The organism is Domibacillus enclensis, assembly GCF_900156125.1.
GTDB lineage: Bacteria > Bacillota > Bacilli > Bacillales > Domibacillaceae > Domibacillus > Domibacillus enclensis.
On the sequence record NZ_FTLX01000001.1, the window covers coordinates 1 to 57293 of the forward strand.

Sequence of the window (57293 nt, forward strand, 5' to 3'; positions counted from 1 at the left end):
CCAGTGGGACGAGCGGACAGGCTGAAACAGCCGCGCTTTTTGGGCTGGTTCAGCGTTCGCCCCACCGGAAAGCGGAGCCGGCAGCCCGGAGCCCCCTGAATGTTCTTTTTTAGAAAAATAGCCTATTTTTGCTAAGAAAAAAGGAAACAATTTAGAAAAAAATCTGGTTTCTCCTGACCAGTATGTTTTTCAACACGATGGAGAAAGCAGGTGATAAGCCTGCTTTCTTTTTTTGTTTCAAAACAAGGAATGATGCGGAGCTTGTTAATTTGACAGCGCTTGCGGCTTTCGGCAAACTAGAGGTAGGAGATTAGGCAAGATTAGGCTGGATACAGAAAAGAGTGACGCATAGCGATGGAACATGAAATGAATCTAAAAAAAGACATGACCGAATTTATAAACCAATTAAACGGAATGGAGGAATACAGGCTTCCACAGCGTGCTTACCATATTATTCGCCTTGCGATTCGAGATTTGATTCTTCCACCCGGCAAAACGATTTTAGAGAGGGAAATGGCGGAAGTCCTGGAGATGAGCAGAACACCTGTTCGAGAAGCGCTCGTACGCCTGGAAACAGAAGGTGTTGTCCGATTAATTCCGCGAAGAGGGTTTATTGTGGAGCCGATTGAGAGGGAGGACCTGCAGGAGATTTATGAGGTGGCCCAGACGATGGACGGACTGGCGGCGGCAAAGGCGGCGGAAAAAATGAGTGAAACAGATATGGCGGAATTGGAGCGGCTTATTGATCAGCAGGAACAAGCACTGGAGACCCATGATTTGAAAAAGTGGGCGCAACTGGATGATCAATTCCATCATTTGATCATTTCTTTCGCTCAAAACAAGCGGCTGAATACCGTAATCGATGTGTATTCAGATCAGCTGTATCGCGCCCGCCTTTTTACTGTGAATGAGCGTCCGCTGCCGTTTCAATCGATTACCGAACATAAAGCGATTGTGGCCTGTATGAAAGCGAGAGATGGGGAAGCGGCCAGGCTCGTTATGAACTCGCATCGAAAGCGGGCAAAAGCAGAAATTTTAAAGGCACTGGATATCAACTGAGGTGAACCGGTCATGCAGCCCAAAAAGAAAAGTCGAACGACTGCGATATCACATCGCGTGATCGTCCGACTTTTTTCTATTTCTACTCCTTTTGTCTCAAGCACTTCTTGAAAAGTACTATATCGATAAATTACATAGGGGTGAGAATTGCCGATTGTCTGGCCATTTCGACCACTCGCATGACGTTTTCGCTGTGATTGAGCATACGTTTTGCTTTTGGAAGGTCAGATTGTGTAATGATCCGCTCAAACTCAACAAATTCGTCGTACATACGATGCATGGGAGTGCTTTGTTCAACCTGAACGGACTCTTCGTTGTTTTTCGCGCAAGTAAAAGATGTTATATCATTTGTAGAGCCTTCTATATGAATAAAGCCTGCATTCCCTTGAATGTTCACATGGTTGGAACCTGTGCTGTCCTTCGCTCCTATACAAACACCTGTAAAGCCAGGATACTCCATCAGCAAGATCCCTGAGGTGTCGACGCCGTTTTCTACATTGGGCCGATAATGGACTTTGTCAGGCAGACCGAATAATCCCACCGTAAAGTGAATATTGTAAAGGTTTATATCCATTAATGCACCCCCGGCCATTGCCGGGTTAAAAACAGGGTGTATGTCGCCTTCTTTAAACTTCTCGTAGCGCGAAGAAAATTGCGAATAGTTACACGCCACAATTTTGATGTCTCCCAGTTGATCAAGATACTCTTTGAGCACAAGATAGGTTTTTGCATACTGATTGGTGATGGCTTCGATCAGCACCAATTCTTTTTGCTGGGAGAGTTCTTTTAATTCAAGAAATTGCGCCAAATTCGATGTGAAGGGCTTTTCACAAATAACATGCTTGCCATGCAGCAGCGCTTTTTTTGCATAAGCAAAATGAAGGTGATTGGGAAGACCAATATACACCGTGTCGACTTGTTCATCACAAAGCAAGTCCTCAAAATCGGTGTAAACGTTTTTGATTTGATGCTTTTTATGGAATGCGTGCAGCTTGTCCTTATGGTCTGGTTTGGAGCAAATCGCTTCAAGTGTGATCGACGGAATCTGATCAATAAACGACAACAAATCGGTGACGATCATGCCGGCTCCAACAATGCCAAGCTTCATATTATTCACACCCCTTGATGCCTTGTTCAAGGATGTCCATCACGGTAATGGTTTCCTCATCTTGAACGGCTTTATCCTGGTCATCCATGATGGCGCGGTACATATCGTCATATACGCGGGCGTAGTCTCCTTTTTCTGAAATAACCTTTTCTTCATGATACGTTCCGCTTTCATCCAGGTACGTTAACGTTCCGTAGTGGCCGGGCAAGTCCACGCCAAAATCATCATGCCCCTTCGGCAAATAAAATAATTTCAAGTGCTCTTCCTGGCGGTCCTCGGTTTCCTTCACAAACACTCCTTTTTTTCCGTATACCTCAAAACGAGGCCGGGATGTCAGCCGGAAAAAGCTCGACTTAATGGAGACCTTAAATGAAGGATAAAAAAGATCCAGGTCAAAATAATCGTTCATGCGTCCTGTTCCAAGCAACTGGCGGACATCATACGTGATATCGTCAGGTTTGCCGAAATAGGAAATAGCTTGATCAATTGTGTGAACACCGTGTCCGTATAAAAAACTATTGTGGGCAGAGAATGAGCTCGTTTTTTCCGGAATAGCCGGCCGGAAGTAATCATAGTGCATTTCCACCTCGAGCAAGTCGCCGAGCTTGCCGGATTCAATCACTTTTTTGACCGTAAGAAAATCGGAATCATACCGCCTGTTTTGGTAGCACTGAATGAGTAAATTCTTTTCTTTCGCATATTGGAAAATAAAGGCCACTTCTTCTTTCGTTAACATAAACGGCTTCTCCACGAGAACGTGCTTGCCGTGATCGAGGGCCGCTTTTGCATAGGAATAATGAGAATCCGTATGCGTGCAGACGACAATCATTTGAATGTCTTCATCGAGCAGCAGCTCTTGAAGATCATCTGTATAAACGATACCAGACTGCCTTTCCCACTCCGTTTTCTGCAGGCTGCGTGCGTAAATGGTTTTCACGTGTATATTCTCCCGGTTTAATGAAAACGGCAGGTGATAGCGGTTCGTGCTTTTGCCGTTTCCGATGTAGCCAATGGTTAACATCGTTCTTCCTCCTCGTCGTTCGTTTATATTAGTATAAGAGAAAGTGCCGTGAAAAAAAGGCTCTTTCCCCATATTGGTACATTTCCTCACTTTTTCAATTATACTAAAGGTTCTTCTAAACAAAATGTTCAAGGGAGCGGTAGAATGAACGTGTTAGGGAAATTAGCGCAAATGGACCGGTTCACACCGAATGAACAAAGCATTGCAACGTACATACTGCTTCACAAAAATCACATTCTTCACTTGCACAAATCCGCGCCGCAAGCTTTCAAAATAAAATGATGAAAATTAATAAATACGTTATTATCGCTACCGATCTGTCGGAGTGGGCGCACCATACGGTCAATGCAGGCGTCAGAGACTGCGCTGTTTTTCTCACCTACCATGGGAAGTCGCCGATCTTTTTAAAGGCAGCGCACTATTTAAAAGGGAAGAACATTCCCTTTTTGACCATTACGTCAGATAACCGAAGTGAATTAAGGGACTTGAGTACGATGTTCATTCAAATTCCAAACGATGAGGAAAAATGGGCGAAAATCGGCACCTTCACCTCGCAAATATCGTTTGACTATGTGCTTAACGTGTTATTCTCATGCGTGTACCAATTGGATTATACCGGCAATGTTGACAAAACAACCAGCTCGATGACCCTCCTGGAGTTAAATGAGTTTTTTTAAAGAGCGGGAAATCCTTACAAGAAAAAGGGGAGGAAGACGACAATGAAAGAAGAAATCCATATCCAGTCACTGAAAGAGGCGCACCCTGAATTGGACATGCTGATCCGAATGGAAGAAATGCTCTGGCTGAATCTGCGCCTTGAAGCATTTCAAAAAGCCATCACAAGCGCCCCGCTTTCAAAGGAGAATGTGGAAGCGGCAGAGGAGCGCCTGCAACGGTTTGCGCCCTACATCGCAAAAGCGTTTCCGGAAACGAAAACCAGCAACGGTCTTATTGAATCGCCCTTAGTAAGCATACCAGCGATGAAGCATTCGCTCGAAAGGTTGAGCGGGCAGCAGATTCCCGGTGAATTGCTGTTGAAGTGTGACAGCCACCTGCCTATTTCGGGATCGATTAAAGCAAGAGGCGGTATTTATGAGGTGCTGAAGCATGCGGAACAGCTGGCGATCCAAAACGGGCTTTTAACGGAGCAGGATGATTATTCGGTTTTGGACGAGGAACGATTCAGGGCTTTTTTCTCTAATTATTCAATAGCTGTGGGATCAACGGGAAACCTTGGGCTCAGTATCGGCATCATGAGTGCGAAGCTTGGCTTTCACGTGACCGTTCATATGTCAGCGGATGCGAAAGTGTGGAAAAAAGAGCTGCTGCGAAGCAAAAAGGTGACGGTTGTCGAGTATGAGTCGGATTACAGCGAAGCGGTGGAGAAGGGCCGCCTTCAAGCGGAGAAAGATCCGGCCTGCTATTTTATTGATGATGAAAACTCGCATGACCTGTTTTTAGGATATGCAGTGGCAGCATCCCGGCTGAAAAAGCAGCTGGACGCACTGAATACCCCTGTTGATGAGCAGCACCCGCTGTTTGTGTATCTTCCGTGTGGTGTGGGCGGGGGTCCTGGCGGTGTAGCGTTCGGTTTAAAGCTTTTGTTTGGGGATCATGTTCATTGCTTTTTTGCCGAGCCTACCCACTCGCCCTGTATGCTGCTCGGCTTAATGACAGGTCTTCATGACCGTATTTCTGTACAGGAGATCGGCATTGATAATCTTACTGCTGCGGACGGCCTTGCTGTCGGCCGTCCGTCGGGATTCGTCGGCAAAACGATCGAGCCGTTTTTGAGTGGTGTGTATACGGTCAGTGACGAGCGGCTGTTTGAGCTGTTAAAGGAATTAGCTGACACAGAAGATCTGTATTTGGAGCCGTCCGCGCTTGCCGGCATGTATGGGCCAGTCCATTTGGTTAAAGCAGGAAGAGGATATTTGCTCAAGCATCAGCTAACAGAAAAAATGAGCAATGGCACACATATTGTTTGGGGAACGGGTGGCAGCATGGTGCCGCACGATGTGATGAACGCGTATTATAAACAAGGAGCAAGCCAAACAAGAGGGTAACGCCCGATGTTTGGCTTTTTTTCTGTTTATGCTTTGGCAGGAATGAAAAAAATAACTTTTTTCTTTTAAAATAAGCATTGATTTTAAAAAAGAGATGAACTATAATCATTTTATCGAAAGCGCTTTCGGTGAAGAGGAGACAAGTATGGTTACTATTTATGACTTAGCCAAGAAAACAGGTTTTTCCAGTACAACCGTATCAAAGGCATTAAACAATTACTCGGATGTCAGCCAGGCAACAAAAGCGAAGATTATTCAGACAGCCGCTGAAATGGGGTATTTGCCGAACTCACACGCACAATCTCTTTCTACGAAGAAATCGTGGACGATCGGTGTGATGTTTTCAGAGGCGAATGAAGTCGGTTTAATGCACCCTTTTTTCAACGGTGTGATTGAGAATTTTCGAAAGCTTGCTGAACAAAACGGATACGATTTAATGTTTGCTTCGCGAAATCTGAGAAACCGCAATATCAGTTATTTAGAGCATTTTGTGCATCGGGCGGTTGATGGCATTGTCATCATTTGCTCCGATCAGTTTGATGCTCAAGTACAGGAACTAATCAGCAGCACGATCCCAGTTGTTGTCGTCGATATGAACAATCAGCATTGCAGCGTCGTGGTTTCAAACAACAGCAAAGGCGGCGAGCTGGCTGTAGAGCACCTCTATTCTCTCGGTCACCGAAAGATTGCTCACATACACGGAGATCAGACGATTGATGTTGGCATCGAGCGAATAAAGGGCTTTGAAACGGCAATGGAAAAGCTGGGTTTGCCTGTTTTGCCGGGGTATTTGGTCAATGGGGGATTTTTCTCAGTAGAAGAAGGAAAAAAAGCGATGGAAAAGCTGCTTGAACTAAATGACATTCCGACGGCGGTTTTTGTAGCAGGAGACCATATGGCAATAGGAGCCATTGAAGCAATTAAAGAAAAAGGCTTGCGTGTACCAGAGGACGTGTCAGTTATTGGCTTCGACGATATTGAAATGGCGCATTACATTACGCCAAAATTGACGACGATCCGACAAAATACGGAAGAGATTGGAAAAAAAGCAGCAGAACTGTTAATTGAACAAATTTCTCAAAAAAAGAAATCTTTTTTAACAGAAGTGATACCTGTAGAACTGATTATCCGTGAGTCGTGTGCACCTGTAAAAAAAGAAAAAAATTAATTTTTTTTACGCTATTCCGAAACCGCTTTCGGATATAATTTTTACTTATTTTCGAAAGCGGTTTCGGAAAAACAACTTGAAGAAAGAGGGAGACATTTTTGAAAAAAATTTTTAGTTTCTTATCGATTGCAGCATTGGGAGTGGGTTTGTTAAGTGGATGTTCGGGCAGTGGAGAGAGCGGCGGCTCTGCGGATGTTGATTTAAGAGTCTGGTCGTTTACAGATGAGTTGAAAGAGCCAATTACAACATTCGAAGAAAAAAACGGTGTCAAAGTGGAATTGACCATTGTGCCCATTGCTGATTACCCGGCGAAGCTTAAACCGGCGCTTGAAAGCGGAGTGGGAGCGCCGGATGTTTTTACAGGGGAAATTGCGTTTTTAAAGCAGTGGGTGGATGCAGGCTACTGGGAGAACTTATCGGAGAGCCCTTATAACGCAGATGAAATCGCTGATAACTATGTTCCTTACGTATTTGACTTAGGGAAGGACCAGGATGGAAATGTACGCGCCCTTTCCTGGCAGACTACACCGGGTGGCCTTTATTATAAGCGCAGCATTGCGAAGGAAGTGCTGGGGACAGATGATCCGGATCAAATCGGTGAAATGCTTGGCTCTATGGACCAGGTGTTTGACGTAGCTGAAAAAATGAAGCAAAAAGGGTACCGCATGTTCCCTGATGAAGGCTCGATTCGCTGGTTTGCTCAAGGAGCCAATCCGCAGCCGTGGGTCAATGAAAACAATGAACTTATGTTAACAGAAGAGAAGATGTCCTTTTTCGACCATGCAAAGACATTGCGTGAAAACAGCTATACCGCTTTAGCACCGGAATGGTCTCCATCATGGCTTGAAGCGATGGACAAGCCGATCACGGTTAAAGAAGGCGGCAAGGAAACGGAAACACAAGTATTCTCGTATGTTCTGCCTACGTGGGGACTGCACAGTGTATTAAAAGAAAATGTGAAGGAAACGGCCGGAGACTGGGCTGTAACGAGCGGCCCGAGCCCGTACTTCTGGGGCGGAACGTGGCTTGGCGTTTACAACAAGTCTGATAATAAAGAACTAGCTTATGATTTTGTGAAAATGATGACACAGGACGACGAGTTTTTAACGGACTGGGCGAAAGAAACAGGGGACGTGCTTGCTTACAATCCGGTAACAGACGCCATTAAAGAGGACTTCAGTGACGAGTTTCTTGGCGGACAGAACAATTACGAGTTCTTCCTTGAGCAGGCGGAACAAATTAAGCCAGGAATCGTGACAAAGTATGACCAGCAGCTGGATACGCTTTATGGAACGGCTGTTCAGCAATATGTGGATGGTAAAATGTCTAAAAAAGAAGCGATTGAAGATTTTTATAAAAAGGTGCAAAATGCGTATCCAGATTTAACCGTAAAATAAGGAAAACAAAGAAGCTGTTTCAAGCAAGCAGCTTCTTTATTCCCAACATATGTGTGAGAGGAGAACAACAATGAAAAAGCTCGATCGGTACGGCTACGTTTTTATCGCTCCTTTTTGGATCATTTTTTTGATCTTCAGCATCTATCCCGTAGCCCTGACCTTTTATTATAGCTTTACGAATTACACGGGCAGCGGCGTCGCTGAAGTGGTCGGTCTGGCGAACTACACACGGCTTCTAACAGATTCGTACTTTTTAGAGGCATTTGTGAACACGTGGAAAATATGGGGAGTCAACTTTGTGCTGCAAATCGGGCTGGCGCTCCTGCTGGCCATGATTTTCTCCGATATGCGCGTCAAACTGAAGGGCCTTTCGTTTTTCCGCTCCGCTTTTTTTCTGCCTAACTTAATTACCATTAGCTCGGTAGCGCTCCTGTTCGGCATTTTGCTGGACTGGCAGCATGGGTCATTAAACATGATGCTGCTGAAGCTTGGGTTGATTTCTGAGCCGATCAACTGGCTGAATGAGCCGACGACAGCCCAGCTGTCTGTTTCGCTGATCCTGACCTGGATGTGGTTTGGCCATTCGTTTATCGTTGTCATGGCTGGCGTTTCAGGCATATCCAAGGATTATTATGAGGCCGCTTTAATTGATGGAGCCAATCGCTGGCAAACCTTTATCAGCATCACCTTGCCGCTGTTGAAGCCGATATTGCTTTACATTATGATCACCTCTTTAATCGGCGGGCTCCAGCTGTTCGATCTGCCGATGCTGCTGACAGACGGTGTGGGGTCACCGGATGGTTCATTAAATACGATGGTGCTTTATTTGTACAATCAAGCATTTAAATACAACAATTACGGCTATGCTGCTGCGGTCGCATATGGATTGTTTGTGATCACACTTCTATTCTCTGCGATTGTTTTTAAAGGCATGTTTAAAAATGAACGCCGTAAACCGGGGCAGGTGTAAACGATGATCGGAAAACAAGAACAAAATATGAAACTTCATTCTACAAACCGAACGGAAAATGGTAACGCGTTTGCCATGCAAGAAAACGCAAGGAAAAAAAAGCGGCGCCTCGTAAAAGGAATGATATATACACTGCTTATTGCCATGGCGGTCGTTTGTTTTATTCCATTTTTTATGATGATCATTAACGCAACCCGGTCAAATGAAGCGATTTTAGCAGGGTTTTCTTTGATGCCGGGCGCGGCACTGGCTGAAAACTATGCGGTCCTGAAAGACTATGTAAACATTTGGTCCGGCTTTAAAAACAGCTTGATCGTATCAGTACTGGTCACCGTGCTGTCCGGTTATTTTTCAGCGATGACGGCTTACGGCTTTGCTTATTATGAGTTTAAAGGAAAGAACGTGCTGTTTATTTTTATGCTGGTGATGATGATGGTGCCGGGACAGCTCGGGCTGATCGGATTTTATGAGCTGAGCAAAACGCTCGGGATTTTGGATTCCTTTATCCCGCTGATCATACCTTCCATAGCCAGTCCATTTGTTGTCTTTTTCCTTCGCCAGTACATTCAAACAACCTTGCATCCAAGCTTGATTGAAGCGGCACGAATTGATGGCGCCGGTGAATTTAAAATCTTTCACATTGTGGCAGTGCCGATCATGCTTCCGGCTATTGCGACTATGTCTATCTTCACGTTTATCGGCTCATGGAACAACTACTTAATGCCGCTCGTGCTTCTTTTCTCACCTGAAAAGTATACGCTGCCTGTTTTAATGGGCTTTTTGAAAGGATCACAAGTTGCTGAAAACCTCGGTTCTTTGTATTTAGGCATCGCCATCTCGGTTGTACCGATTATGATTGCGTTTCTTTTCTTGTCTAAATACATCGTCAACAGCATTTCAGCCGGTTCAGTAAAAGAATAAAAACGAAAGAAGGAAAAAACGATGCATTTCAACGAACATTTTATTTTTGGAACGGCTACATCCTCCTATCAAATTGAAGGGGCTTACCGTGAAGGCGGACGAACACCTTCGATCTGGGATGTGTTTTGTGAAACAGACGGAAAGGTGTTTGAGCGCCACAACGGGAATGTCGCCTGCGATCATTATCATCGATTTGAAGAAGACATTCAGCATATTAAAAAGCTGGGTGTGGATTCCTACCGGTTTTCCATCGCATGGCCGAGAATTTTCCCGGAGAAAGGCGTTTATAACGCGGAAGGCATGGCTTTTTACAAAAAACTTAGCGAGCGGCTGCGCGGGGAAGGCATCAAGCCTGCTGTCACGCTGTATCATTGGGATTTGCCGATGTGGGCGCATGAAGAAGGCGGATGGGTGAATCGTTCTTCTGTTGAATGGTTTACTGATTTTGCGCGGGTTTGCTTTACGGAGCTTGACGGCCTGGTGGATTCGTGGATCACCCACAATGAGCCATGGTGCGCCGGGTTTCTAGGCTATCATTTAGGCCAGCACGCGCCGGGGCATACGAATTTAGAAGAAGCGGTGAAAGCCATTCACCATATTCTGCTTTCACACGGCAAGGCCGTTCAGCTGTTGAAGGAAGAGCTGCATTCGGCAACGCCGATTGGCATTACACTGAACTTGACGCCCATTTATCCGAAAACAGATGGAACGAATGACCGGCTCGCGGCGAACAATTCAGACGGGTATTCGAATCGCTGGTTTTTAGATCCTGTTTTTAAAGGGACATATCCGGTCGATATGATGAACTTATTTTCAAAATACGTTCATTCCTTTGACTTTATTCATCCGGGAGATATGGAGATCATTTCGGTGCCGTGCGACTTTTTCGGCATTAACTTTTACAGCCGCGGTCTCGTTGAGTTCAGTGCAGCCAATGATTTCATGTCCAAAGGCGCCTATTCTGATTATGACAAAACGGGAATGGGCTGGGACATTGCACCGGACGAATTCAAGGATCTGATCCGCCGCCTCCGCCATGAATACACAGCCTTGCCGATTTTCATTACCGAAAACGGTGCCGCTTTTGACGATCAAGTTGAAGAGGGAAGCATTCATGACCAACGCCGTATTGCGTATGTGGAAAAGCACCTTAAAGCCGTTGCTGAATTAAACGAAGAAGGCATGAACATTGAAGGATACTTTTTATGGTCGCTGCTTGATAACTTCGAGTGGAGCTTTGGCTACGATAAACGATTCGGTATTATTTACGTGGACTTCGACACACAGGAGCGCATTTGGAAAGACAGTGCTCACTGGTACTCAAACGTCATCCGTAATCGTTCTCTTGAAACGGTATCCATTAATACACAGCAAATATAAACAGCGTCAAAGCCCTTCATTTTAGCGGGAAAAATGAAGGGCTTTTTCGTTCTGATGGTTTAAACAAGGAGGTCAGAGTGTTTCACGAAGTTGCGAGTGATGGTACAATATGGATTATAACTGAGCATATCATACAGTTAACACGAAAATAGATATCAATTGAAGAGGTGAACGTGATGAAAAGCAATGAAGCCGCAAAACAGCTGGGCATTCCGTACCCGATTGTACAGGCTCCTATGGCAGGAGGGGTGACGACGCCGGAACTGGTAGCAGCGGTGTCGAATGCGGGCGGACTCGGCATGCTTGGTGCAGGGTATTTAACACCGGATCAAACGAGAACGCAGATTCAAAACGTGAAGCAGCTGACTTCAAAGCCTTTTGGCATTAATTTGTTTGTGCCCAATGAATTTCACGCTGCAGCAGATGAAGTGCAAGCTGCTCATCAGCACTTGCACACAATTCAAGCGCAGTTGTCTGTAACACCTGAAACGAGTCTGACTGTTCCCGAATTCAGCCAGCTATTGGAAAGCTTTAAGGAGCAGGTGAAGGTCGTCATTGAAGAACAAGTGCCAGTCTGCTCGTTTACATTCGGCCTTCCTTCAAAAGAAACGATTGATGAATTAAAACAGCACCCTATCACGTTAATAGGGACTGCCACAACAGTGAAAGAAGCTGTTGAGAATGAAAAAGCGGGAATGGACCTTGTTGTCGTACAAGGGAGTGAAGCAGGCGGCCATCGAGGCAATTTTCTTGCTGGACACCAGGAAAGCTTCGTCGGCTTACTGTCTTTAATCCCGCAGGTGGCGGATCATGTACAGATCCCAGTGGTGGCAGCGGGCGGCATTATGGATAGCAGAGGCATTAAAGCGTCTTTTTGCTTGGGTGCGCAAGGCGTTCAAATGGGGACCGCTTTTCTCACTTGTGCGGAAAGCGGCGCGCATCACGTTCATAAAGAAGCGGTGTTGCAGGCGGCTGAAGACGACATCATTATGACCCGTGCTTTTTCCGGCAAGTGGGCGAGAGGCATTCAAAACAAATTCACCGAAGAGATGAAGGAGCAAGAGCTTAGGGTGCCTGACTTTCCTGTTCAAAACACACTCACGCAATCGATCCGGAAAGCGAGCAGTGACCAAAATAATCCGGATTTTATGTCGCTCTGGTCCGGACAAAGTCCACGGCTCGCCAAAAAGCAAACGGTGGCGCAGTTAATGGATGACCTTGTTGCTGCCCTTGAATAAAAACAGCAGATTTCGCGTGAAGGTCAAAAAAAGAAAGCCGAACGAATGCGTTGTTCGCATAATCGTTCGGCTTATCTTCTGTTTAATCACGATTTGTTCCCGTCTTTTCGTTAAATCGTGCTCGTATCAATCACAAAGCGATACTTAACGTCAGACGCGAGAACACGTTCGTATGCATCATCGATATCATCAGCGGAAATCACTTCGATGCTGGGCGCAATGCCATGTTCTGCACAGAAGTCGAGCATTTCCTGTGTTTCACGAATGCCGCCGATCATGGAGCCGGCGAACGTGCGGCGGTGTCCGATTAGTGACATAACATGGACAGGCATCGGCTCTGGCGGTGCACCGACGTTTACGAGTGCGCCGTCGAGTGTCAGCAGTGACAAGTAACCGTTAATGTCGATTTGAGCGCTGACGGTATTGATGATCAAGTCAAATGTCCCTGCCAGTTTTTCGAACGTTTTCGGATCCTGTGTCGCGTAATAATGAGCAGCGCCAAAGGCAAGTCCGTCTTCTTTCTTATTAAGCGTTTGCGACAAAACCGTGACCTCTGCGCCCATTGCATGCGCAATTTTCACTCCCATATGACCGAGACCGCCGAGTCCGACAACCGCGACCTTCTTGCCCGGTCCGGCGTTCCAGTGATTCAGAGGTGAATAGGTGGTAATGCCTGCGCATAAAAGCGGTGCTGCGGCATCAAGTTCAATGCTATCCGGAATGCGGACAACAAAGCCTTCTGTAACAACGATATGCGTTGAATAGCCGCCCTGTGTCGGCTCTCCGTATTTATCAACGCCTGCATAAGTTGGCACATTTCCTTTTAAGCAGTACTGCTCCTCGCCTTTTTGGCAGTTTTCACACTCTCCGCATGAATCAACCATGCAGCCGACACCGACCCGGTCGCCGACTTTATATTTTGTTACGCCTGAACCGATATCGGTGACAATCCCTGCGATCTCATGACCCGGAACGAGTGGATACTGAATTTCGCCCCATTCGCCTCGTGCTGTATGAATATCTGAGTGGCAAATGCCCGCAAATTTGATTTCAATGAGTACATCGGTTGAATCAAGGTCGCGCCGCTGGATTTCTGCTTCTCGAAACGACTTGTCAGGCCCGTCAACTGCTCGTGCTTTTACCATTACCATAAAAAAATTCCTCCTCGTTAGAACGATGGTATGTAGGATGAAAATCTCCTGCATGTTCTATCGTAAAGGCTAGAGTTCACTCTAGGTCAAGCAGAAAGCATTATCACTTTGATTGTTTTGACAGCCTGACAGGCACGTGTTAAAATCCCGTTCATATGAAGAATGCATTTGAAAGCGGGGAGAAAGATGGAAACCTACTCGATCAGTGAAGCAGCTAAACAAATAAATGTAACGGTTTACACGCTTCGCTACTATGACAAAGAAGGGCTGCTTCCTTTTGTGGAGCGTACGGCGAATGGGACGAGACGGTTTAAAGAATCGGATATCCAAGCGCTGAAAATCATTGAATGCTTGAAAGCAACAGGTATGCCAATCAAAGAAATTAAACAGTTTATTGACTGGTGCGGTGAGGGAGACGAGTCTCTTCAGCAGCGGTATGATTTGTTTTTAGAGCGCAAAGCGACAGTGAAAGCGCAAATGGAAGAATTAAAAAAAACGATGGACGTCATTGAGCATAAATGCCTGTATTACGAAAAAGCATTAAAAGCAGGGACGGAAAAGGTACACCAGGCAGCAGCCATCGTTATCAATTAAAGGAACAGCCTCGGACCAAAGAGATCCGAGGCTGTTTCATATGGAAATTGTTTTTACTCTTTCGCCGCCTCTGCTTCAATACGGCTCATAAACTCTTCGGCTGCACTGTAGCCCTGCTCCTTTAAATACCAGTTGTTGGCGGCCGCTTCAATTAAGCCAGCTACATCCCGCCCAGGCTGAAGCTGAATTTGAATAGAGGGAATGTTCACTCCGAGGTAGTCTACTTCGCTTAATTCCTGCTCCAGGTCATTGTAAAGAGCATCCTTTTCCCACTTGGTCAAATGAATATCAAGAGCAATCCGTGTTTCATCCTGGAATGCTTTGCGGCCGTAAAGACGGACGACATTTAATAATCCAATGCTTCGGAGCGCAAGAAACTCTTTCGTCTTGCCATCGTGTGTGCCGAGAATCGTCTGATGGCTCAGCCTTTTCAGCACAACAAGATCATCGGCGACGAGCCGGTGCCCGCGGCGGATGAGTGTATGCGCTGTTTCGCTTTTCCCTACACCAGAATTGCCCCGAATTAAAATGCCGATGCCGGAAACATTCATACAAACACCGTGTATAGACGTTTCGTTAGCCAGCGCCTTGATCAAAAAAGCATCCAGCTTCGGGATAAACTCGGATGTCACTTCTGGCTTTTGAGTAGCGAGCAGCGGAATGCCCTGCTCTGTGCAATGATGAATTAAATAGGTTAAGTCTTCTTCACCTGCAGTGACGATAAAGCAGGGCGGATGATAGTGGACGATATTGCCGATGCGAAGCTTCCGTTCTTCATGGCTTAACTTATGTAAATAGGTAATTTCTTTACGTCCCAAAATTTGCACACGTTCAGTCGGGAAAAAATCAAAATGGCCGACAAATTCAAGGCCGGGGCGATGCACGCGCGGCTGAACAATCACTTTCTGCAGCTTGTTTTCACCAGCAAGCACCGTCAGCTTAAAGCGCTGAACGAGACTTTCAACGGTTATGTTTTTCACTCGGTCTTCACGTCCTATATTGTTTGTATCGTTAAAGTATACGTCAGAATGAAGCAGAAGTCATGTAATTGCCGGCTCCAATCAAACCGAATCCGTTATAGCTTGAAACTATAACGATCCATTCATTCTATGTGTTATCGAATATCTCTTTTCTCGTGGTATAGTCGTTTTACAGAAAAGAAAACGGAGGAATGATCATGACCATTACAGCTATTAAAGCGCCATTTCGAGCGGATCACGTAGGAAGCCTGCTTCGCCCAGAGGCTATTCATAAAGCGAGAAAGCAGTTTGCAGAAGGGAACATTACAGCAGAGCAGCTGCACGCGGTAGAAACCGACGAAATCAAGCGTATAGTTGACAAGCAAATCGAAGCAGGGCTTCAAGCGGTAACGGACGGAGAATTTCGCCGCCGCTTCTGGCACACGGATTTCATGGAGCATTTAAATGGAGTGGAAGGATACATACCGGATCACGGCTATCAGTTCAACGGGGTTGAAACGGAAGCGTATAATGTGCGTGTCACCGGGAAGGTATCGTTTAATCCAGATCACCCGCACGTAAAGGATTTTGTGGAATTTTATGACATTGTCGGGGACCGGGCTGTGGCCAAGGTCACCATTCCGAGTCCAAATCAGTTTTTCAATGCAGGCATTCGCAATGAAGATATTTATCCGGATGTGGAGCGGTTTGCGGACGATATTATTCAGGCGTACCGGGATGCGATTCAAGCTTTTTACGAAGCAGGCTGCCGCTACTTGCAGCTGGACGATGTGTATATTGCCGGGCTTTGTGCGACGGATTTGCCGTTTGCTAAAAGTGAGCTGGAAAGGCAGGAGTTGATTGATCTTGCACTGCGCGTGGTCAATGGTGCACTTGAAGGCAAGCCGGATGACTTAACGGTGACGACTCATCTTTGCCGCGGGAATTATCAGTCAGCCTGGGCGTTTGAAGGACCGTATGACCGCATTGCTGCCAGCTTTTTTGCAAAAGAAAAGGTAGATGGCTTTTTCCTGGAGTATGATGATGACCGCTCCGGCGATTTCAAGCCGCTTGAGCATATCCCGGCAGGCGGTCCCCAGGTGGTACTTGGTGTGTTTACGTCTAAAACAGGTGAATTGGAAGATAAAGAAGCGATAAAAGCACGTGTGCAGGAAGCAGCTCAGTTCGTGCCGCTTGAGCAAATCTGCATCAGCCCGCAATGCGGCTTTGCCTCTACGCATCATGGAAATAAACTGACAGAAGAGCAGCAGTGGGCGAAGCTGAAGTACATTGTCGACGTGTCAAAAGAAATTTGGGGATCTTGAGCGTAAGAGCTTGGGACAATAGGTTCTGGATAGAAGAAAAAGCCGAACGATTCGGCTTTTTTGAATTCTTCACGATGGTAAATCGTTTATTCTGAGCGTCCAAACAGCACTTCAGGCTTCATCGTAAATCCTTCAATGACCGCATCTTCTTCTACTTCAATCATCAAATACCGCTTGCCATTAAAAATGACCTGCTTTACGTAGCTCAAATCCTGAGGGCTGACGGAGATGTTCGCCGCTTTTGTACTGATTTTAATCGATTTAGACGTATACTTCGGCAAAATACTCGTTGCCTTCAATTCATACGAGTCGTCATCAATCAGCTTCTGATATGCCGCTTCAACGGTTTCCGGCTGAATGTCTTCAAAGCCGCTCATCTTCAGCACGCGGCCGACATCTTTTGAATCGAGCTTCGGCGGATCTTCTTCTTCGTTTTCCTCAATGATCCGGTTGATTTCGCTGTACACATTCGCCAGGGAGGACGGGTTGATCTGATCACCAGATACGTCACGGATGATTTCTTCAAAGATGGTTTTATCATCCTGTGCCGTCATCGCTTCTTCGCCGTTTAAGACGTTCTCGATAAAGGCGTGATCGGGCTCATTCGCCTTGCCGGAGGAGTAAAGAATGTGGTTCACATCTGCCGCATTGTCGGTAAAGCAAGGAAATAAAAACCCGGACATCGGCGCGTTCAGGTTAATGACCGGATCTACCGCAAAGTGATATTTAAATTCTTTTTCAACAAAATCAAACAGCAGCTCTTTTTTCGGCTCCTGTGTATGGTTCAGACTGCACAAAATAAACGGATGGGCATATACCGTATCGCGTTCACTTTCGCTTTCGTCTGTTTGAGCCACTCCACGCTTCAGCGGCTTCATATACTCGCCGCGTATAAACGTAATGACTGTATCTTTCTCAAATTCGCGCAGGTCCAGTATCTTCTGAACGATCTGAAGCATATGTTCCTTCCAGGCGTCCATGTCTGCACTGAGCAGTCCCTGGTGAAGTATAAGCTGGCTGCTGTTTTCCGCGCCGTGCTGGAACTTCAATTCAAACAGCTTTTCATCGGGCTGGCCGGCAAGCAGCTTTTTAAAATTGTTCATAAACAATTCCTGCTGATCCTCATCAATCAGTTCGAATGGCTGGCTTTGCTGGTGATAAATGTCGCTTGATTCCTTCATGACATACACGTTGAAAATATTCGACACCTTCAGTAAATCGTTTCCTGGCTTGAATTGCTTCCGTATATGGGCTATGTCTTTTTTGTTCATCCTTGTCCGCCTCAATTCTATTCCTTTAGTCGTTGCTTCCTTTAAAATCATATAGAAATCAGGGCATGATGAAAAGACATTTCGCTTGTTTAAAGAAAAGCGGCAATAATCCAGACTAGGCCGGCGCCAATCAGCAAAAAGGAAACAATATAAATAAGGGACAAATTAACGGTGTTTCGTTTAGTGGAGGCAGCATATGATTGATCCTCCTTCAGCATTACAAACAGTGTTCCGGCAACCGAAGCAGCCAAAATGAATAAAACAAGACCAATCGCAGTGTTCATTGTAAACCTTCTTTCTCCTAGCTTTTAATATTCATAGTAAACAATGATGGAACAGGCGTAACCATCCAATTGACGAGAGAATAGACCATCCACTTCCTTTTTTATTATAATTAAGGAACAACATTTACAAAGGGTGGATGATATGGACTGGAGACCAGACCGAACAGCAAAAAAAGCCATTTACAAGCAAATAGCTGATTATATTGAAGGCGGAATTGGATCGGGTGAGTTTCCTGCTGACAGCTTATTGCCTTCTGAGCGGACGCTGGCGGCTTTGCTGCAAGTAAACAGAAGCACCGTCATTTCAGCATACGAGGAGCTTCAGTCGCTCGGGATTGTCGAGAGAAAGAAAGGAAGCGGCACACGGGTCAGTACCGACATTTGGGGTGTCGCCCATAAACGCATGCCGAATTGGGGCCGCTATATGGAGGATGGATCGCTCATGCCGAATGGGCCACTTGTGCAGCGAATCCGGTCAGAAGCAGAGAAAACGACTGTTATTAATTTAGCCAGCGGTGAGCTGGCTCCATCGCTTTTTCCGAATGAAGAATTCCAGCAAATATTAAGAAAAACGCCGTTTAATGAACACCTCGGGTATGATCATCCACAGGGAAACAGGGAGTTAAGAGAAGTCATTTGCGCTCATATGAAAAAAGAAAAGCAAATTGATGTTCATCCTGATTCAATACTGGTCACATCCGGCGCTCAGCAGGCACTGCATCTTATCATACGGTGCCTGTTAAAGCCCGGGGATGTGATCGCTGTTGAAGATCCTTCTTATTGTCTGTCCCTTCCGATATTCCAGTCCGCCGGTTTTAAAGTCTGTTCGCTGCCGGTGGATGAGCATGGGGTAAAGCCGGATGATATTCGAGCATTTCACCAAAAGAATAAGCTCCGAATGCTTTTTTTAAACCCTGATCATCAAAACCCGACTGGGGCGGTTCTCTCGCACGAACGAAGAAAAGAAATTTTAGCTCTTTCATATGAATTGGGCATTCCGATCATTGAAGATGATCCATACAGCTTAACGACGTATAATGGCAAGGTTCATCCAACATTAAAGTCGATGGACGGCAACGGAAATGTGTTGTATGTAAGCTCATTATCTAAAATTGCTGCCTCCGGGCTTCGAGTTGGCTGGATGATTGGTCCCCCGCAGGTTGTGCAGCGATTAGCCGACGCTAAGCAGCAAATTGACTTTGGACATAGCATCGTTCCTCAGTGGCTGGCGAAGGAGTTTTTGGGATCGGCCACGTTTGAGGACCATATGATGAGGCTCCGGGTGCAGCTTGAAAACCAAAAGCACGCCATGACGTCAAGCCTTCAAAAATCGTTTGGCGAGAAAATCTCTTTTTTAGTGCCGCAGGGCGGTATCCATTTATGGTTTCCCTTGCCGAACCCTGTTGATGAATATCAGTTGCTCGACCGGGCGATCCAGAAGGGCGTCGCCTTTGTTCCGGGCAGTATCATGGGTTCTTATAAAGGGTATGTCCGTTTTACATACGGTCGTCAAGAGCCAGAAGCGATTCGCGAAGGGGTGCGCCGCTTTGCGGAAGCATTTCACGACACTTGCCGAAATGAAAAATGAGGAGAAGTGGATGGTGAAATCTTTGGTCAATTGGATGGTGTGTTTTTCTTCTGAATGATTAAGATAGGTCATGTAAAATTAATAGGATTATATTTGAATGGAAACAGGAGAGGATTCAACATGACAGGAACCGCTTTAGTATTGACGATCTTGCTGGGGGCGGTGAAAATTTTGCTGACGTGCCTTCCAACAGGTGCAGTGAATAAGCTGATTGACCGGTTTGAAATGCATGGGAAATTGGACGGTGACACAACGGCCGTTTTTAAGGCTGGCAAAGAGATGGAGGGGCAGGAGAAGCGAAACTTCATTGAGCAATTTAATTCATCAACCGTCCTGAAAAAATATTATGTGTTTCCGGGCAATGAACCATTATTCTTAAATCGTAAAAACAGTGGAGAGCCGATTAGAATTGAAACGACGCGCGGTAGGAAGAAGCAAACGATTTTCGTGTTCCCTTATCAGACCCATGTGGATGTAGTCAGGCAGTCCAAAAAGGAAGTCATAGCCTACAGTGTACGTTCAAAAACACTTCAACTTAATGGATGAAATAAATGATCCACATTTATTCTCGTTTATGCTACATTTAGAAAAAATGCTTTTTTAATGAGGGTTATAACCGTGAATGCTCAATTAACTGCTTATATCTCACTTGTTTGTGTATCAGGTGTTTTAAATGTGTATTTAAGCTTGTACGTGTTTTTTAAACGTCACCATTATACAAACATTGCGCGGTTTTTCATTCTTCATGCTGTTTGTATTACCATTTATTGTATAGGTGCGGCATTCGGCTTAATGGCGACGACAATTCAAGAAATCAAGATGTGGACGGTCGTTCAGTATATTGGAATGCCATTTTCAGCTGTTTACGGCCTGTTATTCGTGATGCAGTATTTAGGGGTGCAGTTATCAAGAAAAAAAGTGGCAGCATTGCTTTTCATTCCATCTATTACGCTGATCATGGTGGCGACAAATGATCTCCACCATTTGCATTACCGTGTGTATGAAGTAGACCCGGTATTAGGGGCACCTTTTGTCCGGCAGGAAATCGGCGTCTGGTATATTATTCATGGTATTTTCACCTTTGCGTCCTTATTTGCCGCTTTGTTACTGCCGGTGTTTCAGTGGAAAGAAACGGCCCGTGTTTATCGTCCGCAGCTGCTTTCCTTAATGTGCGGCCAAATTGTGCCGATCGTCACAGCGTTTATTTACTTAATTGGCTTGACGCCGCCGGGATTTGATCCAGTGCCGATGGTGTTATGGATGTCCTCGCTTTTTTATTTGTGGTCAATCAGCTCATCCCGTCTATTCACGATCCTGCCTGTGGCAAAGGATTCCATTTTTCATAGTATTAATGATGGGGTTATGGTGCTTGATGAATCGCGACGGCTCATTGAATTTAATCAAGGCTGCGAGGAAATGTTTCCCCGGTTAAGCAAATCGATGTTCGGCATGGATTTTGAAAAGGTATGGTTTACGTTGTCGGAAAATTCATTTCCTTTTCATTTCGAGGCTGCTGAACAAAATCGGGAACTGACACTCATGGCGGGAAACACAAAACACACGTATCAGATCCGGACATCGCCGCTGCAGCACGCCAACCAAATTCATGGCCAGCTGTTAATTTTCACTGATATTACGAAGCTGAAGGAGATGCAGGTGCAGCTCGAGCATCAAGCGTATTACGATGAGCTTACACAGGTTCAAAACCGCCGTGCTTTTTTCAAGCAGGCGGAGCACGATTTTGCCAAAGCACTAAAGGAATCAGAGGATTATACCGTTGTGCTGCTGGACATTGATTATTTTAAAAAGGTTAATGATACGTATGGACATCATATTGGAGACCGCGTGCTGCAGCATGTCGCCAAGGTGTGTCAGGCTCAATTAAACGAAGGAGACGTGTTTGCGAGGTATGGCGGAGAAGAGTTTGTGCTGGCACTGAAGGGATGTTCTGCAGCAGAAGGACGGGCAGCAGCCAACCGGATGCGCGTTCAGATAGAGCAGCATCCCCTGGAAGTAGATGGACATATCCTTGCTGTTACAGCAAGCCTCGGTGTCGCTGAAGCAGCAAAAGGGCCCGGCGAAACACTCACTCAGCTGTTAAACAAAGCAGATCATGCCTTGTATCAAGCGAAAAATAGTGGGCGCAACCAGGTGTGGGTATATGATGATCAGGAGAATGCTGCACTGAACTTCGTAAAAGAAGAGGAGGCCCGCAGTGGCGAGCCAACTTCAACATAAAGGTGTTCTGACGGCTGGATGATCGATCATCCAGCCGTCATTCGTATGAATCAAGCCATTTAGGAGCCGGAATGGAGCAGCTTATTTCTCAAATACTTGATGAATAATGTCAGCCGGCTTGCTGTTATTTAAATTTTTATACACACAGCTTGCCGGTTTTTCCGGCAGGATTTCCGAAAAGGCGATGGCGAGCTCGGTTTCTCCTGCTACATGAATTTCAGCCCAGCCTTTTTCCTTTTTTAGCTTTTGTACGGTCGTTCCCATGCTTTTAAAAAACCGCTTTACATTCTCCTTCAACCGAGATTCAAGAAAATCCACCTTGCTGCTGCCGATCGCATGCTTGCCGCCGGGGTCCATGTTTTTCTTTTCGCCCCATTCTTCCAGGTTGGGGTCAAAGCTATAGGAAAAATCCTCCTTGACCATTCCCATGGCCGTATCGAGTATTCGAACCTCGCCGAAGCTTGGCATGATAATACCGGCCTCCGGATATGCTTTGTACATGTACTCCAGCTGTTCAAGCTGCGGAAGATTTTCCCAGTGAAAGCTGTTTTTAACCGGCACCTGCACGTAATGAACCGACCACAATGGCGGTTCCTCGGCAGCAAACAGAACGATGCCTTTATGCAATTCTTCTTTATGGTCATCCAATTCCTTGATTATCTTTTGTTTGATTACTTTAAAGTCTTTCTGTTCCTGCTCCTCATTGCTGTCGTCCAGCTTTTTATCCAGCTCTTTTATGCCATTTTTTAAATGGATTTCCCAGGCACCGTTTAGCTGTTCGGGATCGGCGGGGTTTGTGTTCAAGTACATTGTGAAAACATTTCGTTCGCCGCTTTGATAGGCTTTCAATTTCTTGAGTTCTTTGTGTAATGTCATAAGCGCTCTGTCCTCCTTCTCAGCCGTTCGAATGATTGAATTGTCAACGAAATTAATGTTTGCTTAAATGGATTTTGTTATACGTGAAAAGCAGGAAAAGAACAGAAGAAGAGCTGCTGGACATTACTTCGTATGCCGGTTGGCTACTCCGTAAGCTGCAATGGACTCTGGCTTAATTTTTGGCTCAAGGCCGACAGACTGCATACGGGCGACCATTTCCTGAATGAAAATTCTCGTTTTGTTATGCTGCTCAGATCCAATATCAATGTGCCCCTCCAACGTAAAAGAAGAGCCTTTATATAAGTGAGGAAGAACGATATCGATCATGTCCATTTTGTGGGCTTCAGTAAACAAGGAAGCAATCTCTTCGGTAAGAGACGTTTCCATGGAAATTTTTTCGTGCAGGCTGTCATATCGTCTCGGGTGACGTATTTTTCTCAGGCAGGCCCAGGCTCCTTTTCCTTTCCGGTGAAGAACAATCACCGTCGCAAAGACCGTTTCATCTCCGTGAGCATGTGAGTCAGTTCCGAGCATAAGCCGGTATTTTCCAGCGGGGTCCTGTCCCATGAATAAAATGATTTTTTGAAATACGTCGTTAAAGGTCAGTCCTTTTTCCTTCATTGTCCGGAAAAGCAGTGCTTTTCCATCTAAAATAGAGAATTGATTGTTCATGCGTCGGCACCTGGCTCTCTTATTTAATATGTAGGGCTGCAGTTTCAAGTACAAAGCGCTTCTAATGATTTTTATGTATAAAAATCGAAATCATACCTCTGCTGTTAAGAAGTCAAGCGGACGCTGAATCTGGGTCAATTGTTTTTGAAGGGGCTCAGTGGCGGGGGTGTCCTGCTCATTAAAGGGCTGTCGTTTCAAAACGACAGCGGCCGGGAACAAAATGAATGAGGAAAAAAAGGAAAGATGGAGTGGATAAGAATGAGCGTTATAATCGATGTTTCTCACCATCAAGGTGAGATCAATTGGTCAGCGGCTGGAACAGAAGTGGATCTGGCTATTTTGCGCGTTCAAGATGGGAGCCGGGTGGTAGACAGACAGTATGCCGCAAACGCAGCCGGGTGCAAAAGGAATCTTGTGCCGTTTGGAAATTACGCTTTTTGCCGTTTTGTTTCTGTTAATGACGCCCTTACGGAAGCACGTGACTTCTGGGCGCGAGGCGACAAGGACGCGTTATTTTGGGTGGCCGATGTAGAGGTGAAAACGATGAACGATATGCGGGCTGGCACACAGGCGTTTATTGACGAACTGCGAAGGCTGGGCGCGCGGAAGGTAGGGCTGTACGTCGGCCATCACACGCATGGTGCGTTTGAAGCAGACAAGGTGAGAGCAGACTTTAAATGGATTCCGCGCTACAGCTTGAAGCAGCCGGCTTTCCCGTGCGATCTCTGGCAGTATACAGACAAGGGCCATGTCGGGGGCATTAAGGGTTCTGTTGATTTGAACCGGATAAACGGAGACAAGCCGCTTGAATGGTTTCTGGGCGAAGCGCCGAGAGGACCATCAAGCCCTCTCGGTGAAGCAGCGGCCCTTGCCTTAACAGTCGTTGAGCGGCTGCTGAAAAAGAACTGACATGAAGAAGCTAGGGGTAGGAGGGATTGAATAGATGAACGAGAAAGAACAAGCCATTTTGCTTCAATGGCTGCCCTCGTTTTAATACCCCACCCTCTTTTTAAAGAAATAAGAAAATCTCTTCTTTTCGCCGGTCCATTCATGCTCTATACTATTACATGACGAAATAAGAGCAGATAAGAAAGGGGAGAGCCTTATGCTGGATTGGATTCGGCTGCCGGTAGGGCTGCTCCAGGCAAATGCGTATATCGTGTACGATAAACAAGGATCGTGTTTGATCATTGATCCGGGAGATGAAGCGAAGAAAATTCATCAGTTTATTCGGAAAAAAAAGCTGCAGCCGCAGGCGATCTTGCTGACACATGCCCATTTTGACCATATCGGAGCGGTTGAAGCATGCAGAGAAAAATACCGCATCCCTGTCTATCTTCATGAGCAGGAAAAAAAGTGGCTGTCAAACCCGCACAAAAACGGATCTGCTCAATATGAAGGGGCAGCGCCTGTTGTAGTGCAGCAGGCAGATCATCTTTTTTCTGGCGAAGAAAGAGTAACAGTTGGTGCTTTTTCATTTGACGTCCTGCCAACACCTGGCCATTCTCCTGGAAGTGTCAGCTTCTTCTTTCAAGAGTCCGGTTTTGTGATTGTCGGAGATACGTTATTCAAAAAAGGGATGGGACGCACAGATTTACCAGGAGGCCAGGAACATCAGCTCATCCGCAGCATTCGGGAAAAGCTTTATACTCTTCCGGAGGATACATATGTGCTGCCGGGTCATGATGACGTCACGACAATCGTTCAGGAACGGGATGATAATCCGCACGTTAACGGTAAAACGTAAAAAGGGGAAGAGATAAATGAATGAAGAATTGATGGTATTAGGGGAAGCCGTACTGAAAAAGAAAGAAGAAATTGCGCGGTCCGTTCACGAGGAAAGAATGACGGGCGTATTCATGACAGAGCGGGAAAAAAAGGAATTTAAAGCGATTGAACCAACGATTATAAACAGCCGCATCGAGCTGGTCGCTTTACTTGGACAAGGCATTCGGGATGGGGCGGATCAAGCCGGAATCTTAAACGATGTTGAGAACTGGGGCAAGGAAAAAGCAGCGTTCTTTTTTAACCTCGGTGTCCCGCTTGATGAGGCATTAAAAGATACAAGCTATTACCGCCGTTTGATCTGGAACGTCATTGAAGAAGAAGCCACAGCAAGCAAGATGACAGCAGCTTCTATTTTTAAGCTGATTTCTATTTTTGATCCGCTGCTGGACCATGCCGTTTATTATTTCAGTTTAACGTATGTACAGGCACATCAAAAAACACTCGAAAACGCTAAAACGGCGTTTCTCGAATTATCTGTTCCCGTTGTCCCGCTTCTAAAAGGCGTTGGAGTGCTTCCATTGATCGGGAACATCGACACAGAGCGATCCCGCTTGCTCATGGAAAAAACGCTGGAGCAGTCGGTGGATTTAAAGCTGACGCATCTTATTTTTGATGTCTCAGGCGTACAGATCGTCGATACGATGGTAGCGGACCAGCTTTTTAAAGTGATGGACGCTCTGTCGCTAATCGGTGTAGAACCGATCATTACAGGAATTCGTCCGGAAGTAGCCCAGACCATGATTACGCTCGGCTTAAACATAAACGGGATAAAGGTGAGAGCAAATCTGCACCAGGCATTTAACGAGCTCCGTGTATTAAAAAAGCAATGAGCCGCGCATAACGGCTCACTGCTTCAAAAAAAGGTGGTACTCGGAATTGAACCGAGGATAAAGGTTTTGCAGACCTGCGCCTTACCGCTTGGCTATACCACCGGGATATGGTTCTATCAATACTATATGAGCAAAAGACGAGATTATTCCTGCCATCTCGTCTTTTTTTTATTGTTATTCTTTTTTGTGTTCGTGCTCTATCTGCTTGCTGATGGGCGAATGGCTGATCACGGCTTCGGCCTGTTCCGGAGAAAGCCCGCGAACTTTTTGCAGCCAGTTTAGCATATGAGCCTTTTCGTCCTTGAACTCATCCAATTCAAGCTGCCTTGTTTTTTCTTCTGTAGAAATTAAGTAGTCCTCGTATAAACGCTGATAGTCAATTTTCAAATGCCTTCACTCCTTTTCCTATCGTCTACCCGGTTATAGGCAAAAGAAAAACACTTCCTGTTCATATTTTATGTAAAGGCCTATATACATATACAATGCTGAAAAAAAGATAGGGGGAAAAAAGTGAACAGCCAGCAGCCATTCCAATCTGTAAGAACGTACATTCCGCCGCGAAGTCCATTTGATCCGTGTCCGCCGATTGGGCGAAAATTCTACAGCACGCCGCCTCATTTGTTTTTAGGTGTGCAGCCGCCGGATCTTCCACAATTTTCACCGGCCGAGGCATTGAGAAAAGGAACGTTGTGGAAAGTGTTTGCTGACTATTATGAGAATCCATACCGGAAGGGGGGCAAACCCCGGCATGGATAACACTCTTCCGAAAGAGTATTATACAAAGCTTGAGGAGATTCAAGCAGCCGACTTTGTTGTGCTGGAATTGACGCTTTATTTAGATACGCATCCGACAGACGCTCAGGCAATTGCGCAGTTTAATCAGTTTACCCGGCATAGCATGCAGTTAAAAAAAGCGTTTGAGACCCAATTTGGCCCCCTTCAGCAGGGCAGTATCAACCCATCAAAAACGAACTGGGCGTGGAGTGAATTTCCCTGGCCATGGCAGGTCTAATAAACCGGAAAAGGTGGAACGAGTATGTGGACATATGAAAAGAAACTGCAGTACCCGGTAAAGGTCAGCACGTGCAACCCGACCCTGGCTAAATATTTAATGGAGCAGTACGGAGGGGCCGATGGAGAGCTTGCAGCAGCTCTTCGGTACATGAATCAGCGTTATACGATTCCTGAAAAAGTAATCGGTCTTTTAAATGATATTGCGACGGAAGAGTTTTCGCATTTGGAAATGATTGCGACGATGATTTACAAGCTGACAAAGGACGCCACGCCAGATCAGCTTCGTGAAGCAGGACTAGCCGAGCACTATGTCAGTCATGACAGCGCCCTGTTTTACAGCAACGCAGCGGGTGTTCCGTTTACCGCTTCTTATATTCAGGCAAAAGGCGATCCGATTGCCGATTTATATGAAGATATTGCAGCAGAGGAAAAAGCTCGGGCCACTTATCAATGGATTATTGACATGTCCGATGATCCGGATTTAAACGATTCGCTCCGTTTCTTAAGGGAAAGGGAAATTGTACACTCTCAGCGGTTCAGGGAAGCGGTTGAAATCGTCAAAGACGACCGGAGCCAGCAGAAAATTTTTTAAAGTGGATAAAACCAGAGTCTACCGGGCTCTGGTTTTTGTGTTTATGAGACCTTAAAGAAACGACGTGCCGATGATAATTAAGAGAATAAATAACACAACAACAAGAGCCAGGCTGGAGCCATCTCCACCGTTGTGTCCACTTTTATTGCCGCTCATTGCGACCACCTCCTGCACTATAGTGTATTCGAGCGTTTCGATTCCTCCTGGACAAAAAGGCAAAAACCGCTCCAGCTGATAACGACTTTGGCCAAAAGCCATATAGTGTAGAAGGATCTTTTTTCAAAAGGAGTGTGACAAAGTGGGGACGCGGAAGTTTCGAGAAATTGTTCAAATCAACTATGAGCGCGCAATTGAGGTGATTCAAACTGGGGATTTATTATTTTGCAGCGGCACCTACCTGATCAGTGAATTCATCAAAAAAGCTTCCCAATCGGATATGAGCCACGTGGCTTTTTTATTTAAATGGAACGGCAGGGTGCTTGTCTTTGAAAGTGTTGAACAAGCGGGCGTCCGAATTATTCCATTGCTTCATTACGTGTCCAACTATGATAATAGCGGAAAAAAATACAAAGGCTCTCTTTATATTGCCAGGCATGAAAAGCTGATCGATTCTGCTTTCGATGAAGCCCTTCTTTCGCCCATGCTCGGAAAAGGAATTGATTCATTAAACCAGCAGTATGCCCAGGCTGAAATTATGCGGATTTTAACACGCATCCAGCTGGGCATCGGGCAGCGGAAAAACCAAAACGAATTCATCTGTTCCGAATTTGTTGATCAATGCTTTCAGCAAATTGGCATTCAATTCGCCCGAGGTGAAGGCGACTTTATTTATCCGGAGCATATTGCTGCCGATCAACGCGTTTTTCCATTGTTTGAGCTCGTTGTTTGAGTTAAATGAGATTGAAGCAGGGCGACGGCAAGGATGCTTGCACTATACAAAAAGAAAATCAGTTGATCGCGGTTTTTTCGGCTTTTCATGGATCATCCCTCCTTTTGCGCTTTAGTGTAAACAAAAAGAATTTAATTATTTATTCTTAATTCATTATGTGCTAAATTCAAAATAATAAAAGTAAAAAAAGCTTAATAACAAGAAAAAAAGGGAAAAGAATAAAACGGAAAACTGAAAAAGGAAGTGACCAGTCATGCAAGTGGAAAAAAGAGCGCTGGATCTATTGAACTCGATCAAAAAGGGCGAGAAACCGGAACAGGGAAATGAACCTTTGCAAACATTCGGAGAAGCACTGCACTTTCTCGATTCCAACAACCTGGCGACCGGCATCACAGTAGAGCGGTCAGAGGAAGAAAAAAACATTAAAGGCTACTCGATTGAAGATGATTTTTCAATCACAGTATCTGGATTTGAGTTTTTAGAAAAAAATAAACCGGATAGGGAATGAATGTGGAAAGCGTCCTGCAGTTTCTAAGTAAACTGTGTGGGCGTTTTTTTGCGTGAAAAGAAAACGGATGAAAAAAGACGCGCATTTATAGGTCGGTCTGCATCTATTATAAATAGCAGCAGCCGTAAGGAGGGAGGCTTATGCTCAAGCCTGGAGACTGGATCATTCATGCGCACGGAAAGGAACGAATTATTGGGTTTATCCGCGATTTTTCAAGATTAAGAAATGAAGTGTACATCGTGCAGGTTTCATCGTATTTTGATAAAAAGATCACACCGATCAAGCCGGAACTTGTGGTTGTGGAAAGCAAAAATATTATGGCTGTCGGGCTGACGCTGGCAAAGGAAGATTGGGATTCGATGATTGATCTTGCCATTTTAACGGATGATGAACAATGGTTTCGCCAGCTGTCGAAAAGAAAGCCTGGCTGATCCAGCCTTCATTTAATATCAAATGAAAAAATAGACTTTATGTTCGGTCTTTGATACACTAAACATATCACAGTACTGCTATTGAAAAGAGGCCATGATATGATTGATCACATCGTACTTGTTAAATTTGCTGAATCGACAACGGTTGAACAGCTTGAAGAAGTCGTTGCGCGGTTTAAAGCGCTTGAGAAACATCTTGAAGGCGTTATTGATATTCAGGCAGGAATTAATTTTTCTGAAAAAAATCAAGGCTACCAGGTAGTGCTGACGACCCGCTTCGAAAATAAAGCAGCGCTCGAAGCGTACGGACCGCATCCAGAGCATCAGGCTGTCGCCGCTTTTATTCGTGAATCGGGACGTCTTGACAGCATTGTGGTGGACATCGAGATTTAATCAAGTGAGCTTGGGACAAAAGGTTTTGGATAGAAGGGAAGCCGAACGATGCAATCGTTCGGCTTTCTTTTGAGCTATTCTTGATGGTGTAACCATTTATTTAGTGACTGAGCTTGCGCTAACACAGTAAAGGCGGCTTCTGCAGGACTACGCGTTCGGAGGGGCGGGCGGTGAGCTAACTTTTGTCGCTACGCTCCAAAAGTGGATCTCACCTGGCCCGCTGATCCCTCCCGAGTCTTCGTCCTGCGCCAGCCGCCCTTCTTACGATTAGTCAATAGCTTTTCAGAAAAGAATGACGTTGCCGGGAGGTTTTTTAAGCTACTCCCTCACGCTGAAAAATGGCACATGCCAAAAAGACCTGACGAATGTTTATTTTTTTCGAAAGGTCATTATGATATAGTAAAGGTACAGGTATTACGATTGATGAGCCGGTCGTGTGGACTCGTAATCGTAAAGAATGCCATGTGTCAGTAAGTGAAGTGTCACTTTCAGAAACTTATTGATGCAGGCAATGATTGCAACCTTATGAGGCTTCCTCTGAGGTTGTTTTTTTAATTTGTAATAGTAGTCTACAAAATGATTTGGCTTCCCTTTTGCCATAAGCATGGCGCATATCATAAAATATAAAATCTTCCGTAATTGCTTGTTCCCACGCTTGTTTATTCGATCCCTATACTGCGTATTTCCGGACTGATAGCGCATGATATCAATTCCTGTGTAAGCGTTCAATTGTTTCGCATGTTGAAAACGACGAAAGTCCCCTAATTCTCCAATTAACCGGCACGCTGTTGTCTCTCCAATACCCGGGATGGAACGGAATACGTGATACTCTGTTCGTTCTTTTGATCGTTCTGCCATTTCTTTCACAAGAGACGCCTTTTTCTCCTGTAAATCTGCCAGACGAGCGGCGTAATCGCGTACTTGATCGCATCGAACGTCTGTCGACTTAATCGCTGGGTAGCTTTTTTCAGCTGCCACTAATAGAATGGCTGCTTTTTTCTCCGCGCTTGTACTCGATATCTTTTTTCGCGTATTCGCTCTCAAGCGATTTTTAATAACTGTTTTCGACTGTTCGATTAAATAGTCAGGATGGGGATACAGCTGCACCACGTTCAAGAATAGAGCAGAGCCTGGTGTGAGCAGCTTTTCCAATTCAGGGAAGCTCATCTGTAAAAGGGCATGCATCCGGTTTTTCAGTAACGTGATTTCGTCGTCCACTTCGTCGTAATACCGGGCCAGTGCTCGCATCTGGTCATAATAGTCTTCCTGTATATACGTGGATTCACGTTCCATTCTGAAATGCGTCTTCGCCAGTTCATGCGCATCACTCGTATCGGTTTTATGCCGGCGCATCTTCGCCATTTGTAAATTCGCTTCAAGCGGATTCATGCGGCAATAGGCATGGCCGCGATCTTTGAGAAAAGCTTCGACAGGTCTTGAATAGACGCCTGTTGCTTCGAATACGATGTCAGGTGCCTGGCCATTGAGTCTAGTCATTTCTTCGATTCGTGTATGGAGCTGATCAAATTCGGCCCGAGTATGGTTTAACTGCCCTTCAAAGTCACACTGACGATAGGGATCGTAAATAACCATCGTGCTTTTCCCATTACTCACATCTAACGCAATAACATGTTTCATCGCCTTTTCTCCTTTTCTTCTTTTTTAGTCCATCATAGAAGCCTTCACACGGCCTTATCGATTCCACTTTCTTATACGCGATCTCTTGGACCCAACATACTAAACGGATTCACATAAGGGTGTGAAGGGAGCCTGTTTGTGGTGCGGACTCGTAATGGTCCTAGCGGCTGGTCGACTTCCCTTCACTTCTACTATAAAAAATAGTAGCACAAGCCATGGCCTTGGCTTGTGCTACTAATGTTAGTATGTTTGTGGGGAGGAAAAGCAACTTGTAAAACCTAAAGGTAGCGTTTTGAATGAGTAACCACAATCCAATTTCTATTATTCGTGTAAAAAAGAAAAGGCGATTCTCCTACAGCCATTCGTTAGTTATTTACATCAAGCCCTTCAGCTACGAGAGCGTTCAGATTCAAGCGCCAATCTTATTGTTATGTCTCTGCCGCTTTCTTCTCTCAGCAGAAAACATATATTAAATTTATTTCATTTAAATGACTTGCGTTTTAAGTAAATAAAAAGAGGTAAACTCCTTATGAGATCGAATAAAAAAGGAGATTTTACTTTGTTTAACTTAAGCGATATGGGAACGTTCATGTGGGCTTTTTTCATTACATTGCCGCTGACATTGCTCATTCATACTGCAGGACATGCTTTTTTTGCTGCTATATTCGGGAGTAAGACGTCGTTAATATTAGGACGCGGGAGCAAGCTTATACAACTGAAAAACATTGAGATCCGCAAGTTGTATTTTATTGATTCTGCCTGTCAGTATGATACATTAAGATGTGAGCGGCGCTGGAAGCACGCGCTCATTTACGCCGGAGGAGCCATTTTTAACATCCTGTCCATACTGCTTGTCAATGGCTTGATTCATGCCGGAGTGATACCGGGTCACATGTTTTTTTATCAATTTGTGTATTTTTCTGTATACCTTGTTTTCTTCGCCCTACTGCCTGTTGACTACGGCGAAGAAAATCCGAGCGACGGAAAAGCAATTTACGATGTATTGAAATTCGGAAAAGTGTATAATGAATTTGACTGATCAAGCCCCCATGGCATGTGCCTGGGGGTGATTGTGCGTCTTAATGGAGGTGGAAGCATGTCCTCTTATTATCCGAAAAACGGCCGGGTGATTTTGCACATCGATGCGAATGCATTTTACGCAAGCGTGGAGGAGGCGGAAAACCCCTCCCTTAAACAGAAACCTGTGATCATTGCGGGCAACCCGGAAGAACGAAAGGGCATTGTCGTCGCCGCAAACTACTTGTGCAAGAACCGCGGTGTCTATACCACGATGGCGCTTCGCGAGGCACTGAAGCTCGTGCCGGAAGCGGTCGTTATCAAGCCGAATCACCGTGTGTATAAAGAGTATTCAAAACGGATCTTCACGTACGTGGCCGGTTTTTCTCCTTTAATGGAATACGCCTCTATAGATGAGGCATATTTAGACATTAGCGGCTGTGAGGAGCTCGGAGCCCCGATTGACATTGCCAGACAGATTCAACGAGAAGTACTTGAACAGTTTCATATTCCGCTTTCTATTGGCATTGCCCCGAATAAATTTTTAGCCAAAATGGCCAGCGACATGGAAAAGCCACTCGGGGTAACCGTGCTGCGTAAGAGAGATGTGGAGAATGTTTTATGGCCGCGTCCAGTGTTAGAGGCACATGGAATAGGCGATAAAACAGCTTCGAAGCTGAAGGAGACGGGCATTTTCACGATGGGTGATCTGGCGAAAGCCTCCGATCAGCGGCTATCCTCTATTATGGGCATTCGGGGAATCCGGATGAAGGAAAGAGTCAACGGGATTGATGACCGCCCCGTTGATCCAGCTGCCAATTCATCGTTTAAAAGCATTGGAAATTCCACTACGTTTGCGCACAATATGACGGAGCCCGCTGCTATCCACGGAAAGCTTGAAGCACTGGCTCAATCAGTAAGTGAGCGAATGAAACAAAAAAGAGCCGTGTCGCGGACGATTCAGGTGACGATTCGATATGATGATTTTAAAACAGTGACACGCAGCCAGACACTTGAACGGGATATCGAAGAAAAAGCTGACATTCTGGCGGTGGCAGAGAAGCTGTTTTTCAAGCATTGGAACGGTGGTCCTGTCAGACTGCTCGGCATTACAGCTCAAAATGCGCTGGACAAGCGGACGATCACCAAGCAAATGGATTTATTTTCCTTTAAAGAAGAAGCTGACAAATCAGAGCCTCTTTATCAGACGGTAGAAGCGATCAAACGGAAATTTGGAGAGCACATGATTAAAAAAGGATTTGAGTAAGAGCTGAAAGAGAAAGAAGGAATAGAAATGGAAAACATGATCGAAGTAAAGGAACTGCGCAAAGAGTTTAAGTCACACTCGAGCCGTTCCGGGTTGAAAGGCGCTTTTCGGGATTTGCTGACGCGTAATTATAAAATTGTCCCGGCGGTTAATGACATTACCTTTTCAGTGAAGCCCGGGGAAATGGTTGGCTATATTGGGGAAAACGGGGCCGGAAAATCAACAAGCATTAAAATGCTGACGGGAATATTAACACCGACATCGGGAATTGTTCGTGTCAACGGAATGGACCCGCATAAAGAACGGGAGCAGTTCGTCCGCTCAATCGGTGTTGTGTTTGGCCAGCGGTCTCAGCTCTGGTGGGATATTGCCGTGCAGGAATCCTTCCGTCTGCTTAAAAAAGTATATAACGTGCCGGACGACGTGTACAATACGCATATGAATCATGTCATTGAGTCCCTTGACATCGGGCCGCTTCTTGATAAACCGGTGCGCAAGCTGTCTCTTGGCCAGCGGATGCGCTGTGAGCTGGCAGCCGCCCTTTTGCACAATCCTCCGCTCCTTTTCCTTGATGAGCCAACGATCGGGCTGGATGTACTCGTTAAGCTGAAAATACGGGAGTTTTTAAAGGAAATGAACGCGAAATATAACACAACGGTGCTTTTAACCACCCATGACTTAAGTGATATTGAAGCGTTATGTGAACGGGTTGTGATGCTCGATGAAGGGAAAATCATTTACGATGGACAGCTTGATAGCCTGCGGTCCAACTGGGGAGAAGGTAAACAAATCGAATTTCAGTTTGCGGACACAGCGGTGACGAAGCAAAATCTTCAGCCGCTGCTTGCAGAATTGGATGCGGCATGGTCGCCGGGCGAGCGGCAAAATGTTTGGGTGGCGAATGTGCTGAATGATGAACATGTTATTTCTGAAGTAATTGGCCGCGTGGTGTCTGCGCACAAAATTACCGATTTAAAAGTGCATGAAATATCAATTGAGGACATCATCCGTAATATTTACGAAGAAGGCGTGACAAATGGGTAAATATATTGAAATGATCCGAATCCGTTTTTTAATGATGCTCGCTTACCGGACGAATTATTACAGCGGCATCTTAATATACAGCATCAACATTGGTGCGTATTATTTTCTGTGGAATGCGATATATGGCGATAAAAGCTCCATAGAAGGCATGACAGCCATTCAAATGACATCGTATATCTCTATCGCCTGGATGGCGCGCGCTTTTTATTTTAATAATATTGACCGTGAAATTGCCCAGGAAATCAAAGAAGGGAAAGTAGCGGTTGAATTCATCCGTCCGTATAACTACTTACTGATGAAAACGATGCAGGGGCTCGGAGAAGGCATTTTTCGTTTTTCATTTTTTTCCGCGCCGGGAATGATTATTGTCGCATTGATTTTCCCTATTGCTTTTTCATCCAACCCTTTGACCTGGCTTCTGTTTGGACTGGCACTCGTCTTCAGCTTCTTGATCAATATGCAAATAAACCTGTTGACAGGTATTTTAACGTTTTTCTTCTATAATAATACCGGCTTAATTCGGGCGAAGCGGGTTGTCATTGACTTGTTTTCAGGCCTGCTCCTGCCAATCAGCTTTTTTCCCGGCTGGGCGCAGCAGGTAATGGGGTTTCTTCCGTTTCAGGGAATTAGTTATGTACCGAGCATGATTTTTACGGAAAGCTTCACGTATTCTGAAACGATGAATGCGATGCTTTATCAGGTGGTTTGGGTTCTTATCCTGATTATCCCTATTCAACTCATTTGGCTGGTTGCAAAAAAACAACTAGTCGTTCAGGGAGGATAACAGATGAAATATGGACAGCTATTCTTTCAATATGCAGCACAATATATGAAAACCCGGCTGACGTATCGAACCGATATGATGGTCGAGATCGGATCGGATTTGTTATCGCAGGCGGTGAACTTTCTTTTTATTTTGCTTGTCTTTGGCCACACGACGGCAATCAGCGGCTGGTCACGAGACGAAATCATTTTTATTTATGGATTTTTCCTCGTTCCATTCGCGATCTTTGGCGCTTTTTTCAACATATGGGATTTTAACGAACGGTATATTGTAAAAGGGGAGATGGACCGCATTTTAACACGGCCGATTCACAGCTTGTTTCAAATCGTTATTGAACGGATGGAGCTTGAATCGCTGTTTGGCGTCGTGACCGGGATGGCGGTGATGGTATACGCCGGCAGCCGTCTCGATGTAAGCCTGGCATGGTACGACCCGTTCCTATTTGTCCTGCTCGTGCTTGGCGGTACGCTTGTGTATGCGGCGATTTTTGTGTTGATTGCAAGCATCAGCTTTTGGTCAGACAGCCCGACCAGCATTATGCCGATGATGTACAATATCGGCAATTACGGTCGGTACCCCGTTAATATTTATAACAATATTATTCGCTTTTTGCTGACATGGGTTTTGCCTTTTGCTTTTGTCGGTGTGTATCCGGCTGCTTACTTTTTAGGGCGGACTGAATGGTACACGTACGCTTTTTTAACGCCGGTCATCGGCGTTGCATTCTTTGCGTTTGCTGTTGTCATGTGGAATGTGGGCGTCACGAAATACCGTGGGGCAGGCAATTAAGAGAAAAAGCACATCTCAGTCTTTTAAAAGGCTGAGATGTGCTTTTTTCTTATTTTGTGGCTGATTTGACTACTTTTGCGACAGTGCTGCGGGGGAGGAGCTTAGCGGCAACAGCACCTGCTTTGTTTTTGCCTCCGGTGATGACAACGCGCTTTCCTTTTAAAAGACCGTCAACGCCTTGTTTCGCCACTTGCTCAGCGGACATGGCCTGGCTAAACATTTTTGTTTCATCCATACTTGAAACAGCGCCGAAATTCGTTTTTGTCGGTCCGGGACAAAGAGCTGTTACCGTAATATTGGTCTCCGCTAATTCTTCAGCAAGCGCTTCTGACAGCGAAAGAACAAAGGCTTTTGTCGCAAAATAAACCGCCATCATTGGACCGGGCTGAAAAGCGGCCGTACTGGCAACATTTAAAATACGTCCTGAATTCCGTTCGATCATTCCCGGTAAAAACAAATGTGTAAGCTCAGCCAGAGTGACCATATTTAATTGCATCATTTCTAATTGTTCTTGCAGACTAAGTGTTGAAAAGGAGCCAAGGAGCCCAAATCCGGCATTATTAATTAGCACATCTATTTGTATGCCCGCCTGGTCAATTTCTTCTGCTACCTCAGAGGCAGACCCGGGCTTGCTTAAATCTTTCACAATCAATTTTATTTCCGAATCAGGGAACTGGTCCTGAAGCATTTCGAGCTTGTCCTTGCTCCTTGCAACAACAACGAGGTTATACTCGGCCTCTGCAAATATTTTGGCGAACTCTGAACCGAGCCCGCTTGAGGCTCCTGTAATTAAAACGGTTTTATTCATTTCGTCCAGCTCCTTTAACGAGAATACTATAAGATTAAAAGAAACAGCAGAACATTGCAAAAAAGAGACTGATCGATTTTCATATCGAATGGAACGGGAAAAGAAGAGGGTTGACATTCAGCTGAAAACGGAGTAAAGTTATCTTTGCGATGAGCTCATTTGCGTAAGACGGACAAGCATTCCTTTCGGGGAGCATGTTGTGGAGCATGGCTTGGACGCCGCAAATTTCGAGAAACACCCCGCCTTCGAGCGGGGTGTTTTTAATTGTTTACTGCTTTGGCGTAAACGCAATGATGAATACATAAAAAATCCCCTGAACATTTTCAGGGGATTTTTTCATGTCCTTCACCAAAACGGCATAGGATAGACAAGCTTAATCAACCTGGCGGTAAACCCCAGTCACTTTGCCTAAAATCGTTACATTTGGCAGAAGAATCGGCTCCATGGATGAATTTTCAGGCTGAAGACGGATGTGATCCGCTTCCTTGTAAAACCGCTTAACGGTCGCTTCATCATCCTCTGTCATCGCCACCACAATATCGCCATTTTTAGCCGTTTGCTGCTGTCTGACAACTACATAATCACCGTTTAAGATGCCTGCTTCCCGCATGCTTTCACCGACAATTTCAAGCATAAACACATGCTCGTCCGGTGGAGCAAGACGTTCAGGAAGTGGGAAGTATTCTTCCACATTTTCGATTGCCGTTATGGGCATGCCTGCGGTGACTTTTCCTACAACCGGTACATTTACCGGGTGCTGCTTCGGCACGGAGCTGTCTGTGTCCAGAATCTCAATCGCACGCGGTTTCGTAGGATCGCGGCGGATATAATTCTTCGCTTCAAGGCGGGCGAGATGGCCGTGAACCGTTGAGCTTGATGCAAGGCCTACCGCTTCACCAATTTCACGTACGGAAGGCGGATACCCTTTTCGGCGGACTTCATCTTTAATAAAATCCAGAATGTCTTGCTGGCGTTTTGATAACTTGGTCATTTTGTCTACACCTCTCTTACTTAATATTTACGTATAGTATAACATGTGTTCTAAAAATTAACAAACGTAAGTTCGAATTTATACTTGACTGAAACAATCGTTCGCCTTACAATGGAATTATATCACGAACGAGTATTCGAGGAAAGGGTGTTCTTAGTGGAGAAATTAAAAAACTATTCATTCATGTTATTATTGACGGTGATGATGGCATCAGCGGCATTATATTTTAGTTTTAGCGGCACCGATCAAACAGCTTACCATCAAATTAAAGTAGCAACGGGCGATTCACTGTGGAGTTTGGCAGAAGATTATAAGGATCTGCATAAAATGGACCAGATTGAATTTATTCAGTGGGTTCAAGACAAAAATGATTTGATTACAACGAAAATAGTGCCTGGGGAAGACCTGACAATCCCGGTACCGGCTGCAGAATATGACAGCGGTCTTCAACTGGCGGATGCAAACGGAGAATAAACATGAAAAAAGCGATTATCTATTGCCGTGTGAGCACAGAAAAAGAAACACAGGAAACATCACTTGAACGCCAGGAAGAGGAGCTCCTGGCTCTTTCTGTTCAAAAAGGCTACGACGTGATCCGCGTCGTAAAGGAGCGGGTGAGCGGGTATGAGCTTGACCGTCCGGGCATCTTTGAAGTCCTGGATCTTATTAAGCAAGAAACAGTGGACGCCGTGTTCATTCAGGATGAAACGAGAATTGGGCGGGGAAATGCCAAGATCGCTCTTATCCACTGCTTGTTTAAAGAAGGCGTTTCTGTTTTAAGCCGGGCGGATGATGGGGAACTTCATTTATCTGAATCGGATTCGATGGTGCTGCAGATTGTCAGCATGGTCGAAGAATATCAGCGGAAAATCCATAACCTGAAGATCAAGCGGGGGATGAAGCGCGCAGTGGAAAAAGGCTTCAGTCCTGAAAAGAACTTGAAAAATAAAGGAAATGAACGAGGACGGACTAAAAAAGAAGCGCCAATTGCGGAGATCGTCCGGCTTCGCCAGAACGGTTTGACATATGAAGAGATCGCTGCAACACTCAGAGGCTTCGGCTATCCTGTTTCACGCGCGACGGTCCACCGAAGATTTGTCGAATATAAGGAAGAAGAATCGCGTCAATCATAAGCTTTTTTCTTGTTTTAGCAGGCTTTTTTCGATACGATGACCTTAATGGCTTTAAGAGAAAGGAGCAGAAAAATGCTATCACCTGAAAAAATCTCCCGGATAAATGAACTGGCTAAAAAAGCAAAGCAGTCGCCTTTATCTGATAACGAATTAAAAGAGCAGACAGAGCTTCGTCAGGAATATTTATCTGTATTCCGTACATCGATGCGAGACACGGTTGAGCATGTTCGCGTATTCGATCCAAATGGGGATGAAGTGACGCCTAAAAAGGTACGGGACATTCAAAAACGTAAAAAAATGAACTGATACTCGATGGATGAAAGCAATCTCAGTATATAATTCGGTTAAATCGGTGCATGAGACAGCAAAAGCTGTCTCTTTTTTCACATTGTTCTGTATTTTTGTTGTATATTCCGTGAAAGAGCTTTAATATAGAGGGGTAAATCCCCTTTTGAAAGGATGAATCTCATGTTTGACAAAACAGATCAGCTGGCGGTAACAACGATCCGCACGCTATCCATCGACGCAATTGAAAAAGCGAATTCCGGGCACCCGGGTTTGCCAATGGGTGCTGCTCCAATGGCGTATGCACTTTGGTCAAAAGTAATGAATCACAATCCGAAAAATCCAAAATGGTTTAACCGGGATCGATTCGTACTTTCTGCAGGTCACGGTTCCATGCTCCTATACAGCTTGCTGCATCTTGCCGGCTACGACCTTTCACTTGATGAAATTAAAAACTTCCGCCAGTGGGGAAGCAAAACGCCTGGACACCCTGAGTACAAGCATACGGACGGTGTGGAAGCGACGACTGGCCCATTAGGCCAAGGGATCGCAATGGCTGTCGGCATGGCAATGGCTGAGCGCCACCTTGCTTCTGTATACAACAAAGATGGTCATGAAGTGATCGGGCACCATACATATGCACTTTGTGGTGATGGTGATTTAATGGAAGGTGTCGCTTCTGAAGCAGCGTCTCTAGCAGCACACTTGAAATTAAGCCGCCTTGTTGTTCTTTATGATTCCAATGACATTTCTTTGGATGGTGAGCTTGATAAATCATTCTCTGAAAGTGTAGAAGGCCGTTTCAAAGCATATGGCTGGAACTACATTCGCGTAGAAGATGGAAATGACCTTGATGAAGTGTTAGCTGCGCTTGAAAATGCAAAGCAAAATGACGATGCACCGACGATTGTTGAAGTAAAAACAGTGATCGGCTACGGTTCACCGAACAAATCAGGTAAATCCGCTTCACATGGCGCACCGCTTGGTGAAGATGAAATGAAGCTGACGAAAGAATATTACAAGTGGACGTTCGATCAAGACTTCCACGTCCCGGATGAGGTTTACACACGTTTTGAGGAAGCAGCTGTTAACCGCGGGGCTGAAGCAGAATCTGAGTGGGACAAATTGTTTGCAGCCTACAAAGAAAATCATCCCGAATTAGCAGCACAGCTTGAAAAAGCGATCAATGGCGAATTGCCGGATGGATGGGAATCAGCTCTTCCTGTTTATGAAGAAGGCACGTCAAACGCAACACGCAACACGTCAGGTGAAGCGTTAAATGCGATTGCTAAATCAGTTCCGACTTTCCTTGGCGGATCAGCGGATTTGGCTGGCTCGAACAAAACAAGCATTAAAGATACAGCGGACTTCATGCCAGGAAGCTATGAAGGACGCAACATTTGGTTTGGTGTTCGTGAATTTGCGATGGGTGCAGCAATGAACGGTATGGCGCTTCACGGCGGTCTTCAAGTGTTCGGCGGTACATTCTTCGTATTCTCTGACTACCTGCGTCCAGCGATTCGTTTGGCAGCATTGATGGGTCTTCCTGTCACGTATGTCTTTACACATGACAGCATCGCAGTTGGCGAAGATGGCCCAACACACGAGCCGGTTGAACAGTTGTCATCATTCCGCGGCATGCCGAACCTGTCTGTGATTCGCCCTGCAGACGGTAACGAAACAGCTGCAGCCTGGAAACTGGCGCTGACTAGCAAGTCACAACCGACAGCACTCGTTCTGACTCGTCAAAACCTGCCTGTTCTTCCAGGTTCAAAAGAGCAAGCGCACACGGGTGTTGAAAAAGGTGCTTACACAGTTGTGAAAGCAGAAAAAACACCGGATGTTCTTTTATTAGCAACTGGCTCTGAAGTAAGCCTTGCGGTAGAAGCGCAAAAAGTGCTTCAAGGAGAAGGCATTCATGCGAATGTTGTGAGCATTCCGTCGTTTGACCGCTTTGAAAAGCAAGATGCAGCATACAAAGAATCGGTACTTCCAAAATCAGTGAAGAAGCGCCTCGGTATCGAAGTCGGTTCTTCATTCGGCTGGCATCAGTACACAGGTGATGAAGGTGACATTTTGGCCATTGACCAATTTGGCGCTTCTGCACCTGGAGATACAGTGATGAAAGAATACGGATTCACTGTTGAAAATGTTGTATCACGCGTAAAAGCGCTTCTAGAAAACTAATAAAAAAGTCCGGAGCCTCGGTTCCGGACTTTTTTTCGCCAATAATCCACAAAAAGTTGCTGGCTCTTATTGTATAATCATGAATGGTTTAGTACACTTTGATTAGATAACTTGAAGGAGGAACACGTTTATGTTTTGGTATGTGCTTACGGCTGTCATCGCACTTGCAGCTGGTGTCGCCATTGGTTTTTTCATCGCACGCCGTTACATGATGGATTACTTGAAAAAGAATCCGCCCATTAACGAGCAAATGCTGCGTATGATGATGATGCAGATGGGAATGAAACCGTCGCAGAAGAAGATTAATCAAATGATGGCTCAAATGAATAAACAGCAGGATAAATAAATCGGTGCTGATTCAAAGTTTTATGGGTCGTTTATGACAAAATTCCAACGTTCATCCGCATTAAACGTGCGGTGAAAAACGGAATATTTCATCCATCTTTTAGTTGTTAAAGGATTTGGGTCAATTTATCATACAGACTACTATAACCACCTTTTTTCCGTGTGAACGCAACCGGAAAAAGGGTGGTTTTTTGTGTTTTGACTGAATTTGTAAGAATTCGTTACTCAGACTATAACTGCTTCCGCCAAAATTCACGATATTTTTGAGGAGACAGACCGATCATTTTTTTAAAGGCATTGTGAAAATTGCTTGCGCTGCTGTATCCGACGGCATACGCAATGTCAGTTACGGTATGATCTGTCGACAAGAGGCGTGACTGGGCTTCTCCGATTCTGCGGCGGGTCACGTAATTCATGGGAGTGTAGCCGGTTGTGCGCTTAAAAGCGTGTGATAAATAATACGGACTCATATGTAATGCCTGGGCGATATGCTGCAAGCTGATTTCTTCCTGATAATGCTCATCAATAAAGCGTTGAACAAGATCGCCGATTTCCTTTTGCTTTCGTTCATCGTCACGCTCACTGCCCATTGCAGCATTCCTTACGAGTAAAAGAAGAGAGCAAAGCAAGTGGTGCTCCAATTCTCTAGATGGATGAGGGCTTGTGAAATGGCTGAAAAGCATTGACATGAGCGAGCCAATATCCTGGTAGAGCGGGCTGTCTTGAATCACCGGGCGATATGCTTGAGTAAACAGTACGTTTGGAGCCAGCCCTTTTATGGACACGTTGCCGATCGCACAGCTTAAAATATCCATTCCGTTTTTAGCATCTGCCATTTCTTCATGTGGAACCCCTGCATTGTATACAAGAATGTCCCCTTGTTTTGTTTCGTATTCTTGCCCGTCAATAATATGAATGCCATGGCCGCTGCGCAGCTGAAGGATTTCAATTCGATCGTCATGCATATGCATCATTCGTGCCAGCCGTGTCTGCAGCCGGTCTTCCTTCTGAGCGGAAATCAAATAGGGCTGTTTTTCAATGCAGCATGTAGCAGGTGAGTTTTTGCCGGTTTTCAACATTCATACACATCCTTTAAAACATCGGTTTGTTAATAAATAGCAGCGAAATTGTCGATGGAAAAGCAAGAATTCGCAATACTGTGTTAGTTTACTCTTATTTTAACGGGAAGACTGCTTAAATTGAAGCAAGAATTGAAAATACAAAAGCGCAGCAGACAGATAAAATAAAATGCATAACCGGTTGATTGATTTTTATGTAAGCGTAAACAACTGAAGGGAAGTGAAAAGAGCCAATGGTAATTCATATTACCGGTGCGCCTTGTAGCTGGGGCGTCGATGATCCGCAGCATCCCGATAATCTGCCCTGGAAGAAAGTCCTGCAGGAAGCGGGAGAAGCAGGATACAAAGCAATTGAGCTCGGTCCGTACGGCTACATGCCCATTCATATTGAACAGGTGAGTGCGGAGCTTGAGAAAAACGGACTTTCCATCGTAGCCGGAACAATTTTTGATGATCTTGTCGACGAACAGAATAGTGGAAAGGTGCTAAAGCAGACAGAAGACATCTGTTCTATCATCACGAGGCTGCCGCCGCTCCCGTTTGAAGAAGGACAGCGTGCAAGAGCACCGTATTTAACAATTATGGACTGGGGGCATCGTGAACGCGATTATGCGGCGGGGCATTCAGACCGGGCTCCGCGGTTACGTTCCAGTGAGTGGAATCAGATGATGAGTCACATAAGAAGCATTTGTGAAGTGGCTGCGAAATGGGGCGTGCGGCCGGTTATTCATCCTCATGCAGGAGGATACATTGAGTTTGCGGATGAAATTGACCGGGTGGCACAGGACATTCCGTATGAAACAGCGGGATTATGCCTGGATACCGGCCACCTTCAGTATTCCGGAATGGACCCGGTTGAATGGCTTCGAAAATATGCAGACCGGCTGGATTATATTCACTTTAAAGATATAAACGAAGCGGTGTATGGAAAAGTGATGAATGAGCACATATCTTTTTTTGATGGCTGTGCCAAAGGGGCCATGTGTCCTCTTGGAACCGGCATGATTGATTATTCGGCTATTTATCGCTTGTTGACAGAAGAGCTTCGTTACAGCGGCTACATCACCATTGAGCAGGAGCGCGATCCTAAAAATGCAGAAACAAGCCTGAGGGACGTAAAAGAGAGCCTCGATTATTTAAAAAGCATCGGATTTTAGGGAAACTTCACAAAAGAAAGGGAGAAACGACATGATCAATGGAGAAAAAACAGTAGAAACACCGATTCGATGGGCCATGATCGGCGGAGGGAGAGGCAGCCAGATTGGGTACATTCACCGCTCCTCAGCTGTACGAGATCACTCATTCGCCCTTTTGGCCGGCGCATTTGATCTGGATCCTGGAAGAGGGAAAGAGTTCGGCATTTCAATCGGCGTCGATCCCGACAGGTGCTACGCCGATTATCGAACGCTTTTTGCGGAGGAAGCAAGGCGCGAGGATGGCATTGAAGCTGTGTCGATCGCGACGCCAAACAGTACTCACTACGAGATGACAAAAGCGGCGCTTGAAGCCGGCCTTCATGTTATTTGTGAAAAGCCACTTTGCTTTAAAACGGAGGAAGCGGAGGAACTGGCGAAGATTGCGGATGAGATGGGGCTGGTCGTTGGAGTCATGTATGGGTATTCAGGCCATCAAATGATTGAACAGGCAAGGCAGATGGTTGCGCGCGGCGATCTCGGAGAAATCCGCTTGATCAATATGCAGTTTGCGCATGGCGCTTATCATACGGCCATCGAAAAAGAAAATCCAGCGGTCAAATGGCGTATGGATCCGCGACTGGCAGGTCCATCGTGTGTGATTGCAGATGTCGGCACGCATCCTCTTTTTCTAGCGGAAGCAATTCTGCAGGATTTTGAGATTGAACAGCTTTTGTGCAGCCGCAAATCATTTGTGGAGGACCGGGTGCTTGAGGATAATGCGTTCATTTTGATGAATTTAAAGGGCGGGGCACAGGCGACGCTCTGGGCGTCCGCGATAAATTGCGGTTCTCTCCATGGGCAAAAGATTCGCATAATCGGCTCGAAAGCATCAATTGAATGGTTGGATGAACAGCCAAATCAGCTGGCGTACGAGATAGAAGGAGAGCCTGCCCGTGTGTTGGAGCGCGGAGCTGCCTATTTGTATCCGGAAGCACTGGTGGAAGACCGGATCAGCGCCGGGCATCCGGAAGGCTTGTTTGATGCCTGGTCGAACCTTTACCGGCGCTTTGCTATTGCGATGAATCAGTCAAAAAAAGGAGAAAAAACAGATTTTTGGTTTCCGGATATCCGCGCAGGCGTTCAGGGGGTCAAATGGGTGGAAAAGTGCGTAGAATCTGCGGATAAAGGAGCGGTCTGGATTGAGTATTAAAAAGCAGTCGTAAAACAGCATGTAAAAAAATACAGAGGAGGCTACACCATGTTAAAACGAGATATTCATATCGAATCCATTTATACGGAGCTGCCGTTTGAAGAACGTCTGGCCGCTGCGAAACAAGACGGCTTTGATTTTGTAGAAATGTGGGGATGGGAGGATAAAGACCTTCCGCAGCTGAAAAAGCTGCTCGATGAAAACGAATTAAAGCTTGCGGCAATGTCTGGAGACGGTCCGTATTCGATGTGTGATCCGGCCGATAAAGAAAAGTACTTAAACTACATTCAACGATCCATCACAGCGGCCAAAGAAGTCGGCTGTCCGGTGCTCGTCATTCATTCAGATGCACTAGAGGAATGGCCGCAGTTCGCAAAACCAATGGCGGCTGAGTATTCATATGAAACCCGTATTTGTGCGATGCTGGATGTATTAAAAACAATTGCGCCGTGGGCGAAAGAAGCGGGCATCACATTCGTGCTCGAAGCGCTGAATGTTGAAAAAGATCATTGCGGAAACTTCCTCACCACCACAAAAACTGCGGTTGATTTAGTGGCAGCGGTTGGCTCGCCGAATGTGAAAGTATTATATGATGCCTACCATATGTATTTAAACGAAGGGAAAATCTGCGAAACGACGGAAAAGTACCTGCCTTATATCGGCCACCTTCACATTGCCGATGCACCAGGCCGTCACGAGCCCGGAACAGGGGTCATTAACTTCCCTTATTTTGTTGAACATTTGGAGAAGATTGGATACGAAGGGTCAGTGGGCTTTGAGTTTTACCCGAAAACGGATACTTCGGCAGCTGTGAAGGCAGTGAATGCGTGCTTTGACAATGTAAGAGGCGAAGTGAAAGCGGCCAGGCGCTGAAGGAAATAAGCAAAGTGACTGCTTAAACCGACGAATAAACGTAACGAGCGGGAAAACCCGCTCGTTATTTTGATGGAGGCGGGCTTGTACTCGACCGAACAATCAAGGAAGCGCCGTCAATTGTTACACCCTGACCAGTTTCTCCTTCCTTGCCTTGAATAATGGCGATCAGCTTTTTTACTGCTTCTCTGCCCATCTCGTATAAAGGCATCTTCACTGTCGTAAGAGGCGGCTGAAGGGTAGAGGTGAAAAAAACATCATGAACACCTATGATCGACATATCTTTCGGAATGGTCAGCCCTCGATCTTGAATAGCTTTCATCGCTCCCAGGCAGATCATAATATTAGAAGCAAAAACAGCTGTGGGAGGGTCAGGAAGGTCCAGCAGTATTTCCATGGATTCATAGCCATTCTCTACTGTATATTTGCTTTCTTGAACATATACAGGAATATAGTCAATGTTATCTTCCTGCAATCCTTCTCTGTAGCCTTGAAACCTGCTTAGACCTGTTGCCGTGAAAAGGGGCCCTGATATGTGCGCGATTCGATGGTGTCCTTGTTTAATCAAGTGTTTAGTCGCAAGTTTCGCGCCTAATAAATCGTTTGCCACAACATAATTATCCACACCAGCGACAGTGCGGTTTACGAGCATAAAAGGTTTTTTTGTTTTTTTGAGCTCTAAAATTTCTTTGTTGTCAATTTCCGAATTGGCTATAAGCAGCCCTTCAATCTGCCCGTCTAAAAGAGGAGAGTAGCTTTTCTCCAACCCTTTCTGCTTTAGGCTGTAAACGAGCAAATTAAATCCTTCCTGGGCAGCTTGATCTTCTGCTCCGTGAATTATGAGACTGTATACAGGGTTCGAGAAATCAGGAATAATCATGCCAAGCATTTTGCTCTGGCCTTTCTTTAGGTTTCGAGCCGACATGTTTGGTCGATACTTCAGTTCTTCGACAGCATCAAGAATCCGTTTTCTCGTTTCTGGTTTAATGTTCAACGCGGGATCGTTATTTACGACTCTGGAAACAACCGATGAGTCTACTTTAGCGAGTTTTGCAACTTCTTTTAATGTGGCCAATTGATGGATGCACCTACCTATACAAAAAAGCAATTTTAAAAATATGAGGTCTAAAAATCAGTAATGCAGGAGAACCTTTAGTTTATTATAAAGCAAATTTTATTCAGTCGCTACATTTTTACATATATATGGAAATAAAAAATGGTTTGACAAAATTTATAGAAGCGATTATTCTTAAATTATCAAAAGACAAACGTTTGTCTATAATGAGAATGCTACTATTAAACATAATTACAGGTTTTAAAGGAAATTTATGATGTAATAAAGTAGAGGGAATTACGATTAATTAGACAAACGTTTGTTTAAATATGAAGGCGGTTACACCTATGTGTATGCCAATTAAAATTGGAGGGAATATAAAATGGCTTCATTCGTAATCGATTCAGAATTGTACAAAGGGATTTATGGATCAGAGGAAATGAACAAAGTGTTTTCAGATGAATCACTGCTGCAAAAATGGCTGGACGCTGAGGCAGCTTTGGCAATTGCGGAAGCAGAAGTAGGCTTAATCCCTGAAGAAGCAGCGAGGGAGATCGCCCAAAAAGCGAAGTTTGACAATCTGGATATGCCCACAATCAGCAAAGGAATTGTTGACACCTCCCACCCGCTTATCACGCTGATCCGGTCTCTGGAAAAAATATGCGATGGGGATGCAGGGGGATATGTGCATTGGGGAGCAACGACACAGGATATTATGGATACGGCTGTTGTCCTTCAAATTAAAGAGGCGCAAGACATTGTTTCAGCTCAACTGAAGACATTTTTAGAGACGTGTCTTACTTTAGCAGTGAAGCATAAAGAAACCATTATGCCCGGAAGAACGCACGGACAGCATGCCCTGCCGGTGACATTGGGCTACAAAATGGCGATTTGGGCTGATGAAATTGGCCGCCATCTTGAAAGACTGGAAGAAGGAAAGAAACGTTACTTAATGGGCCAGTTTGCAGGCGCTGCGGGGACTCTAGCTTCCATTAGTGAAAGCGGTTTAGAGGTTCAGGAAAAGTACTGCCGCATTTTGGGGCTGGAGCAGCCGACAATCACCTGGCATGTAGGGCGTGATGGCTTTGCGGAGTTTGCGAGTATAATTGCTATGATCTCTGGAACTATCGGAAAAATAGCTAATGAAATTATTAACCTTCAAAGATCAGAGATAGGAGAAATCGAAGAAGGCTTTGCGATGGGAAAAGTCGGCAGCAGTACCATGCCTCATAAGCGCAACCCGATGGTTTGTGAATACGTGGTCGGCTTAACCCGTATTGTTCAACGAAATGCTTCGCTCGGTTTTGATGGCATGATGCAGGAACACGAGCGAGATATGACCTTTTGGCTGACAGAGTGGTCTTATCTACCTCAAATCTGTATGATGACGAGCGGTGGAATCCAGCAGTTGCAAGGTGTCCTAGAAGGATTAATTGTGCATCAAGAAAACATGACTAAAAATCTGTACCTTCTGCAAGGACTTATTGTTTCCGAAAATCTCATGTTGAAACTGGGAAAATATGTTGGGAGACAAGTGGCTCACGATATAATCTATGACGTTTCGATGAAAGCGTTTGAGGAAAAACGGCCGCTGCTTGAAACAGCTTTAGAACATAAGGAAATCATGATCCATATGGATGAAGAGGAAGTACGAAGCCACCTGAATCCGAAAAGCTATATTGGCTTATGCACACAATTCGTCGATCGTGTGGAGAAAAAATGGTCTCCCTTGGTAATTAACCAAACAAATAGATAAACGCATTATCAAACAAATCTCTTAACGTATTGTAGAAGGGACATCTTAATTGCGCCCTTCTAGAATTTTATTCATTGTAAAAACCGGAAGCTTCGAAGTAAATCCATTTACATTCTTATTTTTGTATCCGTTTTCTTTTAATTTACGAGGAGGTAGAGTGATGTCAGCAGCTACTATTACATTGTTTATTTTGCTTTTAGCGGCCATTTTGTTTGTCACGGAAATTATCCCCGTTGCCGCCACGGCGCTACTTGTCACATTTCTTTTGTTTTTAATGGGCATTATTGATGCAGAAACCGTTTTCTCAGGATTTACAAATCCTATCGTTATTCTGATAACGGGTATGTTTGTGATCGGTGCTTCCTTATTTGAAACAGGAGTAGCGAAAAAGATTGGCACATTGATTACTCGATTTGCCAAGACGGAAAAACAGCTGCTACTTGCTGTTATGGTAATCGGCGCTGTCTTATCTGCGTTTTTATCCAACACGTCTACAACAGCGGTATTGATGCCCATCGTTATTTTGATTGCGGACAGTGCAGGCTATTCCCGCGCAAAGCTACTAATGCCGCTTGCTTATGCAACAGCACTTGGCGGCATGATTACTCTCGTAGGCACTAACAGCAACCTCGCTGTGCAAGGCGTGATGCAAAATGAAAGCATTCAGCCTTTTGGTTTTTTCGAATTTGCCAAAGTGGGTGTTCCGTTGACGATTATCGGAATTATTTACATGATGACAATTGGCTACAAGCTGATTCCATCTAGAGAAAATCAAGAGAAGAAAACCTTTGCGGAAAATGAAACAGCGGCAGGAGCAGAAGTGTCGGCCGTTCACTCGAAAAATACAAGGAAGCAGGTCATTGCAGTTGCTATTCTGCTAACCACTGTCGTGTTTATGGTTTTTGAGCAGCAAATTGGCGTTCCGCTACACATCGTTTCGATTATGGGCGCTTTGCTCATTGTCCTTACACGTACGATGACAGAAAAACAAGCGTATAAGTCGCTCGATATGTCAACAATTATTTTAGTAGCAGGCATGATGCCTATGGCAACCGCTTTATCTGAAACGGGAGCGGCGAAAATGATTGCTGACACCATTATTGGATCTGTCGGAATGGATGCTGGGCCTTATTTAATCACCGGCCTGCTGTTTTTGTTGACAACGATTTTGACGTCGGTGATGTCAAATACGGCAGCTGCAACACTTCTGGCTCCCATCGGTCTAGTTATTGCCAACAGCATGGGAGCAGATCCCCGCGCTCTTTTGATGGCCATTTGTGTGGGCGCTTCAGCGGCGTATGCTTCACCAATCGGCACCCCGCCAAATACAATGATTTACTCAGCAGGGAACTACAGATTTGTTGATTATATTAAGTGCGGTGTTCCGTTTATTATAATTCAGCTCATTGTGTGTTTAGTTATGGTGCCATTATTTTGGCCGTTTTATGAGTGAATAAAAAAGGTAGTCTATAGAATTAAAAAACAGTCTTCGAAAAAAAGAAGACTGTTTTTTGTTTGTCGTCAGCCTGCTGATTTTTCAGCAAACTGGCTATTATACAGTTCTTCATAGAATCCTTGTTGTTCCAGCAGTTCCGCATGTGTTCCCTGCTCGATCACTTTGCCCTGGTCCATAACGAGAATCAAATCAGCATCCTTGATCGTCGACAGGCGGTGGGCGATAACAAAGCTCGTGCGGCCTTCCATTAAGCGGTTCATCGCTTGCTGGATAAAGACTTCGGTTCGTGTATCCACGCTGGATGTGGCTTCATCGAGAATCATGATCGGCGAATCGGCTAAAATCGCCCGCGCAATCGTCAGGAGCTGCTTTTGCCCCTGTGAAATGTTTGAGGCTTCTTCGTTTAAAATGGTGTCATACCCTTCAGGCAGTGTCCGGATAAAGTGATCCGCCTGCGCTGTGCGTGCGGCTTCAACGATTTCTTCCTCGGTCGCCCCGGTTTTGCCGTAGGCGATGTTGTCCTTGATCGTGCCATTGAAGAGCCAGGTGTCCTGAAGCACCATGCCGAACTGTTTCCGGAGATCATGGCGTGACATTTTCCGGGTATCCAACCCATCGATTTTAATCGTGCCGCCATTCAGCTCATAAAAACGCATCAGCAGATTGATCAAGGTCGTTTTCCCGGCACCCGTTGGTCCAACGATGGCCACAGTTTGTCCGGGAGAAACGCGGATGTTCATGTTTTCAATCAGCAAATCGCCCCCGTAGCCAAAATCAACCTGTTCAAATACAACGGACCCGTTCGCCCTCGGCAAGTGTGACGTGACGACGTCTTTTATTTCTTCTTTTTCATCCAGCAGCTCAAAAACGCGTTCGGCGGCTGCGATGGTCGATTGAATCACATTCGCGATATTCGCTGTTTGGGTGATCGGCTGTGTGAACTGCTTCGAATACGTAATAAAAGCTTGAATGTCCCCAATGGATATGGCGCGCTGTGTCACGAGAATGCCGCCGACAACGCTGATTAATACATAACTCATATTGCCGATAAACATCATCAGCGGCATGATGATGCCCGAAATGAATTGTGCTTTTCGTCCTGCTTCGTATAACTCGTCATTGACGAGATCAAATTGCTTGCCTGACTTTTTTTCGTATCCGAAGGCTTTGACAACTTGATGGCCTGTATACATTTCCTCAATGTGGCCGTTTAACTGGCCGAGCGAGCGCTGCTGGTCAGAAAAATACGTTTGCGATTTTTTTAAGATCGGCTGGATGGCGAAAATCGAGACCGGCAGGCTGATGATCGCAATCGCTGTGAGCAATGGGCTGATCGACAGCATCATTATGACAATACCAACGATAGTGACAATCGATGTAATAAATTGCGTTAAGCTTTGCTGCAGTGTACTGCCGATGGTGTCAATGTCATTGGTCATCCGGCTGAGCGTTTCACCGTTTGAGCGCCCGTCAAAATAATGAAGCGGAAGTTTTTCGAGCTTGTTATTCACTTCTTCCCGCAAGTCATACACAGTGTCCTGCGCCACAGAGGACATAATATATTGCTGAATGTAGCTGAACAGGCTGCTGAAGACATATAGGCCGCCGAGCAGCAGTAGAATCTGGCCGATTTTTTCAAAATCGATGGCGGCTCCAGGAACGCCCTGGAATTTTCCGTAGGCGCCTTCAAACAGCTCGGTAATGGCCGTTCCCATAATTTTTGGTCCGACAATCATAAAGACTGTGCTTAAGATGGCAGCGATGAAAACCGCAATCAGCTTGCTGCGCCGCGGTTTCAAATAAAGAAGAAGACGACGCAGCGTGCCTTTAAAATCTTTCGGCTTTTGGCCTGGCACCATCATGCTTCCTCCGCCGGGACCAAAGCCGTGCGGTCCGCCGCCTTGAGGTTTTTTAGGACTGCTCATGCGATTTCCTCCTCTGTCAGCTGAGATAAGACGATTTCACGATAGACGTCGTTTGTACGGAGCAGTTCCTCGTGCGTGCCGATGCCGGCAATGCGGCCTTCTTCTAAAACGATAATCCGGTCTGCATCCACAACTGTTCTCACCCGCTGGGCAACAATCAGCATCGTCGCTTCTTTTGTTTCCTTTTTCAGCGCCGACCGAAGCCTGGCATCTGTTTTAAAGTCCAGTGCGGAAAAACTGTCGTCAAAAATATACAGATCCGGCTTTCGGATAAGGGCCCGGGCAATCGACAGCCGCTGCTTTTGTCCACCGGATAAATTCGATCCGCCCTGTTCCACCTCTGACTCGTAGCCGTTTTTCAGATGGAGAATAAATTCTTCTGCCTGCGCAATGCGGGCGGCGTGTTCGATTTCTTCCTGTGTGGCATCCTGTTTGCCGAAACGAATGTTGTCTGTGATCGTTCCGGAGAACAGGGTGGTTTTTTGCGGCACAAAGCCCATTTTTGAACGAAGCTCTTCTTGCGGCAAGTGGCGGATATCCACGCCATTCACCCGGATGGTTCCACTGGCTATATCATAAAAGCGCGGAATCAAATGGACGAGCGTGGATTTTCCAGCGCCGGTTCCGCCGATGATGGCCGTGATTTCACCGGTCTTAGCCGCAAAACTGATGCCCGACAGCGCAGGTTTTTCGGCTCCCGGGTAGCTGAATGTCACATTTTCAAACTCGAGCGTTCCCGGTTCCCGATCCGCTTTTTCGGTTCCGTCGTCCTGCAGTGTTGGCTGCATGCCGAGCACTTCATTAATCCGTCTGGCGGAGACAGCTGCCCGGGGCACCATAATAAACATCATTGAAGCCATTACCAGGGCAAACATGATTTGCATGACATATTGAATAAACGCCATCAGGTCACCGATTTGCATCGCCCCACTGTCAATTCGAAGGCCTCCAAACCAGATGATGGCAACGACGGTTAAATTCATAACGAGCATCATGACCGGCATCATAAATGCCATTACTTTATTGACCTGAATTGACACATCGGTTAAATCCCGGTTTGCTTTTGTCATCCGCTTTTTTTCTTCCGCTTCCCGGTTAAAGGCCCGGATCACACGAATGCCGGTGAGGTTTTCGCGCAGCACCAGGTTCAAGCGGTCAAGCCGCTGCTGAACAGCTTGAAATAAAGGCATACCTTTTTTCAAAATCAGCAAAATAGAGCCGATTAAAAACGGCATGGCGGCCACAACCACAAGCGAAAGCTGGGCGTCCTTTGACACAGCCATGATCACGCCGCCTGCAAGCATAATCGGAGCGCTGATCAGCATACGCAGCATCATAATGACCACCTGCTGCACTTGTGTAATGTCATTTGTCGTCCGGGTAATGAGCGACGCCGTTCCCACTTCATCGAACTCCTGCAGCGTGAATGTCCCCACATGATTAAAAACGTTCCGCCGAAGATCTCGTCCCAGGCCCATCGCGGCTTTTGCTGAATAAAAACTGGCGAGGATCGAGGCGATTACGCCAAATGCGGAGATCGCCAGCATCACGGCGCCGATTTTCCAAATATAAGAGGTATCACCGGTCACGACACCATTATCAATAATATCCGCCATGAGAGTGGGCAAAAAAAGGTCGGCAAGTGTTTGAATAAAAACAAGCAGAACAACGGCTGCGACAGACCATTTATAAAACGACAGGTTTTTTAATAGTTTAATCATTTCTTCTGCTCCTCTGTTTCTCCTTTTTCAAGCAAGTCGGTGATTTGCTTATGGGTCCGCAGCAGGTCATTCACTTGCTGCTCTGTCAGTGACTCCAGAACGCTTTGGACGGCCTGGTGGATGCCGCCTTCTTGCAAGTGAAGCGTTCGGATGCGAGTCATTCCTTTTTCACTGAGTGACAGAAGCACTTCGCGACGGTTGCCTTCCACTGGCTGCCGCCTTAAAAGCCCTTCCCGCACCAACCCGTCAACAGCCTGGCTTAATGTGCTTTTCGGAAGAAACGTTTTCTCCCCGACCTTTTTTTGGGTCATTTCATTGCGTGAGAGGAGCGCCATTAAAATAGAATACTGCGGAACCGACAAGCCGTTTTCGACCGCAGACCGCTGAATGAGGCGCATCATATTGTTGTGGACGCCGGCAAATGAATACAGCACCTCGGTCGATCGGGTAACCCTCTGATGTTCATCCTGCATAAAACCACTCCATTATTCTGTATTGAACAGTTCTAAATGGAACTGTTTTTAATTATTTTATTCTTATTATTAGGTTGCGTCAATTTCTAAAAAAAAGGGGACAGAGCGGAGGGACGCCGCAATTATGTACTATGGTTTGTAAGATGACAGGAAGAGGTAGCGAGGAGTTCCCGCAATGAATATATCTGCCGTCGAATTGAGCAGAAGTAGGGATCTCACCGCAATAATCATTTACAATGAATGAAAGCGGTATCGAAAAGGGGGAACCTGGTCATGAAAAGAAACCTTAAAAACACAGCGAAAATTATTTTGTTAAGTATGCTAGCAGCGGGTGCTGCCAGTGTGTTCCGTTCAAGGAAGGGAACTCAAACAGGAAAGAATCGGCTGACAACGTACGAGACTGTGACGGAAATCAAAGACTGGGGACCTGCGATCACGAAAGTAATTGTCGATTTAGGTGAACCCGTGCCTGCCGGCTCTGTCACTGCGGATACGTTTCAAGTTCACGTGCAAAGAAGCGACAAACGGCTGGTCAATCCTTTTGTAGAGGAAGGATACCGCCGTGTGACGAGTGCTTATGTCACCGACAAAGCAAGAAATCCTGATGTTGTGAGGGGCCGATATGCTGTGTTGGAAATGGAAATCGGCCCCACGGTGACATTGGGTTCCCCTATGAACTTCCATATGGACACTTTTTTAAATGACTGGATTGAAAGTGTGTATACGATCACCCAGCAAAAAGACATTCTCACGCCGACAGGAAAGGTATCTGGATTAATGACTGATGTATTTTCAGGTGGGGAAAGAAAGCTGGTTGACGATTTTGGAACCGGAGAAGCAGCTTATGAGGGCATTACATTAACGTACGCTGACTATAAGCCGGTGCCGGACAAGAAAAAACACCCCTTAATCATCTGGCTTCATGGCATGGGAGAGGGTGGGACCGATCCAACCATTGCGATCGCTGGAAACAAAGCCGTTCATTTTGCCTCTGAGGAGATTCAATCTTACTTCGAAGGTGCTTACGTGCTGGCTCCGCAAACGCCGACGTTCTGGATGGACGGATTTACTGGATTCGGCGACGGGACATCGAAATATAAAGAAGCACTTATGACGCTGATTCAAGACTATGTGGCCAAGCATCCGAATATTGATCCAGACCGGATTCTAATTGGTGGCGATTCAAACGGCGGGTATATGACGATGCTGCTGATTCTGCATGATCCGGCTTATTTTGCGGCGGCATTTCCGACCTGTGAAGCGTTAAAGGATGCGCTGGTCTCCGATGAAGACATTCAACGAATAAAGGACTTGCCAATCTGGTTTATCGCGGCTGAAACCGACAAAACGGTACCGGTGAACGAATATGTAGTGCCTACCTACAACCGGTTGATAAAAGCAGGAGCAGCCGATGTTCACCTGACGCTTTTCGAAAAAGTTCTTGATCTGTCCGGGCTGTACAAAAAAGAAGATAGAACACCGTATGAATATGATGGACACTGGTCCTGGATTCCAGTTTACAACAATGACGTTTCAAGGGAAGTGGACGGAAAGAAGGTCACGCTGATGGAATGGCTGGCAAATCAGTCGCTAAAAAAAGAAAAGCTGCCGCCTTTTTAAAAAATGGTCATAATCTAGAAAGCCGTTTTTCAAAAAAAAGAAATTCGGTTTTTTTTTATTTTTAAGTATATTTTACCGGATGTGGGGTACATATAACTATGAGAGAAAAGGAGGGACAAGCAAAATGAAAAAACAATTTCTGTCTTTATTTATTCTTCCATTCCTGTTGATCGGTATAAATGTCCCGGCATTTGCTTATGAAGACGAGCTGACGGGCACGCCATATGAGATGTTAGAAAAAGAAGGCATTTCCTTAAAGCATTACATAGTAACGTTTAAATCACCGGTCATCGAAAAAGGATATTACCGCGCAACGGCAAGCAACGGCGAAACGATTCGCTTTAAGCCAACAGATGTGGAAATCGAGCTTTCCGTAGGCGACCGTGTCCGTACTTACTGGGAAGACGGCGGATTTAATATAGCGGAATATGTAAAGCCTGAAAAGATTGAATATTCAATTAATAAAGTTTGGTATGAACATGGTCAGATGAACATAGAAGGAACGAGCAGCCAGTCTGGAGACATCCTGTTCACAGATGAAAATGTCTTTGGAAACGAGTTGCTGCCGGGAGATAAAGTAATCGCAGAATTTGACCAGATGTTTATTGAAAACGGTTTAATTGGTGTCTATAAGAAGAAATAAAAAAAACTGCCTATCCGGGCAGTTTTTTTATTTAACATGCGCTTTTTTTATCGTTTGAATGTGCAGTTCATCATATAAATTTAAAAGCTGATCCAGCTCCTGGCTATGCTGAATCGCTAGTGGGGAAGTCAATCCGTTTTTAAAAGCAACATTGAGCAATTCTGTCCGCTTCGCTTCAATGGCGTCTAGAAGTGTTTCCTTATTCACAGCGGACAACCCTTTCTTTGGTAAAGTTAAACATTTTACACTATCTAGTATACCCAATCATTTACTTATTTTCAAAAATATTTGTCGTTTTTTAAACTTTTTTTAATTTCACATTTATGTC

General features: G+C 45.4%; 59 protein-coding genes, 1 tRNA gene and 1 pseudogene. 41 read left to right on the forward strand and 20 right to left on the reverse strand.

Features of this window, described 5'->3' with window-relative positions; genetic code table 11:
* The first annotated feature begins 366 nt into the window (after positions 1-366).
* A complete protein-coding gene (locus BW952_RS00005) occupies positions 367-1059 on the forward strand; it encodes a GntR family transcriptional regulator (RefSeq protein ID WP_052698409.1) in 693 nt (230 codons plus the stop codon).
* 130 nt (positions 1060-1189) lie between these two features.
* Here BW952_RS00005 and BW952_RS00010 read toward each other — a convergent pair whose 3' ends face one another.
* Entirely contained in the window at positions 1190-2167 is a 978-nt protein-coding gene (locus BW952_RS00010; RefSeq protein ID WP_045850466.1) for a Gfo/Idh/MocA family protein, read from the reverse strand.
* A gap of 1 nt (position 2168) precedes the next feature.
* Positions 2169-3188: a Gfo/Idh/MocA family oxidoreductase gene (locus BW952_RS00015; RefSeq protein ID WP_045850467.1), complete on the reverse strand. Its 1020-nt coding sequence runs from the start codon at positions 3186-3188 to the stop codon at positions 2169-2171.
* Positions 3189-3439: 251 nt separating this feature from the next.
* On the opposite strand from BW952_RS00015, the gene BW952_RS00020 reads away from it, so the two are divergent.
* The 8 genes from BW952_RS00020 to BW952_RS00055 all read left to right on the forward strand — a co-directional run bounded on the left by BW952_RS00020 (position 3440) and on the right by BW952_RS00055 (position 12328).
* Positions 3440-3865 carry a MurR/RpiR family transcriptional regulator gene (locus tag BW952_RS00020; protein WP_414735795.1) on the forward strand — a complete coding sequence of 142 codons (426 nt, stop codon included), beginning with the start codon at positions 3440-3442 and terminating at the stop codon, positions 3863-3865.
* Between the two features lie 42 nt (positions 3866-3907).
* Positions 3908-5254 carry a D-serine ammonia-lyase gene (locus BW952_RS00025; RefSeq protein WP_045850468.1) on the forward strand — a complete coding sequence of 449 codons (1347 nt, stop codon included), beginning with the start codon at positions 3908-3910 and terminating at the stop codon, positions 5252-5254.
* 145 nt (positions 5255-5399) lie between these two features.
* Complete coding sequence (locus BW952_RS00030; protein ID WP_045850469.1) at positions 5400-6422, forward strand: LacI family DNA-binding transcriptional regulator; 1023 nt, start codon at positions 5400-5402, stop codon at positions 6420-6422.
* Positions 6423-6520: 98 nt separating this feature from the next.
* Positions 6521-7819 (forward strand): ABC transporter substrate-binding protein, encoded by a 1299-nt coding sequence (locus BW952_RS00035; protein ID WP_045850470.1) that lies wholly within the window; start codon positions 6521-6523, stop codon positions 7817-7819.
* A gap of 70 nt (positions 7820-7889) precedes the next feature.
* Positions 7890-8789: a carbohydrate ABC transporter permease gene (locus BW952_RS00040; protein ID WP_045850471.1), complete on the forward strand. Its 900-nt coding sequence runs from the start codon at positions 7890-7892 to the stop codon at positions 8787-8789.
* A 75-nt stretch (positions 8790-8864) separates the two neighbouring features.
* A complete protein-coding gene (locus BW952_RS00045; protein WP_045850496.1) occupies positions 8865-9710 on the forward strand; it encodes a carbohydrate ABC transporter permease in 846 nt (281 codons plus the stop codon).
* 21 nt (positions 9711-9731) lie between these two features.
* Entirely contained in the window at positions 9732-11090 is a 1359-nt protein-coding gene (locus BW952_RS00050; protein WP_045850472.1) for a GH1 family beta-glucosidase, read from the forward strand.
* Between the two features lie 176 nt (positions 11091-11266).
* The gene (locus BW952_RS00055; RefSeq protein ID WP_045850473.1) at positions 11267-12328 is read left to right on the forward strand and encodes an NAD(P)H-dependent flavin oxidoreductase; all 1062 of its coding nucleotides are present in this window, start codon (positions 11267-11269) and stop codon (positions 12326-12328) included.
* A 110-nt stretch (positions 12329-12438) separates the two neighbouring features.
* Here BW952_RS00055 and BW952_RS00060 read toward each other — a convergent pair whose 3' ends face one another.
* The gene (locus BW952_RS00060; protein ID WP_045850474.1) at positions 12439-13479 is read right to left on the reverse strand and encodes an NAD(P)-dependent alcohol dehydrogenase; all 1041 of its coding nucleotides are present in this window, start codon (positions 13477-13479) and stop codon (positions 12439-12441) included.
* A gap of 186 nt (positions 13480-13665) precedes the next feature.
* On the opposite strand from BW952_RS00060, the gene BW952_RS00065 reads away from it, so the two are divergent.
* On the forward strand, positions 13666-14073 hold the full coding sequence (locus BW952_RS00065) for a MerR family transcriptional regulator (protein WP_045850475.1): 408 nt from the start codon (positions 13666-13668) through the stop codon (positions 14071-14073).
* Between the two features lie 53 nt (positions 14074-14126).
* Here the strand turns inward: BW952_RS00065 and hprK are convergent, their stop codons facing one another.
* Positions 14127-15053 carry an HPr(Ser) kinase/phosphatase gene (gene hprK / locus BW952_RS00070; RefSeq protein ID WP_045850476.1) on the reverse strand — a complete coding sequence of 309 codons (927 nt, stop codon included), beginning with the start codon at positions 15051-15053 and terminating at the stop codon, positions 14127-14129.
* Positions 15054-15250: 197 nt separating this feature from the next.
* On the opposite strand from hprK, the gene BW952_RS00075 reads away from it, so the two are divergent.
* A complete protein-coding gene (locus BW952_RS00075) occupies positions 15251-16357 on the forward strand; it encodes a 5-methyltetrahydropteroyltriglutamate--homocysteine S-methyltransferase (RefSeq protein ID WP_045850477.1) in 1107 nt (368 codons plus the stop codon).
* An 86-nt stretch (positions 16358-16443) separates the two neighbouring features.
* Here the strand turns inward: BW952_RS00075 and BW952_RS00080 are convergent, their stop codons facing one another.
* Together BW952_RS00080 and BW952_RS00085 are read right to left on the reverse strand one after the other, a co-directional pair.
* The gene (locus tag BW952_RS00080) at positions 16444-17628 is read right to left on the reverse strand and encodes a DUF4317 domain-containing protein (protein ID WP_045850478.1); all 1185 of its coding nucleotides are present in this window, start codon (positions 17626-17628) and stop codon (positions 16444-16446) included.
* Positions 17629-17717: 89 nt separating this feature from the next.
* The gene (locus BW952_RS00085) at positions 17718-17912 is read right to left on the reverse strand and encodes a hypothetical protein (protein WP_045850479.1); all 195 of its coding nucleotides are present in this window, start codon (positions 17910-17912) and stop codon (positions 17718-17720) included.
* Between the two features lie 142 nt (positions 17913-18054).
* On the opposite strand from BW952_RS00085, the gene pdxR reads away from it, so the two are divergent.
* The 3 genes from pdxR to BW952_RS00100 all read left to right on the forward strand — a co-directional run bounded on the left by pdxR (position 18055) and on the right by BW952_RS00100 (position 21738).
* Entirely contained in the window at positions 18055-19500 is a 1446-nt protein-coding gene (gene pdxR, locus BW952_RS00090; protein WP_045850480.1) for a MocR-like pyridoxine biosynthesis transcription factor PdxR, read from the forward strand.
* A gap of 120 nt (positions 19501-19620) precedes the next feature.
* Positions 19621-20046 (forward strand): YfmQ family protein, encoded by a 426-nt coding sequence (locus tag BW952_RS00095; protein WP_045850481.1) that lies wholly within the window; start codon positions 19621-19623, stop codon positions 20044-20046.
* Positions 20047-20118: 72 nt separating this feature from the next.
* Positions 20119-21738, forward strand: a complete 1620-nt coding sequence (locus BW952_RS00100; protein ID WP_045850482.1) for a histidine kinase N-terminal 7TM domain-containing diguanylate cyclase — start codon at positions 20119-20121, stop codon at positions 21736-21738.
* 81 nt (positions 21739-21819) lie between these two features.
* Here the strand turns inward: BW952_RS00100 and BW952_RS00105 are convergent, their stop codons facing one another.
* Together BW952_RS00105 and BW952_RS00110 are read right to left on the reverse strand one after the other, a co-directional pair.
* On the reverse strand, positions 21820-22614 hold the full coding sequence (locus BW952_RS00105) for a VLRF1 family aeRF1-type release factor (RefSeq protein WP_045850483.1): 795 nt from the start codon (positions 22612-22614) through the stop codon (positions 21820-21822).
* 123 nt (positions 22615-22737) lie between these two features.
* On the reverse strand, positions 22738-23286 hold the full coding sequence (locus tag BW952_RS00110; RefSeq protein WP_045850484.1) for a ribonuclease H-like YkuK family protein: 549 nt from the start codon (positions 23284-23286) through the stop codon (positions 22738-22740).
* A 258-nt stretch (positions 23287-23544) separates the two neighbouring features.
* Here BW952_RS00110 and BW952_RS00115 point away from each other — a divergent pair.
* From BW952_RS00115 to BW952_RS00125, 3 genes and pseudogenes are all read left to right on the forward strand, one after another.
* Positions 23545-24108: pseudogene (locus BW952_RS00115) on the forward strand (glycoside hydrolase family 25 protein); the annotation flags it as partial.
* Between the two features lie 286 nt (positions 24109-24394).
* Positions 24395-25033: an MBL fold metallo-hydrolase gene (locus tag BW952_RS00120; protein ID WP_045850498.1), complete on the forward strand. Its 639-nt coding sequence runs from the start codon at positions 24395-24397 to the stop codon at positions 25031-25033.
* A 16-nt stretch (positions 25034-25049) separates the two neighbouring features.
* Entirely contained in the window at positions 25050-25904 is an 855-nt protein-coding gene (locus BW952_RS00125) for an STAS domain-containing protein (RefSeq protein WP_045850485.1), read from the forward strand.
* A 31-nt stretch (positions 25905-25935) separates the two neighbouring features.
* Here BW952_RS00125 and BW952_RS00130 read toward each other — a convergent pair.
* Together BW952_RS00130 and BW952_RS00135 are read right to left on the reverse strand one after the other, a co-directional pair.
* A tRNA-Cys gene (locus BW952_RS00130) sits at positions 25936-26006 on the reverse strand.
* A gap of 72 nt (positions 26007-26078) precedes the next feature.
* Positions 26079-26291, reverse strand: coding sequence for a hypothetical protein (locus tag BW952_RS00135; protein WP_045850486.1), 213 nt, complete (start codon positions 26289-26291; stop codon positions 26079-26081).
* A 162-nt stretch (positions 26292-26453) separates the two neighbouring features.
* Here BW952_RS00135 and BW952_RS00140 point away from each other — a divergent pair, with 162 nt between their 5' ends.
* From BW952_RS00140 to BW952_RS00150, 3 genes are read left to right on the forward strand one after another with little or no spacing between them, the layout of a single operon-like run.
* Positions 26454-26660, forward strand: coding sequence for a spore coat associated protein CotJA (locus tag BW952_RS00140; RefSeq protein WP_045850499.1), 207 nt, complete (start codon positions 26454-26456; stop codon positions 26658-26660).
* A complete protein-coding gene (locus tag BW952_RS00145) occupies positions 26653-26916 on the forward strand; it encodes a spore coat protein CotJB (protein ID WP_045850487.1) in 264 nt (87 codons plus the stop codon). The genes BW952_RS00140 and BW952_RS00145 overlap by 8 nt, the downstream gene beginning before the upstream one ends.
* 24 nt (positions 26917-26940) lie before the next feature.
* Entirely contained in the window at positions 26941-27510 is a 570-nt protein-coding gene (locus BW952_RS00150) for a manganese catalase family protein (protein WP_045850488.1), read from the forward strand.
* Between the two features lie 51 nt (positions 27511-27561).
* Here the strand turns inward: BW952_RS00150 and BW952_RS19175 are convergent, their stop codons facing one another.
* On the reverse strand, positions 27562-27666 hold the full coding sequence (locus BW952_RS19175) for a YjcZ family sporulation protein (protein ID WP_045850489.1): 105 nt from the start codon (positions 27664-27666) through the stop codon (positions 27562-27564).
* 142 nt (positions 27667-27808) lie between these two features.
* On the opposite strand from BW952_RS19175, the gene BW952_RS00160 reads away from it, so the two are divergent.
* From BW952_RS00160 to BW952_RS00175, 4 genes are all read left to right on the forward strand, one after another.
* Positions 27809-28399 (forward strand): YiiX/YebB-like N1pC/P60 family cysteine hydrolase, encoded by a 591-nt coding sequence (locus BW952_RS00160; protein WP_045850490.1) that lies wholly within the window; start codon positions 27809-27811, stop codon positions 28397-28399.
* 253 nt (positions 28400-28652) lie between these two features.
* Positions 28653-28907, forward strand: a complete 255-nt coding sequence (locus BW952_RS00165) for a hypothetical protein (RefSeq protein ID WP_045850491.1) — start codon at positions 28653-28655, stop codon at positions 28905-28907.
* 140 nt (positions 28908-29047) lie between these two features.
* Positions 29048-29338 (forward strand): hypothetical protein, encoded by a 291-nt coding sequence (locus tag BW952_RS00170; protein ID WP_045850492.1) that lies wholly within the window; start codon positions 29048-29050, stop codon positions 29336-29338.
* 99 nt (positions 29339-29437) lie between these two features.
* Positions 29438-29731: a Dabb family protein gene (locus BW952_RS00175; protein ID WP_045850493.1), complete on the forward strand. Its 294-nt coding sequence runs from the start codon at positions 29438-29440 to the stop codon at positions 29729-29731.
* Positions 29732-30145: 414 nt separating this feature from the next.
* Here BW952_RS00175 and BW952_RS00180 read toward each other — a convergent pair whose 3' ends face one another.
* Positions 30146-31369 (reverse strand): IS110 family RNA-guided transposase, encoded by a 1224-nt coding sequence (locus tag BW952_RS00180; RefSeq protein WP_045851815.1) that lies wholly within the window; start codon positions 31367-31369, stop codon positions 30146-30148.
* Between the two features lie 529 nt (positions 31370-31898).
* Here BW952_RS00180 and BW952_RS00185 point away from each other — a divergent pair.
* From BW952_RS00185 to BW952_RS00205, 5 genes are read left to right on the forward strand one after another with little or no spacing between them, the layout of a single operon-like run.
* Entirely contained in the window at positions 31899-32408 is a 510-nt protein-coding gene (locus BW952_RS00185) for a hypothetical protein (protein WP_231581462.1), read from the forward strand.
* Between the two features lie 57 nt (positions 32409-32465).
* Entirely contained in the window at positions 32466-33653 is a 1188-nt protein-coding gene (locus BW952_RS00190; RefSeq protein ID WP_045851814.1) for a DNA polymerase IV, read from the forward strand.
* A 27-nt stretch (positions 33654-33680) separates the two neighbouring features.
* Complete coding sequence (locus BW952_RS00195; protein ID WP_045851813.1) at positions 33681-34697, forward strand: ABC transporter ATP-binding protein; 1017 nt, start codon at positions 33681-33683, stop codon at positions 34695-34697.
* Complete coding sequence (locus tag BW952_RS00200) at positions 34690-35481, forward strand: ABC transporter permease (protein ID WP_045851812.1); 792 nt, start codon at positions 34690-34692, stop codon at positions 35479-35481. Before BW952_RS00195 ends, BW952_RS00200 begins: the two co-directional genes overlap by 8 nt.
* A gap of 3 nt (positions 35482-35484) precedes the next feature.
* Positions 35485-36270: an ABC transporter permease gene (locus tag BW952_RS00205; protein WP_045851811.1), complete on the forward strand. Its 786-nt coding sequence runs from the start codon at positions 35485-35487 to the stop codon at positions 36268-36270.
* A gap of 49 nt (positions 36271-36319) precedes the next feature.
* Here the strand turns inward: BW952_RS00205 and BW952_RS00210 are convergent, their stop codons facing one another.
* Positions 36320-37078 (reverse strand): SDR family NAD(P)-dependent oxidoreductase, encoded by a 759-nt coding sequence (locus BW952_RS00210; RefSeq protein ID WP_045851810.1) that lies wholly within the window; start codon positions 37076-37078, stop codon positions 36320-36322.
* A 373-nt stretch (positions 37079-37451) separates the two neighbouring features.
* Entirely contained in the window at positions 37452-38069 is a 618-nt protein-coding gene (gene lexA, locus BW952_RS00215) for a transcriptional repressor LexA (protein WP_045851809.1), read from the reverse strand.
* Positions 38070-38225: 156 nt separating this feature from the next.
* Here lexA and yneA point away from each other — a divergent pair, with 156 nt between their 5' ends.
* The 5 genes from yneA (at position 38226) to BW952_RS00240 (ending at position 42020) form a co-directional block, all read left to right on the forward strand.
* Positions 38226-38543, forward strand: a complete 318-nt coding sequence (yneA, locus tag BW952_RS00220) for a cell division suppressor protein YneA (protein WP_045851808.1) — start codon at positions 38226-38228, stop codon at positions 38541-38543.
* A 2-nt stretch (positions 38544-38545) separates the two neighbouring features.
* On the forward strand, positions 38546-39202 hold the full coding sequence (locus BW952_RS00225) for a YneB family resolvase-like protein (RefSeq protein WP_045851807.1): 657 nt from the start codon (positions 38546-38548) through the stop codon (positions 39200-39202).
* Positions 39203-39274: 72 nt separating this feature from the next.
* Positions 39275-39508 carry a DUF896 domain-containing protein gene (locus BW952_RS00230; RefSeq protein ID WP_045851806.1) on the forward strand — a complete coding sequence of 78 codons (234 nt, stop codon included), beginning with the start codon at positions 39275-39277 and terminating at the stop codon, positions 39506-39508.
* A gap of 162 nt (positions 39509-39670) precedes the next feature.
* Positions 39671-41674 (forward strand): transketolase, encoded by a 2004-nt coding sequence (tkt, locus tag BW952_RS00235; protein WP_045851805.1) that lies wholly within the window; start codon positions 39671-39673, stop codon positions 41672-41674.
* Between the two features lie 130 nt (positions 41675-41804).
* On the forward strand, positions 41805-42020 hold the full coding sequence (locus tag BW952_RS00240; RefSeq protein ID WP_045851804.1) for a YneF family protein: 216 nt from the start codon (positions 41805-41807) through the stop codon (positions 42018-42020).
* A gap of 229 nt (positions 42021-42249) precedes the next feature.
* Here BW952_RS00240 and BW952_RS00245 read toward each other — a convergent pair whose 3' ends face one another.
* Positions 42250-43098 carry an AraC family transcriptional regulator gene (locus BW952_RS00245; protein ID WP_052698504.1) on the reverse strand — a complete coding sequence of 283 codons (849 nt, stop codon included), beginning with the start codon at positions 43096-43098 and terminating at the stop codon, positions 42250-42252.
* Between the two features lie 233 nt (positions 43099-43331).
* Here BW952_RS00245 and BW952_RS00250 point away from each other — a divergent pair, with 233 nt between their 5' ends.
* The 3 genes from BW952_RS00250 to BW952_RS00260 are packed head-to-tail and all read left to right on the forward strand — an operon-like array spanning position 43332 to position 46317.
* On the forward strand, positions 43332-44255 hold the full coding sequence (locus BW952_RS00250) for a sugar phosphate isomerase/epimerase family protein (RefSeq protein ID WP_045851803.1): 924 nt from the start codon (positions 43332-43334) through the stop codon (positions 44253-44255).
* Positions 44256-44286: 31 nt separating this feature from the next.
* Positions 44287-45444 carry a Gfo/Idh/MocA family protein gene (locus BW952_RS00255; RefSeq protein ID WP_045851802.1) on the forward strand — a complete coding sequence of 386 codons (1158 nt, stop codon included), beginning with the start codon at positions 44287-44289 and terminating at the stop codon, positions 45442-45444.
* Between the two features lie 48 nt (positions 45445-45492).
* The gene (locus BW952_RS00260) at positions 45493-46317 is read left to right on the forward strand and encodes a TIM barrel protein (RefSeq protein ID WP_045851801.1); all 825 of its coding nucleotides are present in this window, start codon (positions 45493-45495) and stop codon (positions 46315-46317) included.
* A gap of 64 nt (positions 46318-46381) precedes the next feature.
* Here BW952_RS00260 and BW952_RS00265 read toward each other — a convergent pair whose 3' ends face one another.
* Positions 46382-47392: a LacI family DNA-binding transcriptional regulator gene (locus tag BW952_RS00265; RefSeq protein ID WP_045851800.1), complete on the reverse strand. Its 1011-nt coding sequence runs from the start codon at positions 47390-47392 to the stop codon at positions 46382-46384.
* A 361-nt stretch (positions 47393-47753) separates the two neighbouring features.
* Between BW952_RS00265 and purB the strand changes: the two genes are divergently transcribed.
* Positions 47754-49127 carry an adenylosuccinate lyase gene (gene purB / locus BW952_RS00270; RefSeq protein WP_045851799.1) on the forward strand — a complete coding sequence of 458 codons (1374 nt, stop codon included), beginning with the start codon at positions 47754-47756 and terminating at the stop codon, positions 49125-49127.
* Positions 49128-49287: 160 nt separating this feature from the next.
* Positions 49288-50580, forward strand: a complete 1293-nt coding sequence (locus BW952_RS00275; protein WP_045851798.1) for an SLC13 family permease — start codon at positions 49288-49290, stop codon at positions 50578-50580.
* Between the two features lie 68 nt (positions 50581-50648).
* Here BW952_RS00275 and BW952_RS00280 read toward each other — a convergent pair whose 3' ends face one another.
* The 3 genes from BW952_RS00280 to BW952_RS00290 are packed head-to-tail and all read right to left on the reverse strand — an operon-like array spanning position 50649 to position 54702.
* Positions 50649-52508: an ABC transporter ATP-binding protein gene (locus BW952_RS00280; RefSeq protein ID WP_045851797.1), complete on the reverse strand. Its 1860-nt coding sequence runs from the start codon at positions 52506-52508 to the stop codon at positions 50649-50651.
* Entirely contained in the window at positions 52505-54229 is a 1725-nt protein-coding gene (locus BW952_RS00285) for an ABC transporter ATP-binding protein (protein WP_045851796.1), read from the reverse strand. Before BW952_RS00285 ends, BW952_RS00280 begins: the two co-directional genes overlap by 4 nt.
* On the reverse strand, positions 54226-54702 hold the full coding sequence (locus tag BW952_RS00290) for a MarR family winged helix-turn-helix transcriptional regulator (RefSeq protein WP_045851795.1): 477 nt from the start codon (positions 54700-54702) through the stop codon (positions 54226-54228). Before BW952_RS00290 ends, BW952_RS00285 begins: the two co-directional genes overlap by 4 nt.
* 273 nt (positions 54703-54975) lie before the next feature.
* Here BW952_RS00290 and BW952_RS00295 point away from each other — a divergent pair, with 273 nt between their 5' ends.
* The gene (locus BW952_RS00295) at positions 54976-56322 is read left to right on the forward strand and encodes a prolyl oligopeptidase family serine peptidase (protein ID WP_045851794.1); all 1347 of its coding nucleotides are present in this window, start codon (positions 54976-54978) and stop codon (positions 56320-56322) included.
* Positions 56323-56446: 124 nt separating this feature from the next.
* On the forward strand, positions 56447-56965 hold the full coding sequence (locus BW952_RS00300; RefSeq protein WP_045851793.1) for a hypothetical protein: 519 nt from the start codon (positions 56447-56449) through the stop codon (positions 56963-56965).
* Positions 56966-56992: 27 nt separating this feature from the next.
* Here BW952_RS00300 and BW952_RS00305 read toward each other — a convergent pair whose 3' ends face one another.
* Complete coding sequence (locus tag BW952_RS00305; protein WP_045851792.1) at positions 56993-57172, reverse strand: aspartyl-phosphate phosphatase Spo0E family protein; 180 nt, start codon at positions 57170-57172, stop codon at positions 56993-56995.
* Positions 57173-57293 lie beyond the last annotated feature (121 nt).

Coding starts and splice junctions, on each gene's coding strand:
- BW952_RS00240 (WP_045851804.1), top strand. CDS start 41,805: ATGTTTTGGTATGTGCTTACGGCTGTCATCGCACTTGCAGCTGGTGTC.
- BW952_RS00025 (WP_045850468.1), top strand. CDS start 3,908: ATGAAAGAAGAAATCCATATCCAGTCACTGAAAGAGGCGCACCCTGAA.
- BW952_RS00055 (WP_045850473.1), top strand. CDS start 11,267: ATGAAAAGCAATGAAGCCGCAAAACAGCTGGGCATTCCGTACCCGATT.
- BW952_RS00250 (WP_045851803.1), top strand. CDS start 43,332: ATGGTAATTCATATTACCGGTGCGCCTTGTAGCTGGGGCGTCGATGAT.
- BW952_RS00060 (WP_045850474.1), bottom strand. CDS start 13,479: ATGGTAATGGTAAAAGCACGAGCAGTTGACGGGCCTGACAAGTCGTTT.
- BW952_RS00295 (WP_045851794.1), top strand. CDS start 54,976: ATGAAAAGAAACCTTAAAAACACAGCGAAAATTATTTTGTTAAGTATG.
- BW952_RS00080 (WP_045850478.1), bottom strand. CDS start 17,628: ATGAACAAAAAAGACATAGCCCATATACGGAAGCAATTCAAGCCAGGA.
- BW952_RS00125 (WP_045850485.1), top strand. CDS start 25,050: ATGAATGAAGAATTGATGGTATTAGGGGAAGCCGTACTGAAAAAGAAA.
- BW952_RS00175 (WP_045850493.1), top strand. CDS start 29,438: ATGATTGATCACATCGTACTTGTTAAATTTGCTGAATCGACAACGGTT.
- BW952_RS19175 (WP_045850489.1), bottom strand. CDS start 27,666: ATGAGCGGCAATAAAAGTGGACACAACGGTGGAGATGGCTCCAGCCTG.
- BW952_RS00040 (WP_045850471.1), top strand. CDS start 7,890: ATGAAAAAGCTCGATCGGTACGGCTACGTTTTTATCGCTCCTTTTTGG.
- BW952_RS00015 (WP_045850467.1), bottom strand. CDS start 3,188: ATGTTAACCATTGGCTACATCGGAAACGGCAAAAGCACGAACCGCTAT.
- BW952_RS00190 (WP_045851814.1), top strand. CDS start 32,466: ATGTCCTCTTATTATCCGAAAAACGGCCGGGTGATTTTGCACATCGAT.
- BW952_RS00195 (WP_045851813.1), top strand. CDS start 33,681: ATGGAAAACATGATCGAAGTAAAGGAACTGCGCAAAGAGTTTAAGTCA.
- BW952_RS00275 (WP_045851798.1), top strand. CDS start 49,288: ATGTCAGCAGCTACTATTACATTGTTTATTTTGCTTTTAGCGGCCATT.
- BW952_RS00065 (WP_045850475.1), top strand. CDS start 13,666: ATGGAAACCTACTCGATCAGTGAAGCAGCTAAACAAATAAATGTAACG.
- BW952_RS00075 (WP_045850477.1), top strand. CDS start 15,251: ATGACCATTACAGCTATTAAAGCGCCATTTCGAGCGGATCACGTAGGA.
- BW952_RS00110 (WP_045850484.1), bottom strand. CDS start 23,286: ATGAACAATCAATTCTCTATTTTAGATGGAAAAGCACTGCTTTTCCGG.
- BW952_RS00280 (WP_045851797.1), bottom strand. CDS start 52,508: ATGAGCAGTCCTAAAAAACCTCAAGGCGGCGGACCGCACGGCTTTGGT.
- BW952_RS00150 (WP_045850488.1), top strand. CDS start 26,941: ATGTGGACATATGAAAAGAAACTGCAGTACCCGGTAAAGGTCAGCACG.
- BW952_RS00045 (WP_045850496.1), top strand. CDS start 8,865: ATGCAAGAAAACGCAAGGAAAAAAAAGCGGCGCCTCGTAAAAGGAATG.
- BW952_RS00230 (WP_045851806.1), top strand. CDS start 39,275: ATGCTATCACCTGAAAAAATCTCCCGGATAAATGAACTGGCTAAAAAA.
- BW952_RS00050 (WP_045850472.1), top strand. CDS start 9,732: ATGCATTTCAACGAACATTTTATTTTTGGAACGGCTACATCCTCCTAT.
- BW952_RS00170 (WP_045850492.1), top strand. CDS start 29,048: ATGCTCAAGCCTGGAGACTGGATCATTCATGCGCACGGAAAGGAACGA.
- BW952_RS00145 (WP_045850487.1), top strand. CDS start 26,653: ATGGATAACACTCTTCCGAAAGAGTATTATACAAAGCTTGAGGAGATT.
- BW952_RS00285 (WP_045851796.1), bottom strand. CDS start 54,229: ATGATTAAACTATTAAAAAACCTGTCGTTTTATAAATGGTCTGTCGCA.
- BW952_RS00185 (WP_231581462.1), top strand. CDS start 31,899: ATGAGATCGAATAAAAAAGGAGATTTTACTTTGTTTAACTTAAGCGAT.
- BW952_RS00095 (WP_045850481.1), top strand. CDS start 19,621: ATGACAGGAACCGCTTTAGTATTGACGATCTTGCTGGGGGCGGTGAAA.
- BW952_RS00300 (WP_045851793.1), top strand. CDS start 56,447: ATGAAAAAACAATTTCTGTCTTTATTTATTCTTCCATTCCTGTTGATC.
- BW952_RS00290 (WP_045851795.1), bottom strand. CDS start 54,702: ATGCAGGATGAACATCAGAGGGTTACCCGATCGACCGAGGTGCTGTAT.
- BW952_RS00030 (WP_045850469.1), top strand. CDS start 5,400: ATGGTTACTATTTATGACTTAGCCAAGAAAACAGGTTTTTCCAGTACA.
- BW952_RS00005 (WP_052698409.1), top strand. CDS start 367: ATGAATCTAAAAAAAGACATGACCGAATTTATAAACCAATTAAACGGA.
- pdxR (WP_045850480.1), top strand. CDS start 18,055: ATGGACTGGAGACCAGACCGAACAGCAAAAAAAGCCATTTACAAGCAA.
- tkt (WP_045851805.1), top strand. CDS start 39,671: ATGTTTGACAAAACAGATCAGCTGGCGGTAACAACGATCCGCACGCTA.
- BW952_RS00245 (WP_052698504.1), bottom strand. CDS start 43,098: ATGTTGAAAACCGGCAAAAACTCACCTGCTACATGCTGCATTGAAAAA.
- BW952_RS00225 (WP_045851807.1), top strand. CDS start 38,546: ATGAAAAAAGCGATTATCTATTGCCGTGTGAGCACAGAAAAAGAAACA.
- BW952_RS00010 (WP_045850466.1), bottom strand. CDS start 2,167: ATGAAGCTTGGCATTGTTGGAGCCGGCATGATCGTCACCGATTTGTTG.
- purB (WP_045851799.1), top strand. CDS start 47,754: ATGGCTTCATTCGTAATCGATTCAGAATTGTACAAAGGGATTTATGGA.
- BW952_RS00205 (WP_045851811.1), top strand. CDS start 35,485: ATGAAATATGGACAGCTATTCTTTCAATATGCAGCACAATATATGAAA.
- BW952_RS00210 (WP_045851810.1), bottom strand. CDS start 37,078: ATGAATAAAACCGTTTTAATTACAGGAGCCTCAAGCGGGCTCGGTTCA.
- lexA (WP_045851809.1), bottom strand. CDS start 38,069: ATGACCAAGTTATCAAAACGCCAGCAAGACATTCTGGATTTTATTAAA.
- BW952_RS00180 (WP_045851815.1), bottom strand. CDS start 31,369: ATGAAACATGTTATTGCGTTAGATGTGAGTAATGGGAAAAGCACGATG.
- BW952_RS00200 (WP_045851812.1), top strand. CDS start 34,690: ATGGGTAAATATATTGAAATGATCCGAATCCGTTTTTTAATGATGCTC.
- BW952_RS00165 (WP_045850491.1), top strand. CDS start 28,653: ATGCAAGTGGAAAAAAGAGCGCTGGATCTATTGAACTCGATCAAAAAG.
- BW952_RS00085 (WP_045850479.1), bottom strand. CDS start 17,912: ATGAACACTGCGATTGGTCTTGTTTTATTCATTTTGGCTGCTTCGGTT.
- BW952_RS00260 (WP_045851801.1), top strand. CDS start 45,493: ATGTTAAAACGAGATATTCATATCGAATCCATTTATACGGAGCTGCCG.
- BW952_RS00255 (WP_045851802.1), top strand. CDS start 44,287: ATGATCAATGGAGAAAAAACAGTAGAAACACCGATTCGATGGGCCATG.
- BW952_RS00105 (WP_045850483.1), bottom strand. CDS start 22,614: ATGACATTACACAAAGAACTCAAGAAATTGAAAGCCTATCAAAGCGGC.